Raw genomic sequence first — 56364 nt, forward strand, 5'->3', positions numbered from 1 at the left:
GCCCGCTCGTTCCCCGTCGAGGTGGACGCGCTCTCCGAGGCCGGACGATGAGCCGGCAGTCCGCGCCCCCCGCCGTGCGGTGGACCGTCTACGTCGCCGTCGCGGTGGTCTTCGCCATCGCCTGCGCGTTCCTGTCCAACTGGCAGTTCTCGCGCAACGCCTCGCGCAGCGAGCAGCTGGCCCTCGTCGCGCAGAACTACGACGCGTCTCCGGTGCCGCTGGCCGATGTCATCCCGGCCGGCGGGGAGCTGGCACCCGAGGACGAGTGGACGCCCGTCATCCTGCAGGGCGTCTACCTCACGGATCAGCAGCTCCTCGTGCGCAACCGCCCCCACGGCGGGACCGCGGCCTTCGAGGTGCTCGTCCCGTTCCAGCTCGACGACGGCCGCGTCTTCCTCGTCGATCGCGGCTGGGTGCCGCCGGGCCGTGATCAGCCCGAGCCCGACGCGGTGCCCGCGCCGCCCGAGGGTGAGGCGACCGTCATCGTGCGCCTCCGTCCCGGCGAGGGACTCCCCCGTTCCGGGCGCGAGACCGCGCCCGACGGCCAGGTCCCGACGATCAACCTGCCCCTGGTCGCCGACGCGATCGATCCGCAGAATGCGCGGCCGCTCGAGCAGAGCGCGTTCGGCGTGATGGTGTCGGAGGATCCCGCACCCGCGACGGCTCCGGCGGCGCTCGAGTCGCCGTCCGACGACCCCGGCCCCTACCTGTCGTACGCCGTGCAGTGGATCCTGTTCGCACTGATGGGCTTCTTCTTCATCGGATACGTCATCCGCAGTGAGCGCAAGCACCGCCGCGAAGACCTCGAGGAGGCCGAGCGTGCGCGCGCCGAGGGCCGCGCACCGGCGGCCGCGGCGTCCCCGGCCGATCGCATGCGTCGTGGCGCGAAGCGGCAGCGCGACCGCGACATGGTCGACGAGGACGCCCTGCTCGACCACGCCGAGCACTGAGTCGGCGACGGAGGTCGCAGCCGGCGGGTGAGCCGGCTCAGGCCAGGCTGATGAGGTCGATGTAGTCGCGACCCCAGATGTCCTCGACACCGTCGGGCAGGATCAGCACGCGCTCCGGGTTGAGCGCCTGCACGGCGCCCTCGTCGTGCGAGACGAGCACGACGGCACCCTCGTAGTGGGCCAGCGCGCCGAGGATCTCCTCGCGCGACGCCGGGTCGAGGTTGTTGGTCGGCTCGTCGAGCAGCAGCATGTTCGCCGACGAGACGACGAGTGTCGCGAGCGACAGTCGCGTCTTCTCTCCGCCCGACAGCACGCCGGCGGGCTTGAGCACGTCGTCGCCCGTGAACAGGAACGAGCCGAGCACCTTCCGCGCCTCGGTCGCGGTGATGTCCGGCGCGGCCGACATCATGTTCTCGAGCACCGAGCGGCCGACGTCGAGGTTCTCGTGCTCCTGCGCGTAGTAGCCGACCTTCAGTCCGTGGCCTGGCTCGAGCTGGCCCGTGTCGGGGGCGTCCACGCCCGCGAGGATGCGCAGCAGCGTCGTCTTGCCCGCGCCGTTGAGGCCGAGCACCACGACCTTCGATCCGCGGTCGATCGCGAGGTCGACGTCGGTGAAGATCTCGAGGGAGCCGTACGACTTCGACAGACCCGACGCCATGAGCGGCGTCTTGCCGCAGGGCGCGGGCTTCGGGAAGCGGAGCTTGGCGACCCGCTCCTCCTGGCGCACGTCGTCGAGCCCGGCGAGCATCTTCTCGGCGCGCGCGACCATCTGGTGCGCGGCGGCGGCCTTCGAGGCCTTCGCGCCGAAGCGCGCGGCCTGCTGCTGCAGCACCGAGGCCTTCTTCTCGACGTTGCTGCGCTCCTTCTTGCGGCGCTCCTCGTCGGCCACCCGCTGGCGCAGGTAGTTCTTCCAGTTCATGTTGTAGACGTCGATGACCTGACGGTTGCCGTCGAGGTAGAACACCCGGTTCACCGTCTCGCCGACGAGCTCGACGTCGTGGCTGATCACGATCAGTCCGCCCTTGTAGTTCTTCAGGAATTCGCGGAGCCACACGACGCTGTCAGCGTCGAGGTGGTTCGTCGGCTCGTCGAGGATCATCGTCTGCGCGTCGGAGAACAGGATGCGGGCGAGCTCGATGCGCCGGCGCTGGCCGCCCGACAGCGTGCTGAGGGGCTGCTCCAGGATGCGGTCGGGCAGGGAGAGGTTGTGCGCGATGGAGGCGGCCTCCGCCTCGGCCGTGTAGCCGCCCAGGGCCTCGAACCGCTCGGTGAGCGAGCTGTACTTGCGCATCGCCTTCGCCGCGACATCCGCGTCGTCGTCGCCCATCCGCAGCGATGCCTCGTGCATCCCGAGGGCGAGCGAGCCGAGCCCTCGTGCGTCGAGGATGCGCGTGCGGGCGAGCATCTCCGGGTCGCCGCTGCGGGGGTCCTGCGGCAGGTAGCCCAGCTCGCCGGAGCGGTCCACGCGGCCGTCGGCGGGAAGGAGGTCGCCGGCGAGCACCTTCGTCAGCGTGGTCTTGCCCGCGCCGTTGCGGCCGACCAGCCCGATCTTGTCGCCGTCGCTGACGCGGAACGACACGTCGGACATGAGCACGCGGGCGCCCACGCGGATCTCGAGGTCGTGCACGGCGAGCACAGCGAACGTCCGTTCCTTGGGGTGTGAGGGTGTCGACCGATCGGCCGATCTCCCAGTCTACCGCCGACGGGCTCCGCGAACCTCCGAGGCCGCCGGGGCCCTGCAACTGCGGCGCGGAGCGCTGCGTCGACGGTCGTGCACGCACCGGGTCCTAGGCTGATGCACATCGCACCCGTTGCGTGGTGCCGCCACCCACGAAGGGACCCCATGTCATCGCTCGCAGCCCCCTCCGGTCGTCGCGTCCTCGCCGATCTGGTCGGTCGTCCCCGTGCCGCCACGCGCGCCTTCGCGGTGGATGCCGCGCTCGTCCTGTCGGGCGTCGCGCTGGTCGCACTCCTCGCCAAGGTCTCGTTCTTCATCGGCCCCGTGCCCCTCACGGGCCAGACGCTCGGCGTCATCGTCGTGGGCGCTGCCCTCGGCTCCCGCCGCGGTGCCGCCGCTCTCACGACCTACATGCTCGCCGGACTCGCCGGAGCGCCGGTCTTCTCCAGCGCCGTCGCCGGCCCCGCCGCCGTCCTCCTTCCGTCGTTCGGCTTCATCCTCGGCTTCATCCCGGCCGCGTTCCTCGCGGGCTGGTTCGCCGAGCGCACGTGGGACCGTCGCCCCGCGCTCGCCTTCGTCGGCTTCGCCGCCGCCAGCGTCGTGCCCTTCCTCATCGGCGTGCCCTACCTCGCCGTCATCCTCGGCACCGTCATGGGCGCGGAGGTCACCGTCTCGTCCGTGCTCGCCGCAGGCGTGACCCCGTTCATCGTCCCCGGCCTGATCAAGGCCGCGCTCGCGGCGCTCATCATCCCCGCCGCATGGGCGCTCGTGCGCCGGGTGGATTCCCGGCGCAGCTGACGGATGCCGCGGCCCGCGGCATCCGCTCTGCATCGCAGATACGCGCACGACGAAGGAAGCGCCCCGTCCGATCTCGCGATCGGACGGGGCGCTTCCTCGTGGACGGCGGGCGTCAGCTCTTGGCGGTCGCCGTCGCGGTCTGCAGCTGCTCGACGAACTTCGGCAGGATGTACGGCAGGCTGAGCGCCGTCGGCGAGACGGCGGAGGCGTCCTCCGTGCCGACGACCGCTCCGACGGCGCCCTTGGCGACGGCCGGAATCAGGCGCGTGCGCTCCGACGTCAGGAAGGTCTGCAGCTCGTCCTCGGACTGCACGAAGGTGAAGACCACCTGCGCGTCGAGCTTGTCGAGGTTCTCCGGGCTGATCGCGGTGTAGAAGGTCGATGCGCCGGTGTCGAGCTCGGTGACCGACGGCGCCGAGACGAACCCGAGATCCTCGAGGATCTCGACGCGGGCGTCGGCGGGGAGGTAGACGTCGACCTCGTCGGGCGTCGCGGTGACGAAGGCGACGGTCGTGCCGGCGAAATCCGGGTTCGCCGCGGCGGCGTCGGACACCTCCTTGTCGATGCCGTCGAGCACCGTCGCGGCGTCGGTCTCGCGTCCGAGCGCCTCGCCGGTGATGGTGACGACGTCGCGCCACGGCGTCGACCACAGGGCCGTCTCGGGCGCGATGACCGGGATGCCCGCGGCGGTCACCGCGTCGTATTCGTCCTGCGTGAGCCCGGAGTACGGCGCGATGAGCACGTCGGGGTCGGTGGCCAGCAGCTCCTCGACGGAGAGCTCGTAGGTGGAGTTGTCCAGCAGCACAGGCGCCTCGCCGCCGACCTCGTCGATCGCGTCCTTGACCCACGGCACGATGAGGTCGTCGCCGCCGCCGTACTCGGCCGACGGGATCGCGACCGGCTGGATCCCGAGGGCGAGGACCGCGTCGGTCGCGCCCCAGCCCCACGTGGCGACGCGCTGCGGCGGGGCGTCCAGCGTGGTCTGCCCGTACATGTGCGTGATGGTCAGCGGGAATCCCTCGGTCTGGGGCGCGTCGGACACGGAGGGTGCGGCCGCGCCGGTCTGGCCGGCGCAGCCGGCGAGTGCGAGGGCGGCGACGGCGACGCCCACGAGGGCGACGGCCTTCCTGGTGTGGCGGAACATTGCTGTGTTTCCTTTCATCGGGTGCGACGCGTTCTCACACGGGATCGGCGGCGCTGTGGGCACCGCCGGGGACGGGCACGACGAGCGGGGTCGCCGTGAGGGGATCGGGCATGACGAGCGCCTGCAGGCCGAAGGCCTCCGCGACGACCTCGGCCGTGAGCACCTCGGTGGGTGCGCCGTGGGCGATGACGCGCCCCTGGCACATGACGACGAGGTCGTCGGCGTAGCGCGCGGCCAGGTTGAGGTCGTGCAGGACGACGACGATCGTCGTGCCGGAGGCGCGGTTCAGGGTGCGGAGCAGATCGAGCACCTCGATCTGGTGGCTGAGGTCGAGGAAGGTGGTCGGCTCGTCCAGCAGGAGGATCTCGGGATCCTGGGCGAGCGCCATCGCGATCCAGACGCGCTGACGCTGCCCGCCGGACAGGTCGCCGACGGCGCGGTCCGCCAGCTCCGACACACCCGTGCGGGCCATCGCGTCGTCCACGCGCTCGGAGTCGCCGGCTCCCCAGCGCTGGAAGACGCCGCGGTGCGGGTAGCGGCCGCGGGAGACGAGCTCCGCCACGGTGATGCCGTCGGGAGCGGACGGATGCTGCGGCAGCAGGCCGACCGTCCCCGCGAACCTGCGGCGGTTCAGGGTGGCGACGTCGACGCCGTCGAGCTCGACGCTGCCGCCCAGCGGCGGGCGCAGGCGCGCCAGCGTGCCCAGCAGCGTCGACTTGCCGCACGCGTTGGCGCCGATGATCATCGTGATGCGCCCGGAGGCGATCGCGAGGTCGAGCCCCTCGATGACACGGCGGTCCGGATACCCCGCGTCGAGCCCGCGGGCGACGAGGCGGGGCGCGGTGGCGGTCGTGCTCACAGCTGACGTCCCTTCGAGGTGGCGAGGATGCACAGGAGGAAGACGGCGCCGAGGGCGCCCGTGACGATGCCGACCGGGAACGAGAGACCCGGCACGGCGAACTGCGCGACGAGGTCGGCGGAGGCGAGCATGGTGGCGCCCAGGAGCGCGCTCGTCGCCACGCCCACCGCGCCGTGACCCAGCAGCGGGCGGGCGATGGCCGGAGCGCACAGGGCGACGAAGGCGATCGGACCGGCGAACGCGGTGGTGACGGAGGTGAGCACGACCGCTGCGACGACGACCACCCAGCGGACGCGGTCGGGGCGCACGCCGAGGCCGGCGGCGGTCTGCGGGCCGAGCTGCGTCAGCGGGAGCCACCGTGCCGCGGCGATGACGGCGGGCAGGGTCACCACGAGCACAGCGCCCACGATCAGCACCTGCGTCCACGACGAGGCGCTCAGGGTGCCGGTGATCCAGATGAGCGCGGCCTGCGCGAGCTCCACCTTTCCGCTGGCGAGGAGGTAGCTGGTCACCGAGGCGCACAGGAAGGTGATGCCGATGCCGGCGAGGATGAGCCGGTAGCCGCCGTCCGCCCCGCGCCGCCCTGCCAGCAGGAGCAGAGCCGCGACGATCATGCCGCCCGCGCAGGCGCCGATCGCGAGTGGCGCTCCGGAGACGCCGAGGATCACCGTGAGGAAGACCGCCGCGACGCTGCTGCCCCCGCTGATGCCCAGGAGGTCCGGGCTCGCCAGCGGGTTGCGCAGCAGGCCCTGCAGGAGAGCGCCGGCGATGCCGAGGCATCCGCCCACCACGATCGCCATCGCCAGCCGCGGCGCGCGCACCTGGAGCACCACGTACTGCTCGACGCGCTCGCCGCCGCCCAGCACCGTGCGCCAGACCTGACCGATGTCGAGGGGGTAGTCGCCCGTCATCAGCGCGAGAGCCGAGACCACCAGGAGTGCGACGATAGCCGCGACGACCACCGCCCGCGCGCGCCGGCGCACCGAGCGCCGCACGGCGGCAGCCGCACCCGGCAGACCCGCACGCTGAGGCGAGGCGTCGGGGCGCGCGGCCACCTCGGCGCTCACAGCGCGACCTGCTTCTTGCGCAGCACCAGCGCGATGAGCACGGGAGCGCCCACGAACGCGACGACGACGCCGGCCTGGATCTCTCCGGGCGAGCCGATGAAGCGGCCGACCACATCGGCCAGGAGAAGCACGGCTGCTCCGACGGGAGCGCCGATCAGCAGCAGGCGCCGGTAGTCGTCGCCGACCAGGGCTCGCAGGGCGTGCGGCACGAGCAGCCCGAGGAAGACGATCGGTCCCGCGATGGCGGTGGCGCCGCCGCACAGCAGCACGGTCGCGACGATGCCGAGCCAGCGGGTGCGGGCGACGTTGTGACCGAGGCCGGCCGCGGTCGACTCGCCGAGGGCGATGAGGTCGAGTCCTCGGCCGGAGGAGAAGGCGATGACCGCGCCGACGAGGATCGGCACCAGCACCGCGACGACGGCGTCCAGGCCCCGGGAGGTCAGCCCTCCGACCGACCAGTAGCGGAAGGTGTCGAAGGCGAGGGTGGAGGTGGTCAGCACGAGCATCGTCACCGCGGTGAGTCCGGCGGTGATGGCCGCGCCCGTCAGCGCGAGCTTGGCGGGGTTGCCGCCGTCGGGACCGCGGGAGCCGATCACCGCGACCGCCACGGCGGCGACGGCCGCACCGCCGAAGGCGAACCAGACGAAGCCGCCGGGGTTGGTGATGCCCAGGAGCGTGATCGCGATGAGCACAGCGACCGAGGCGCCCGCGTTGATGCCGAGGAGGCCGGGATCGGCGAGCGGGTTGCGGGTGAGTCCCTGCATGAGGGTGCCCGCGAGGGCGAGGGCGGCCCCCGCGACGACGCCGATGACGGTGCGCGGCACGCGCTGGCTGAGCACGACGACATGGTCGGCGAGAGCGGGGTCGGGTCGCAGGAAGGCGTCCACGATGACGGACGGGGCGATGGCGCGCGCGCCGAGGGCGAGGCTCGCGACGATCATCACCAGGAGGACCAGGATCGCGGCCAGGAGCACCACGCGCGCACGACGAGTGCGGGTGTGCGAAATCATTCCACGCGCTCTGCCTGGCCTCGGCGCCAGTAGCCCATGAACGCCACCCGTCGGCGGTCCACGCCGCAGCCCTGCACGAGCTGTCGTCGCAGCGCCTTGATGGTCGCGGCCTCGCCGGCGAACCACGCGTAGAACTCCCCGTCGGCGGGGTCGGGGCTGTCCCAGAGCAGGTCGCGGTCCACGTCGATGTCGTCGAGCTCCTGCGGCAGGGGCGACGACGCGCGCCGGAGCACGCCCTCCGACGAGCCGCACCACGCCTCGACGGCGTCGCGCAGCGCCTCGCCGTGCTCGCGGCCGGAACGGGGCAGCCACGTCAGACGGACGCCCGCCGGCGTCGCGCACGGACGGATGTCGGCGGCCTCGGGCACCTCGATGAACGCGTCGACGTCGTAGCCCTCGCCCAGCGACTCGACGATCGCCTGGATGGCGGGCGCGGCTGTCTCGTCGCCGGCGAGCAGGAGCCGGCGCGCCGGACCGGGACGCCAGTCGATGCCGGAGCCGGAGTGCGGGCTGCGCTCGTCGGGCCCGACCACGAGCAGCTGCTGCCCGGGGGCGGCCTGCGCCGCCCACTCCCCCGCGGGACCCGGGTCGTGGTGCACGACGAACTCGATGTCGAGCTCACGGGCATCGGGACGGACGGCGCGCACGGTGTAGGTGCGGAAAGGGCTGCGATCCTCCGTGGGGAGGGCGCGCCACCGCTCGTACCACAGGGCGGCCGCGATCGCCTCCTCGTCGTCCTGGCCGACGTCGCTGATCGTCCCGTCCGCGCGCGGGAAGAGGACCTTGATGCGCTGGTCGAGCCCGGCGGTGCCGAAGTGCTCGAGCTCGTCGCCGGTGAGGGTGACCCGCACGAAGCTCGGGGACAGCCGCTCCACGCGCGCGACGTCGAGGAGATACGGACGATAGGCCGGGCGCACGCTGAGGGCTGCGGAGGTCTGGGTCACGAGATTAGGTTATCCTTACCTCGCCTGATCCTCAAAACCGGGCAGGCTTCGATGTCTTCACGTCGAGCGGCCCGCGGCCACCCCCGCGCTCATGCGGAGACCGGGCACGAGGGCCAGCAGGGCGAGGGCCAGGGCGATCGCGAAGACGGCCGGGAATGCGGCATCCGTCCCCGTCAGAGCGGTGAAGACGACGCCCATCGCGGCGATCGCAGTCGCCGCGCCGACCGAGTCGGAGATCGACAGCGCCGAGGAGTTGAACCCCTGGTTCTGCGGGGTCGAGTAGGCCAGCGTGAGCACCGTGAGCCGCGGATACATCAGTCCCATGCCCGCGCCGGCCAGGGACCACCCCGCGATCAGGACGAACGGCGGCAGGTGCAGCGCGGCCGTCGCCCCGGAGGTGAGGCACGCCAGGCCGAGCAGCGTGATGCCGATCAGCGTGATGCGCCGGTTCCCGATGCGATCGCCGTAGCGTCCCTGCACCTCCGCTCCGGCAGCCCAGAGCAGGGCGGCGGTCGTGAGCCCGAGGCCGGCGAACGTCGGCGAGAAGTCGTAGTCGTCGATCAGCAGGTACGGCACGTAGATCTCCGCGCCGAAGAGCGACCCGGCGATGAGGCCGCGCATGAGCACCACGCTCGGTAGTCCCCGCAGGGCCCGGAGGGTGCCGCGCGGCAGCAGTGGACGCGCCGCGAGGGCCACCAGGACGACGGATGCCGCGACGACGGCGATCGCGAAGGGTCCGGTCTCGCCGGCGAGGCTCAGTCCCAGCGCGCCCGCGGCCACGGCCGCCGCGCACGCGAGACGACCTGCGACGCGGCCGGAGGCGGGGTTGGTCGTGCGGAGGTCCCGTCCGCCGAGTCGGACCAGCACGACGGCGAACGCGAGGACGGTGAGTGCGGCGACGCCGAGGAACACCCACCGCCAGTGCAGGTACTCCGCGACGGCGCCGGCGAGGAACGGCCCGATCAGCGACGGCACGACCCACGCGGCCGAGAACGCGGCGAAGACCCGTCCGTGCAGCTCGGGTGCGTAGACCCGGGCCACCACGACGTACAGCGCGACCGTCTGACCGCCGGTGCCGAGGCCCTGGATCAGCCGTCCCGCGACGAGGAGCGGCATCGACACGGCGAGTCCGGCGATGATCAGGCCCACGACGAACAGCGCCACGGCGGTGGTCAGCGGTCCGACGGGGTTGGAGCGGTCGCACCAGGCGCCGGCCGCCACCATACCGATCACGCTGGTGGCCAGCGTGCCGGAGAAGGCGACCGCGTAGAGGGCCGCCCCGTCGAGGTCGGCGCTGACGATCGGCATGACGGTCGTGACGGCGAGCGACTGCATGGCCGCGAGGAAGATGAGGGCGACCGCGCCCAGGGTGACGGCGAGGTTCGTGCCGGTCCAGATGCCGGTGCTCGGCGCGACGGCGGGCGTGGTCACGAGCGCGCGAGCGCGCCGATGCGCGCCATCGCCTCGGTGAGCACCTCCGGGCCGCACGCGAAGTTGATCCGCACATGCCCCGCACCCTCGGCGCCGAAGTAGGGCCCGTGGTGGAGGGCGACGCCCGCCTCCCGAACGATCAGCGAGGCCGGGTCCTCGCCCCAGCCGTAGTCCGAGACGTCCACCCACGCGAGGAAGCCGGCCTCGGGCGGCAGCCACCGCGCGCGGGGCAGGTGCTCGGACAGGAGGGATCCCAGCAGCGCACGGCTCTCCGTGAGCGCGGCGAGCAGGCTGTCGAGCCACGCGTCGGACGCGGGAGCGTAGGCGGCGACGTTGGCGAGGGCTCCGAACAGTCCGGTGCGCCACTCGACCTCCCAGGGGAGGCTCTGCAGCACGCCCCGCTGCGCGGGACCGCCGGCGACCATGACAGCGCACTTCAGACCCGCGAGATTGAAGGTCTTGCTGGCGCTCGTGACCGCGTAGCCGACGCGCCGGGCGGTCTCCCCCGCGGCCAGGAACGGGGTGAACGCGTCGGGGTCGTAGGCGAGCGGCGCGTGGATCTCGTCGCTGATCACCGTCGCACCGTGGCGCTCCGCGATGTCGGCCAGGGCCTCGAGCACCGCTCGGGAGTGGACGGTGCCGGTGGGATTGTGCGGGCTGCACAGCAGCACGGCCCGGGCTCCCGCGGCGAGAGCCGCCCCGACGCCGTCCACGTCGACGGCCCACCCGGCCTCCCGACGCATCAGCGGCACGCGCACGGGCACGCCGCCGGCCTCCTCCACGGTGTCGAAGAACGGCGGATACACCGGCGGCATCACGATGACGCCGTCGCCGGGGGCGGTCACCCGGCGGAGGATCTCGACCACGCCCATCATCACGTCGCCGGTCCAGCGCACGGCGGACGGGTCGACCTCCCACCCGAAGCGGCGTGCCGAGAACGCGGCGAACGCCTCGGCCACGCCGGGCTGCGGCGGCGTGTAGCCCGTGTCGCCGAGCTCCACGGCGCGGGTCAGCACGCGCGTGATCTCCGGGGCGAGCGCGTAGTCGGTCTCGGCCACGAACAGCGGCAGCACGTTCTCGGGATAGCGCCGCCACTTCGTGCTGGAGCGCTGCCTCAGCTCATCGACGGGCAGGGCGCGCAGGGGTGGAGCACTCACCCGACGAGCCTACCGACGCCGCCCGCCCGGAGGCGTCCGCACGTCACCCGCGGTCACGCGACCGGTCAGATGGCGAAGCCCAGGGCCCGCATCATGTCGCGGCCGTCGTCGGTGATGCGCTCCGGACCCCACGGCGGCATCCAGACCCAGTTGATGCGGAAGCGCTCCACGACGTCGTCGAGGGCCTGCGCGGTCTGCTCCTCAAGCACGTCGGTCAGCGGGCAGCCCGCCGACGTCAGCGTCATGTGGATGACCAGCGCGTCGTTCTCGTCGTCCCACGCGAGGTCGTAGATGAGCCCGAGGTCGACGACATTGATCCCGAGTTCGGGGTCCATGACGTCCTTGAGGGCTTCGGTGACCTCGTCGTACTTCTCCGGAGTGATGGTCGCGGTCATGCTGCGAGCCTACGCGTCGGCGTCGACGGCGGTCTCGGCCGCCGGGGTCAGGAAGCGGTCGTAGCCCTCATCCTCGAGGCGCTCGGCGAGCTCCGGCCCGCCCTCCTCCACGACGCGGCCCGCGACCATGACGTGCACGAAGTCGGGGTGGATGTAGCGGAGGATGCGCGTGTAGTGCGTGATCAGCAGCACACCGAGACCCGTCTCGGCCTTGGCGCGGTTGACGCCCTCCGAGACGATCTTGAGCGCGTCGACGTCGAGGCCGGAGTCGGTCTCGTCGAGCACGGCGATCTGGGGCTTGAGCAGCTCGAGCTGGAGGATCTCGTGGCGCTTCTTCTCGCCGCCCGAGAAGCCCTCGTTGACGTTGCGCTGCGCGAACTTCGGATCCATGCGGAGGTTTTTCATGGACTGCTTGACGTCCTTGGTCCACGTCCGGATCGACGGGGCCTCGCCGCTGACGGCGGTCTTGGCCGTGCGCAGGAAGTTGGTGACCGTCACGCCGGGGATCTCGACCGGGTACTGCATCGCGAGGAACAGGCCGGCGCGGGCGCGCTCGTCGACGGTCATCGCGAGGACGTCGTCGCCGTCGAGCGTGATGGAGCCACCGGTGACGGTGTACTTGGGGTGCCCGGCGATCGTGTACGCGAGGGTGGACTTGCCAGAGCCGTTGGGGCCCATGATGGCGTGCGTCTCACCCGTGCGGATGGTCAGGCTGAGGCCGTTGAGGATGGGCGTGGTGCCGGCATCCGTCTCGACCGTGACGTGCAGGTCGCGAATTTCCAGGACAGACATTCAGGCTTCTTTCGTGACAGTCGGGTCGATGAGCACGTCGTCGCCGTCGATCGTGACGGCGTAGACCGGGACGGGCTCGTACGCGGGGAGGTTGAGGGGCTTGCCGGTGCGCAGCGAGAAGGCCGAGCCGTGGGCCCAGCACTCGAGCGTGTCGCCCTCGACGAAGCCGTCGGAGAGGGAGATGTCGCCGTGGGTGCACACGTCGCCGATGGCGTGCACCTCGCCGGCCGAGTCGAGCACGACGGCGATGGGGACGCCGTCGACCTCGACGCGCAGGGCGGTGTCCTGCTCCAGGGCGCTCAGCGCGCAGACGCGGGAGGCGCTCATGCGGCGGCCCCCTGGACGAGGTCGCGCTCGATGGCGGCCGACAGCTCCTCCTCGAGGGCGGGGATGCCGAGCTTCTGGACGATCTCGGCGAGGAAGCCGATGACGACCAGGCGACGTGCCTGTTCCTCGTCGATCCCGCGCGCCTGCAGGTAGAAGAGCTGCTCGTCGTCGAAGCGTCCGGTGGCGCTGGCGTGGCCGGCGCCCTGGATGTCGCCGGTCTCGATCTCGAGATTCGGCACCGAGTCGGCGCGGGCACCGTCGGTGAGCACGAGGTTGCGGTTGGCCTCGTAGGAGTCGGTGCCCACGGCGTCGGGCCCGATCAGCACGTCGCCGATCCACACGCTGCGCGCGCCCGAGCCCTGCAGCGCGCCCTTGTAGAGCACGTCGCCGCGGGTGTTCGGGCCCTTGTGGTGCAGGTACACCTGGCTCTCGAGGTGCTGGCCGGCGTCGGAGTAGGACAGGCCGTACAGCTCGCCCTGCGAGCCGGGGCCGGCGAGTTCGACGGAGGGGTTGACGCGCACCACGGCACCGCCGAAGCTCACGACGAAGTGCCGGAGCAGGGCGTCCTTGTCGACACGGGCCTGGTGGGATGCCGCGTGCACCGCGTCGTCGTCCCACTCCTGCAGCGACACCACGTCGAGCCGGGCGCCGTCGCGCACGATGATCTCGACGTTCTGCGCGTGCTGCGCGGTGCCGGTGTGGCGGAAGATCACGGTCGCGCGCGAGTTGGGCATGGCCTCGACGACGACGTGCGCGTGCGCGACGCCGCCCGTGCCGGTGAGGCTCACCAGCACGGGGCGGTCGAGCTCCGCGTTCGCGGGGATGCGGAGCAGCGGCGCCTCGGTCTCCTGCGTCCATGCGATCGCCGCGGGCAGGTCCTCGGGCCGGAACACCTCGCCGCGGGGCGCCGCGCCGGCCGCGAGGGTCAGCTGCTCGACCTCGGCGGGGGCATCCACCGAGACGTCCATGACGCCGGTCGGGGCCGCCTCGTTGACGAACAGCGCCGTCAGCTTCGCGACGGGCGTGTACTTGAAGTTGACCTCGCGGCCCGTGGGGGCGTCGAAGTCCGCCGGGTCGAACGAGGACGGACGCTCGGAGCGGGTCTGCACGGGCACGAACGCCCCGTCGGAGTGCGCTGTGGAGCCAGGCACCACGACGGGTGCCTCGGTGGTGGTCGTCATCAGCCGACGGATCCTTCCATGCCCATCTCGATGAGCTTGTTGAGCTCCATGGCGTATTCCATGGGAAGCTCCCGGGCGATGGGCTCGATGAAGCCGCGCACGATCATCGCCATCGCCTCGTCCTCGGGCATGCCGCGGCTCATGAGGTAGAACAGCTGCTCTTCGCTGACCTTCGAGACGGTCGCCTCGTGGCCCAACTGCACGTCGTCGACGCGGATGTCGATCGCCGGGTAGGTGTCGGAGCGGGAGATCGTGTCCACCAGGAGCGCGTCGCAGCGCACCGTGTTGGCGGAGTGGTGGGCGTTCTCGTCGACGCGGACCTCGCCGCGGTAGCCGGCGCGTCCTCCGCCGCGGGCGATCGACTTCGAGACGATCGACGACTGCGTGTAGGGCGCCATGTGGATCATCTTCGCGCCGGCGTCCTGGTGCTGACCCGGACCCGCGAACGCCACGGACAGCGTCTCGCCCTTGGCGCGCTCGCCCACGAGGAAGATCGAGGGGTACTTCATCGTCACCTTGGAGCCGATGTTGCCGTCGATCCACTCCATCGTCGCGCCCTCGTGCGCGATCGCGCGCTTCGTGACGAGGTTGTAGACGTTGTTCGACCAGTTCTGGATCGTCGTGTAGCGCACGCGGGCGTTCTTCTTCACGATGATCTCGACGACCGCCGAGTGCAGCGAATCGCTCTTGTAGATCGGCGCCGTGCAGCCCTCGATGTAGTGGACGTAGGAGTCCTCGTCGGCGATGATCAGCGTCCGCTCGAACTGGCCCATGTTCTCGGTGTTGATGCGGAAGTAGGCCTGCAGCGGGATCTCGACGTGGACGCCCTTGGGCACGTACACGAACGAGCCGCCCGACCACACGGCCGTGTTCAGCGCCGCGAACTTGTTGTCGCCGGCGGGTATGACGGTGCCGAAGTACTCCTCGAAGAACTCGGGGTGCTCCCGCAGCGCGGTGTCGGTGTCCATGAAGATGACGCCCTGCTGCTCCAGGTCCTCGCGGATCTGGTGGTAGACGACCTCGGACTCGTACTGCGCGGCGACACCGGCGACGAGGCGCTGGCGCTCGGCCTCGGGGATGCCGAGACGCTCGTAGGTGTTGCGGATCTCCTCGGGGAGGTCCTCCCACGACTGCGCCTGCTTCTCCGTCGAGCGCACGAAGTACTTGATGTTGTCGAAGTCGATCTCGCTGAGGTCGGCGCCCCACGTCGGCATGGGCTTGCGCCCGAAGAGCTGATAGCCCTTGAGGCGGGTCTTCAGCATCCACTCCGGCTCGTTCTTCAGACCGGAGATGCCGCGGACGACGTCCTCGTTGATCCCGCGCTGAGCGAGGGCACCCGCCGCATCGGCGTCGTGCCAGCCGAACTCGTACTGCCCGAGGCTGTCCAGCTCGGGGCGATCGATGAGCACATCAGACATGGTCACACTCTCCTCCGGGCCTCAACGGTGTCATCCGCCCCGGCATTCCGGTCCCTGGGAATATCCCGGGGAAGGATGCCGCTCGCGGGCCCTCTCAAGTGGCGCCGTCCATCGCGCCTAAACTGTCAGGGGAGCACGACGCGTTTCGCGTACGCCTCCCGACCCTTCGATTCTACAGGTTCCGCTCCCCCTCCGGGCAGCAGGGACCCCCGCTCCCGCACCCTGCGGAGCACTCTCCCAGGAGGTGAGGAATGGCCGACACGCTCACCGCGCCGCGCCCCGACCGCCGCGGCGTCGCATCCCTGCTGCGTCGCCTCCCCGACCGCGTCGGGCGCCTCGCCCGGGTGTTCGCGTGGCTGGTGCTGATCAGCAACATCCTCATCGTCGGCACGGGCGGCCTCGTGCGCCTGACCGGCTCGGGCATGGGCTGCGACACCTGGCCGTACTGCACGGGCGGCTCCCTCGTGCCCACGCAGGAGCTCGGCGTGCACGGCCTCATCGAGTTCGGCAACCGCACCTTGACGGGCCTCCTCGTCGTCATCGCGCTCGTGGCCTTCCTGACCGTCGTGCGCACCGGCCGCCGCGACCTGCGCATCCTCACCCTCGCCAACGGAGTGGGCATCATCCTCCAGGCCGTCATCGGCGGCATCGTCGTGTGGCTGCACCTCCCGCCGACGCTGGTCGGCATCCACTTCGTCATCTCCGCGGCCCTGGTGGCCAACGCCGCCGCTCTCGTGGCCCGCGTGTCCGCACCGGGTCGTCCGCGCGTGCGCGCCGTCACGTCCTTCTTCTCCGCCCTGGCCCACGCCACGAGCGCGGCCGTGGCGGTCACGGTTCTGGTCGGCATCCTCCTCACCGGCTCGGGACCGCACGCCGGTGACGACGAGGCCGCGCGCAACGGCCTCGATCCCGTCCTGTGGCAGCACGTGCACTCGTGGCCGGCCTACGTCACCTTCGCCCTCACGATCGCGCTGCTGATCGCCTCCTGGCGCACGCCCGCGACCCTGCGTCTGCGACGCTGGGTCGGACTGCTGCTCGCGGTGGAGGTCGTGCAGATCGCCGTCGGACTGTGGCAGGCGCGCACCGGCCTGCCGATCGTGCTGGTGAACATCCACATGGTTCTGGCCGTGACCCTCGTGGCGGCGATGACCGCCGTGGTGATGCACCTGAAGCAGGACCAGGCGGCGCCCGCCGCCGCCTCCCCGCGCCGCCGGGCCACCGCCGGCGCGCACTGACATCGCATAGGAGACTCATCGCCCGCGCCGAGAGGTCGCCCGGGTGAGGGTGCGAGGGTCGTGAAGCCGCCGTCCGCGGCACCCCACACCCTGAGGAGTACTCCGCATGATCGTTCGTCCGAGCCTGACCCGCAGCATCCCGTTCTGGATCCTCCTCGTGGCCTCGCTCGCCGTGACCGTCGCAGGTGCGGCGATCGTCGCCACGACCCTGCCCGCCATGATCGCCGGCCTCGACGACCAGACCGCCACGGGTGGCCTCGTCTACGGCGGTCAGTCCTGGATCACCATCGGCTCCGGCCTGCTCGCCGCGGGCCTCGTCGGCCTCTTCGTGCTGCTGGCCCTGGCCGCCGCGCGCTCGTTCCTGCCCGTCGTGAAGCCGACCGCTGACGCGATCGAGGCCGACGACGCCGAGACCGGCGACGACACCGTGCTCGTGCGCACCGACGAGGTCGTCCCCGCCCGCGACGAGGTCCCCGCCGCGCGCTGAGGCCGAGCCGCGATGCCGTCGGCCCGGCTGCGCCTCAGAAGGGCAGCAGCGGGTCGACGGCGATCGCCACGAACAGCAGCGTCAGATACGTGATGGACGCGTGGAAGACGCGCATCGGCCGCGGCTCGGTGCCGCGCACGGCACGCGAGTACAGCCGGTGGGACTCGTAGAGGAACCAGCCGCCGAAGACGAGCGCCGAGACCGTGTAGACGAGGCCCATGGATGCCACGGGGATCAGCAGCAGCGAGCACGCCACCGTCGCCCAGGCGTAGAGGATGACCTGCAGTCCGACCTGCGAGCTGTCGCGCGTCGCGCCCAGCATCGGCACGTCGACCTCGTCGTACTGACGCGCGTACTTCATCGACAGCGGCCAGTAGTGCGGCGGCGTCCACAGGAACACCAGCAGGAACAGGATCATCGGCGTCCACGACAGCGAGCCGGTCACCGCCGACCAGCCGATGACGACCGGGAAGCATCCCGCGATGCCGCCCCAGACGATGTTCTGCTCGGTGCGACGCTTGAGGATCATCGTGTAGATGACGACGTAGAAGAAAATGGCCGCCGACGACAGCGCCGCCGCCAGCAGGTTCGTGGTGAGCCAGAGCCAGATGGTGGATGCCACGGCCAGCGTCCACGCGAACACCAGCGCTCCGCGCGGCGACACCTCGCCGGTCACGAGCGGGCGGTTCACCGTGCGCTGCATGTGCGCGTCGATGTCGCGGTCGAGGTACATGTTGAACGCGGCGGCCGAGCCGGCGCTCAGCGACCCGCCTATGACGGTGGCGAGCACGAGCCAGAGGGACGGAAAGCCGCCGTACGCCAGGATCATGACCGGAACGGTCGTGACGAGGAGGAGCTCGAGCACGCGCGGCTTCGTCAGAGCGACGTAGGCGCGGATCGTGCGACCGAGGGAGCGAGGGGCGGCCGGATGGGCAGCCGAGAGGGTGGAGGCACCCGTAGAGATGTCCATCGCCCCCCGTATCGTGCCGCGTCCCGGTCGTCGTCCAGTCTAAGGCATCGTCACACGACGTCTCGCGCTGTCCGGCCGGGCCGGTGACCTCGCTATGCTGAGTCTCAACGCGCGCCCAGTACGCCGACCCCCCTTTTTCCTCGCGAAGAGGGCCGCGGCACGGTCTTCTGAGGCGCTTCCTCGAGAAAGGCGGCCGGGTGTCGGATCTGCAGTGGGATGAAATCGACGAGCGCGCGGTGGATACCGTCCGAGTGCTCGCAGCGGACGCGGTGGAGAAGGTCGGCAACGGCCACCCCGGAACCGCCATGAGCCTGGCGCCCGCCGCCTACCTGCTGTACCAGCGGGTGCTGCGCCACGACCCGTCCGACACGCACTGGCTGGGGCGCGACCGCTTCATCCTGTCCGTGGGGCACTCTTCGCTGACGCAGTACATCCAGCTGTACCTGGGCGGCTTCGGCCTCGAGCTCTCCGACCTCGAGGCGCTCCGCACCTGGGGATCCAAGACCCCCGGGCACCCGGAGTACGGCCACACCGACGGCGTCGAGATCACCACCGGCCCGCTGGGCCAGGGCCTCGCCTCCGCCGTCGGCTTCGCCTACGCCGCGCGTTTCGAGCGCGGCCTCTTCGACCCCGAGACGCCCGCCGGTCAGTCGCCGTTCGACCACCACATCTACGTGATCGCGGGCGACGGCGACCTGCAGGAGGGCGTGACCAGCGAGGCGTCCTCGCTCGCCGGCCACCAGCAGCTCGGCAACCTCATCGCGATCTACGACTCCAACCAGATCTCGATCGAGGACGACACCAACGTCGCCTTCACCGAGGACGTCGCGAAGCGCTACGAGTCCTACGACTGGCACGTCCAGACCGTCGACTGGAAGAAGACCGGCCAGTACGTCGAAGACGTCGCCGAGCTCTACGCCGCCGTCGAGGCCGCGAAGGGCGTGACGGACAAGCCGTCGCTGATCATCCTGAAGACGATCATCGGCTGGCCATCGCCCGGCAAGCAGAACAGCGGCAAGATCCACGGCTCCGCGCTCGGCGCCGACGAGCTCAAGGCCACGAAGGAGGTGCTCGGCTTCGATCCCGAGAAGAGCTTCGTCGTGGAGGAGAAGGTCATCGAGCGCACCCGCGGACTCGTCGAGCGCGGCGCGCAGGCGCACGCCGAGTGGCAGACCTCCTTCGACGCGTGGGCGGAGGCCAACCCCGAGCGCAAGCAGCTGCTCGACCGCCTCGAAGCCGGGCTCCTCCCCGACGACATCGCCTCGGCGCTCCCCGTCTTCGAGGCGGGCACCGACGTGTCGACCCGCTCCGCGTCCGGCAAGGTCATCAACGCCCTGGCCGCGCGTCTGCCCGAGCTCTGGGGAGGATCGGCCGACCTGGCCGAGTCGAACCTCACCACGATCACCGACGCCAAGTCGTTCCTGCCGCCCGAGTGGTCCACCCACGAATGGTCGGGCGACCCGTACGGACGGGTGCTGCACTTCGGCATCCGCGAGCACGCGATGGGCTCGATCATCAACGGCATCAAGCTGCACGGGCCGACCCGCCCCTTCGGCGGCACGTTCCTGATCTTCAGCGACTACATGCGTCCGCCCGTCCGGCTCGCGGCGCTGATGGACGTCCCGTCGATCTTCGTGTGGACGCACGACTCCGTCGCGCTCGGCGAGGACGGCCCGACCCACCAGCCCATCGAGCAGCTCGCCTCGCTCCGCGCCATCCCGAACTTCACGGTGGTGCGCCCGGCGGACGCGAACGAGACCGGAGTGGTCTGGCTCGAGATCCTGCGCCGCAACGCCGGCCCCGCCGGCATCGCCCTGACCCGCCAGAACGTGCCGGTCTTCGCGCGCGGCGAGGGTGCGGCATCCGGTGACGAGCTCGCCTCGGCCCACGAGGCCGTCAAGGGCGCGTACGTCCTCGCGGAAGCCCCCGGGGGCACGCCGGACGTGATCCTGATCGCGACCGGCTCCGAGGTGCAGCTCGCGGTGGCCGCGCGCGAGACGCTGGCCGCCGAGGGGATCAACGCCCGCGTCGTCTCGGCGCCCGCGCTGGAGTGGTTCGACGAGCAGGATGCCGCGTACCGCGAGTCCGTCCTCCCGACCTCCGTGAAGGCCCGCGTCTCGGTCGAGGCGGGCATCGCCATGCCGTGGCGCGGCCTCGTCGGCGACCACGGCGTCTCGGTCTCGATCGAGCACTTCGGCGCCTCCGCCGACTACAAGACCCTGTTCGAGAAGTTCGGCTTCACCGCCGACGCCGTCGTCCAGGCCGCCCGCGACAGCATCGCCGCCGCCCAGCGGTGACGAAGAAGGAAGAAGCGCACGCATGAGCACCCCCACCGCCCAGCTGGCAGCCGCCGGAGTGAGCATCTGGCTCGACGACCTGTCCCGTCAGCGCATCATCACCGGCAACCTGGCCGATCTGATCGCCACCCGCAACGTCACCGGCGTGACCACCAACCCGACGATCTTCGCCGGGGCCCTGGCCAACGGCGAGTCCTACGCCGGGCAGGTGAAGGTGCTCGCCGAGCGCGGCGCCTCCACCGACGAGGCGATCTTCGAGATCACCACCGACGACGTCCGCGCGGCGTCGGACGTCTTCCAGCCGGTCTTCGCGGCCACGGACGGCGTCGACGGACGGGTGTCGATCGAGGTCTCCCCCGATCTCGCCCACGACACCGAGGCCACCATCGCCGAGGCCAAGAAGCTGGCCGCCGCCGTCGACCGCCCGAACGCGCTCATCAAGATCCCGGCGACCAAGGCGGGCCTGCCGGCGATCACCGAGGTCATCGGCGCGGGCATCTCCGTGAACGTCACGCTGATCTTCAGCCTCGAGCGCTACGGCGAGGTGATCGACGCGTACCTCGCCGGCGTGGAGAAGGCGAAGGCAGCGGGTCACGACATCACGACCCTGCAGTCGGTCGCCTCGTTCTTCGTCTCGCGCGTGGACACCGAGGTCGACAAGCGCCTCGCCGCCACCGGCACGCCCGAGGCCGAGGCGCTCAAATCGAAGGCCGGCATCGCCAACGCGCGTCTGGCCTACGAGCTGTTCGAGCAGCGCTTCGCCGACGACCGGGCGAAGGAGCTGCTCGCCGCGGGCGCCACCGTCCAGCGTCCGCTGTGGGCGTCGACCGGGGTCAAGGACCCGAACCTCCCCGACACGCTCTACGTCACCGAGCTCGTCGCGCCGGGCACCGTCAACACCATGCCGGAGAAGACGCTGCAGGCGACGTTCGACCACGGCGTGCTCGAGGGCGACACCATCACCGGCAACTACGCCGACGCCCACGCGGTGTTCGACCAGCTGGCCGCCGTCGGCATCGACTTCGCCGATGTGACGCAGGTGCTCGAGGACGAGGGCGTCGAGAAGTTCATCGCCTCCTGGCACGAGCTGCAGGAGACCGTCTCGACGGCCCTGAAGTCCTCGCTCCAGGGCGACGCATGACGTTCGACATCCGTCTGACCGGCCGCGCGAAGGCCGTGGTGGAGGAGACTCTGCCCGGCCTGGTCGCGGGCATGGTCGCCTCCGGCCTCACGGCGGGCGACACCACCCTGTGGGGTCCCGCCGCCGAGGACGAGGCCTCTCGCCGGCTCGGCTGGCTGCAGGCCGTGACGGTGTCCCGGCCGCTCGTGCCGGAGATCGAGGCGCTCCGCGCCGAGCTGGTCGAGGCGGGGCTCACCCGCATCGTGCTGGCGGGCATGGGCGGCTCGTCGCTCGCGCCGGAGGTGATCGCCCAGACCGCGGGCGTGCCGCTCCTCATCCTCGACTCCACCGCACCCGGCCAGGTGCTGAGCGCCATCGACGGCGATCCCGAGACCGGCGGTCTGGACCGCACGGTGCTCGTCGTCTCGTCGAAGTCCGGCTCCACCGTCGAGACCGACTCGGCGCGCCGCGCCTTCGAGGCGGCCTTCCGCGACGTCGGCATCGACCCGGCGCAGCGCATCGTCGTGGTGACCGATCCCGGCTCGCCGTTGGAGGAGTCCGCCCGCGAGGCCGGGTACCGCGTCTTCACCGCCGACCCGACGGTCGGCGGTCGCTACTCCGCGCTCACGGCATTCGGGCTCGTGCCCGCGGGGCTCGCCGGCGTCGACATCTCCGAGCTGCTCGACGAGGCCGACGCCACCCTGCTCGAGGTCGCCATCGACAGCCCGGAGAACCCCGCGCTCGTCCTCGCGTCCGCGATCGCCGCCGGCACCCCGCGCCGCGACAAGCTGGGTCTCGTCAGCGACGGCACGCACATCGTCGGGCTGCCGGACTGGATCGAGCAGCTCGTGGCGGAGTCCACCGGCAAGGCAGGCACCGGCATCCTGCCCGTCGTCCTTCTCCCGGTCTCCCCCGAGCTCGACACGCGTCCCGCCGACCTGCAGGTCGTGCGCTTCGTCGACGAGGCCGGACGCTTCCACCTGTTCGAGCGGCATGACGACGAGGTGCTGATCAGCGGCTCGCTCGGCGCGCAGTTCATCGTGTGGGAGTACGCGACAGCGATCGCGGGGCGCATCCTCGGGATCGACCCCTTCGACCAGCCCGACGTCGAGTCGGCGAAGACGGCCACCCGCGGGCTGCTGGAGTCGCGCCCGGAGACGTCGGCGCCGGCGTTCACCGCCGACGGCGTCGAGGTGCGGGTCAGCGACCCCTCCCTCGCCGCAGGCGGCACCCTGGCCGCGGCGCTGGATGCACTGTGGAAGCGGGTCCCCGCCGACGGCTACGTCGCCGTGCAGGCGTACGTCGACCGGTGGTCGCTCCCGCAGCTGCAGGGGCTCCGCGAGCTCATCGCTGCCGACTCCGGACGACCCACGACCTTCGGATGGGGGCCGCGCTTCCTCCACTCGACCGGGCAGTACCACAAGGGCGGTCCCGCCAACGGCGTGTTTGTCCAGATCCTCGAGAGCACCGACGTCGATCTGGAGATCCCCGGCCGGCCGTTCACGTTCGGCCAGCTGATCGCGGCGCAGGCCGCCGGCGACGCCGCGGTGCTCGCGGCCCACGGCCGTCCTGTGCTGACCATCACCCTCACCGATCCCCAGCCCGAAGTGCTCGCACTCTTCGAGGCCGCACAGTAGGAGTCCGATGACCGTCCAGATCTCGCGCGGGCACAACCCGCTGCGCGACCCCGAAGACGGGCGCCTCAACCGCATCGCCGGTCCGAGTGCGCTCGTCATCTTCGGCGTCACGGGAGACCTCTCCCGCAAGAAGCTCATGCCCGCCGTCTACGATCTGGCGAACCGCGGTCTGCTGCCGCCCGGGTTCGCGCTGGTCGGCTTCGCGCGCCGCGACTGGGAGGACCAGGACTTCGCCCAGGTCGTCTACGACGCGGTCCGCGAGCACGCGCGCACCGAGTTCCGCGAGGACACGTGGCGTCAGCTGCTCCAGGGCATCCGCTTCGTGCAGGGCACCTTCGACGACCCGGAGTCGTTCGCGCGTCTGCGTGAGACCGTCGACGCCCTCGACGTCGAACGAGGCACGATGGGCAACCACGCCTACTACCTGTCGATCCCGCCTAAGGACTTCCCGATCGTCGCGAAGCAGCTGAAGGACTCGGGACTGGTGGGCGAGGACGCCGGCGACGACGACTGCTGGCGCCGCGTGGTGATCGAGAAGCCCTTCGGGCACGACCTCGACTCGGCGCGTGCCCTCAACGACGCGCTGCGCTCGGCCTTCCCGACGGACTCGATCTTCCGGATCGACCACTACCTCGGCAAGGAGACGGTGCAGAACATCCTCGCGCTGCGCTTCGCCAACGAGCTGTACGAGCCGCTCTGGAACCGCAACTACGTCGATCACGTGCAGATCACGATGGCCGAGGACATCGGCGTCGGTGGCCGTGCGGGCTACTACGACGGGATCGGCGCCGCCCGCGACGTCATCCAGAACCACCTGCTGCAGCTGATGGCGCTCACCGCGATGGAGGAGCCGATCAGCTTCAACGCGAAGGACCTCCGCGCCGAGAAGGAGAAGGTGCTCGCCGCGGTGCGGCTGCCCGAGGACCTCTCCCTGGCCACCGCCCGCGGGCAGTACGCCGGCGGCTGGCAGGGCGGCGAGCAGGTGCTCGGCTTCCTCGAGGAGGACGGGATGAAGCCCGACTCGACGACGGAGACGTACGCCGCCGTCAAGCTCGAGGTGAACACGCGCCGGTGGGCCGACGTGCCCTTCTACCTGCGCACGGGGAAGCGCCTCGGCCGCCGTGTGACCGAGATCGCCGTCGTCTTCAAGCGCGCTCCGCAGCTGCTGTTCGGCCGCAGCCAGACGGAGGAGCTCGGCCAGAACGCGCTCGTCATCCGCGTGCAGCCCGACGAGGGCGTCACCATCCGCTTCGGCTCCAAGGTCCCCGGCGTCGGCACGCAGGTGCGCGACGTGACGATGGACTTCGGCTACGGCCATGCGTTCACCGAGGCGAGCCCCGAGGCCTACGAGCGCCTCATCCTCGACGTCCTCCTCGGCGACCCGCCGCTCTTCCCCCGTCACGAGGAGGTCGAGCTGTCCTGGAAGATCCTCGATCCCATCGAGGACTTCTGGGCGGAGCAGGGCGGCCCGCTGGAGCAGTACGCCCCCGGCTCGTGGGGTCCGGCATCCGCCGACGAACTGCTCGCCGGTGACGGAAGAACCTGGAGACGTCCGTGATCATCGATCTGCCCGACACCAACGTCAGCAAGATCTCCCGCTCGCTCGTGAACGTGCGGGAGGAGGGCGGCGCCGTGGCCCTGGGCCGCGTGCTGACGCTCATCATCGCCACGAAGGGCGGGCTCGAGGAGCAGGTCATCGAGGCGGCGAACGACGCCTCGCGCGAGCACCCGATGCGTGTGATCGTGCTGATCGTGAACGGCGGCGACGGTGATGACGCCGACGCGCGCCTCGACGCCCAGATCCGCGTGGGCGGCGACGCCGGCGCGAGCGAGGTCGTGGTGCTGCGCGCGTTCGGCGCTGCGGCATCCAATCCGGAGAGCCTCATCACCGGGCTCCTGCTGCCCGACGCGCCCGTCGTCGCGTGGTGGCCCGGCGAGGCCCCGCCGGTGCGCGCGGATTCGCCGATCGGACGCATCGCGCAGCGACGCATCACCGACGCCTCGACGCAGGACGACCCCGCCGCGTGGATCGCCGGGCTCGGCGAGAGCTATGCCCCCGGCGACACCGACTTCTCCTGGACGCGGCTCACGCGCTGGCGCGAGCAGCTCGCCGCCGTGCTCGACCAGCCGCCCTACGAGGAGGTCACCTCCGTCGATGTGCGCGGCGCCGCCGACTCCCCCTCGACGGCGCTGCTGGCCGCCTGGCTGCGCCTCAAGCTCGACGTGCCGGTGGCGTACTCGTATCTGCCCGCCGACGAGTGGCCGCACGGCATCAAGTCGGTGCGCATGACCCGTGCCGGCGGCGACATCGTCCTGGAGCGTCCGAGCCCCGGGATGGCGGTGCTCACGCAGCCAGGTCAGCCCAGCCACGACCTCGCTTTCCCCCGTCGCACCCTGCGGGAGTGCCTGGCGGAGGAGCTGCGCAGGCTCGATCCGGACGTCCTGTATGGTCGAGTGATCACCGAGGGCTGGTCGCTCTTGGACCCGCCGGAGGCAACGGAGACGAATGGCTGAGTTCTTCACCGAGAAGCGGGTCGTGATCAGTCCCGACACCGATCACCTCGCGGATTCGGTCGCCTCGCGCTTCCTCAGCCGGGTCTACAAGCGCAGCGAGACCGGCGAGACGGTGCACGTCTCGCTGACCGGCGGCACGATGGGCACTGCGGTGCTGCGCGCCGCGGCGGCCCGGCCGAAGGCGTCGAAGATCGACTGGTCGCGCGTGCACTTCTGGTGGAGCGACGAGCGGTTCGTGGCGCAGGACTCCGACGACCGCAACGAGAAGCAGGCCCGCGAAGCCTTCCTCGACGGCCTCGACATCCCGGCGGCGAACATCCATGCGATGGCGTCGACCGACAGCGGTCTGGATCTGGATGCCGCGGCCTCCGCCTACGCCGACGAGCTCGCGGCCTTCGCCCCGGCCAACCGCGCCGACAGCGGCCCCTGGCCGTCGTTCGACATCTGCTTCCTCGGCGTCGGCCCCGACGGCCACATCGCCTCGCTGTTCCCCGACCGGCCCGAGATCTCGCTCGTGGACGTCTCCACGGTCGCCGTCCGCGACTCCCCCAAGCCGCCGCCGAATCGCATCTCGGTCACCCGCCCCGTCATCAATTCGTCGCAGCGCGTGTGGATGGTGCTCGCCGGAGCCGACAAGGCCTCCGCCCTCGGGCTGGCCCTCGCCGGAGCGAGCTACCTCAGCGTCCCCGCCGCCGGGGCGAAGGGTCGCCGACGCACGGTGCTCTTCGTCGACGACGCCGCCGCCGCACAGGTTCCGCAGGAGCTCATCGATCGCGACTACTGAGCCGGACCACCGGACCGGACGGAAAAGGGAGAAGCGGATGCCGAGGCATCCGCTTCTCCCTTTTCGTGATGTGCGCGCGGGTCAGCCCAGACCGCGGCGCTCGCGCAGCTGCTGCAGGGCGTCGTCGAGGAGGTCGGTGGCTTCCTTCTCGGTGCGGCGCTCCTTCACGTAGGCGAGGTGCGTCTTGTACGGCTCCGTCTTGGCGACGGCCGGCGGGTTCTCACGGTCGCGACCGGCGGGAAGACCGGAGTGCGGGGAGTCGATCGTCTCGGGGATCTCCTCGTCGGCGATGCCGGCGGCGAAGTGGCGGACGGTCTCGTTGCCAAGGGCGTCCCAGTAGGAGATGGCGACGCGGTCGGCGTGGAAGCCGTGGTCCTGCTCGCCCATGGGTCCTGCACCGACGCGGGTGCCGCGGATCGCGTTTCCTCCTGTGGCCATGTCAGATCCCCTGGAACTTCGTGATGAGGCCGAGGGCCACGATGGAGAGGAACCACGCGAGTGCGAGGATCACGGTGAAGCGGTTGAGGTTGCGCTCGGCGAGGCCCGAAGAGCCCATCGCCGAGGTCATGCCGCCGCCGAACATGTCGGAGAGACCGCCGCCGCGGCCCTTGTGCAGCAGGATGAGGAGCGTCAGCAGGAGGCTCGTGATGCCGAGCAGCACCTGCAGGACGAACTGGAGGATGTCCACAGTCGTTGAAGCCTTTCACCGCGGTCCGATGGACCGCACAAGCGTCGAGTATACCGGCTGACACGATTCCGCCCCGCTCGCCGCGGAAGGCGGCGGGCGGGGCGGACGGTGTCGTCAGACGCCGACGTGCTTCTGGAAGCGGATGATGGCGGCGAACTCGTCGACGACGAGGCTCGCGCCGCCCACCAGGGCGCCGTCGACATCGGGCTCGCGCATGAAGCTCGCGATGTTCGCGGACTTCACCGAGCCGCCGTACAGCACGCGGGTGCGCGAGGCGGCATCGGCGCCGAGGGACTCCCCCACCACGGCGCGGAGCTTCGCGCAGACGTCCTGCGCCTGGTCGGGCGTGGCGGCCTTGCCCGAGCCGATGGCCCAGACCGGCTCGTACGCCACGACGATGTCCGCGTCGGCCGGCACGCCCTCGAGCGCGACCTTGAGCTGGCCGACGGGCACGGCGCTCGCGCCGAACTCCTCGAGGTCGTCGGCGGTCTCACCGACGCAGATCACGGGCACGAGCCCGTGACGCAGCGCCGCCTGCACCTTCGCGGCGACGATCTCGTCGCTCTCCTGGTGGTACTCGCGACGCTCGGAGTGCCCGATGATCACATATCGGCAGTCGAGCTTCGCGAGGAACTGCCCCGAGACCTCGCCGGTGTAGGCGCCCGAGTCCTTCGTTGACAGGTCCTGACCGCCGAGGGAGAACGGGATCTTGTCGGCGTCGATCAGCGTCTGAACGGTGCGGATGTCGGTGAACGGGGGGAAGATCCCGACCTCGACCGAGCCGTCCTCGTGCTTGGCGTCCTTCAGCGTCCACTGCAGCTTCTGCACGAACGCGACGGCCTGGAGGTGATCCAGGTTCATCTTCCAGTTGCCGGCGATAAACGGGGTGCGCGCGGCGCCACCCGTCGATTCCTGCGTCACTGCGACCATCCGAGGACCTCCAGTCCGGGGAGCTTCTTGCCCTCGAGGAACTCCAGGCTCGCTCCGCCGCCCGTCGAGATGTGTCCGAATTCGTCGTCGGCGAAGCCGAGTTGACGCACCGCCGCGGCCGAGTCGCCGCCGCCGACGACCGACAGGCCGTCGACCTCGGTGAGCGCCTTCGCGACGGAGCGCGTGCCGTGGGCGAAGTCGGCGAACTCGAACACGCCCATCGGGCCGTTCCAGAACACCGTCCTGCTCGAGCGGATGACGTCGGCGAACTGCTCCGCGGTGCGGGGGCCGATGTCGAGTCCGAGACCGTCGGCGCCCGCGGGGGTGTCCTCGAGTCCGTCGACGTCGGCCGTCACATGCGCCGCGTCGGCGGAGAAGGATGCCGCCACCTCGGCGTCCACGGGCAGCACGAGCTCGACACCGCGCTCCTGCGCGGTCGCGATGTAGCCGCGGACTCGCTCGAGCTGGTCCTCTTCGAGGAGGCTCTTGCCGACGGCGTGGCCCTGCGCCTTGAGGAAGGTGAACATCATGCCGCCGCCGATGAGGAGGCGGTCGACGCGCGGGAGCAGGTGCTCGATGACGCCGAGCTTGTCGCTGACCTTGGAGCCGCCGAGCACGACCGTGTAGGGCCGCTCGGGGTTCTCGGTGAGACGATCGAGGACGTCGAGCTCGGTCGCGATGAGGAGGCCGGCCGCGGACGGCAGCAGCTCGGCGAGCTCGTAGACGCTCGCCTGCTTGCGGTGCACGACGCCGAACCCGTCGGAGACGAGCACGTCGCCGAGGGCGGCGAGCTGCTCCGCGAACGCGCGGCGCTCCGCGTCGTCCTTCGCCGTCTCGCCCGCGTTGAAGCGAAGGTTCTCCAGCACCGCGACGTCACCGTCGGCGAGGCCGTCGACGGTCTCGCGGGCGGACTCGCCCACGGTGTCGCGGGCGAAGGCGACCGGCGCGCCAAGCAGCTCGGAGAGCCGCTCGGCGACCGGGGCCAGGCTGTAGCGGTCGTCGGGTGAACCGTCGGGCCGTCCCAGGTGGGAGCAGACCACGACGCGCGCGCCCTGCTCGATGAGGGCGTTCAGCGTGGGGAGCGTGGCCCGCACACGGCCATCGTCCGTGATGACCGCGTCCTTGAGGGGGACGTTGAGGTCAGCACGGACGATGACGCGCTTGCCGGCCAGCGAACCCAGGGTGTCGAGGGTGCGCAGGGCCATGGCCGGGCTCAGAGACGCTCGGCGACGTACTCGGTCAGGTCGACGAGACGGTTGGAGTAGCCCCACTCGTTGTCGTACCAGGCGGAGACCTTGACCAGGTTGCCGCTGACGTTGGTCAGCTCCGAGTCGAAGATCGACGAGTGCGGGTTGCCCTGGATGTCGCTCGAGACGATCGGGTCCTCGGTGTACTGCAGGTAGCCGGCGAGGCGACCGTCTGCGGCGGCCTCCTTGTAGGCGGCGTTGACCTGGTCGACGGTGAGACCCTCGGCGGGCGTCACGATCGTGAGGTCGACGATCGAGCCGGTGGGCACGGGCACGCGGTACGAGGAGCCGCTGAGCTTGCCGTTGAGCTCGGGGAGCACGTGGCCGATCGCCTTGGCGGCACCGGTCGAGGCGGGCACGATGTTGATCGCGGCACCGCGGGCGCGACGCAGGTCGCTGTGCGGGCCGTCCTGCAGGTTCTGGTCGGCCGTGTAGGCGTGCGCGGTCATCATGAAGCCGCGCTCGATGCCGAAGGCGTCGTTGAAGACCTTGGCCAGCGGTGCAAGGCAGTTGGTCGTGCACGAGGCGTTGGAGATGATGACGTGGTTCTCGGGGTCGTAGTCGCCCTCGTTGACGCCCATCACCACGGTGACGTCGTCACCGGTGGCCGGAGCCGAGATGAGCACCTTCTTGGCGCCGCCGGCGATGTGCTTCTTGGCGTCCTCCGCCTTGGTGAAGCGGCCGGTCGACTCGATGACCACGTCGACACCCAGCTCGCCCCAGGGGAGGTTGGCCGGGTCGCGCTCTTCGAAGACCTTGATGGTCTTGCCGCCGACGGTGATCGAGTCCTCGTCGTAGGTGACCTCTTCGGCGAGCGGGCCGCCCACGGAGTCGTACTTGAGCAGGTGCGCGAGCGTCTTGTTGTCGGTGAGGTCGTTCACCGCCACGATGTCGAGGTCCGCGCCCTGCGCGAGCGCGGCGCGGAGGTAGTTGCGTCCGATACGGCCGAAGCCGTTGATTCCGATCTTGACAGTCACGGAAGATCTCCTGATGTGTCGTGCGCGAGAGCGCGGTTGTTGCGGGTGGATCGCGGAGGACAACGGCGTCCCGGCGGGCGATCCCGCCGGGACGCCCGCTGTTGCTATGACAGTACCAGCAGGCCCGAAGTCTTCTCGCGGGCGGCGGTGAAGCGCTGCGCCACGTTGGCCCAGTCGGCGATGTTCCAGACGGCCTTGACGTAGTCGGCCTTGACGTTGAGGTAGTCGAGGTAGAACGCGTGCTCCCACATGTCGAGCTGGAAGATCGGCACGGTGCCCTGGGCGGTGTTGGACTGCTGGTCGAACAGCTGCTGGATGATCAGCTGCTGGCCGATCGAGTCCCAGCTGAGGACGGCCCAGCCGGAGCCCTGGATGCCGGTGGCGGCGGCGGTGAAGTGCGCCTGGAACTTGGCGAAGCCGCCGAAGTACTCCTGGATCGCCGCGGCCAGCTCGCCCTCGGGCTCGCCTCCGCCGTTGGGCGACAGGTTCGTCCAGAAGATCGAGTGGTTGACGTGGCCGCCGAGGTTGAAGGCCAGGTCCTTCTCGAGCTTGTTGACGTTCGCGAGATCGCCGCTGTCGCGGGCCTCCGCGAGCTTCTCGAGCGCGGTGTTCGCGCCGTCGACGTACGTCTTGTGGTGCTTGTCATGGTGGAGTTCCATGATCTTCGCGCTGATGTGCGGCTCGAGCGCGGCGTAGTCGTAGGGGAGGTCGGGCAGCGTGTAGATCGCCATGTTCTCTTCTTCCGGTCGGCGCCGGGCCGAGGCTCCTCGGCGCGGCGAGGGTGACGTGTTCATCCTAGTGAAGGGGCAACGCGGCGGAGCAGGGGTTGCTTCCCCGGATGACGGGCGATATCGGATGCCGCGGCACCCGCCCGCCCGAATGAATCAGTCCTCGACGCCCACCGGCACGGCCGACTCCGTGTCGGGCACGCCGTCCTGCTCGGCCTTCTTGTCGGCCATGGCCAGGAGCCGCCGGATGCGGCCGGCGACGGCGTCCTTCGTGAGCGGCGGGTCGGCGTGGTGGCCGAGCTCGTCGAGGCTGGCGTCGCGGTGCGCGAGGCGCAGGTCGCCGGCCTCCTTCAGGTGGTCGGGCACCTCGTCGCCGAGGATCTCGAGCGCGCGCTCGACGCGTGCGCAGGCCGCGACGGCTGCCTGGGCCGAGCGGCGCAGGTTCGCGTCGTCGAAGTTCACGAGGCGGTTCACGCCGGCGCGCACCTCACGCCGCTGACGCAGCTGATCCCACTCGCCGGCGGTGCGCTTCGCGCCCATCTCGGCGAGCGTCTGGCGGATGGCCTCGCCGTCGCGGACGACGACGCGCGGAACGCCGCGCACCTCGCGCGCCTTCGCCGGGATGCCCAGCCGGTGGGCCGCACCGACAAGGGCCATGGCCGCCTCGGGCGACGGGCAGGCGATCTCCAGGGCGGCGGAGCGTCCGGGCTCGCTCAGGGAGCCGGACGCGAGGAACGCGCCGCGCCAGACGGCGGACAGATCGCCCCGGGAGCCGGTCGTGAGCTTGTTCGGCAGGCCGCGCACCGGTCGCCGACGCTGGTCGAGGAGGCCCGTCTGACGGGCGAGCGTCTCACCGCCCTCGATGACGCGCACCGCGTAGTGGCTGCCGCTGCGCTGGCCGGAGCCCTGCACGTGCACGAGCTCGGGCCGCACGCCGTACAGCTCCATGAGGTCGCGGGCTGTGCGCCGTGCGAGGGTGTCGGAGTCGAGCTCCGCCTCGACCGCGACGCGGTTGGCGATGGAGTGCAGCCCTCCGGAGAAGCGCAGGAGGGAGGTCAGTTCGGCGACCCGGGCGGTGGGCCGCGGGTCGCGGACGGCCATGAGCTCGGCCTTCACGTCGGCGGTCAGCGGCACGGGACTCCTCAAGTCTCAGATGGGCATGGGGCGAGACGACTCGGGGTCGGGACGAGGGTCCAGCCTACTCGCGACCGAGGTCGCGGTGTGTCACGCGGACGGCCACCCCCGGCTGCGACGAGAGGCGCTCAGCCAGCTCGTGGGCCGTCACGACGGAGCGGTGCTTGCCGCCGGTGCACCCCACCGCGATCACGGAGTGCCGCTTGTTCTCGCGCTGGTAGCCGGCGAGCACGGGCGTGAGCGCGCTCGCGTAGGCGTCGATGAACTCGGTCGCGCCCGGCTGTGCGAGCACGAACTCCTGCACCGCGGCATCCTGTCCCGTCAGGGGACGCAGCGCCTCGTTCCAGAACGGATTCGGCAGGAACCGCATGTCGGCGACCATGTCGACATCGGTGGGCAGGCCGTACTTGAAGCCGAAGCTCATGATCGTGACCGTGTGCCGGGCGGCGCCCTCCTCGGAGAAGAGCTCGACGATGCGCGACGAGAGCTGGTGCACGTTGAGGGCGGAGGTGTCCACCAGCACGTCCGCGCCCTCGCGCACGGGAGCCAGGCGCTGCCGCTCGCGGCGGATGCCGTCGAGGATCGTGCCGTCGCCCTGGAGCGGGTGCGGGCGGCGCACCGACTCGAACCGGCGGACGAGCGCGTCGTCCGAGGCGTCGAGGAACAGCACGCGCAGCTGCCGCGCGTCGCGGAGGGCGCGCGTGACGGCGGGCAGCTCGGTGAAGAGGTCGCGCCCCCGCACGTCGACCACGACCGCCACACGCGGCACGGCCCCGCCGGCGAGCTCGGTCAGCTCCAGCAGGGGCTTGAGCATGCGCGGCGGAAGGTTGTCCACGACGTACCAGTCGAGGTCCTCGAGGGCGTTGGCGGCCGTGGAGCGACCGGCTCCCGACATGCCCGTGACGATCAGCACCTCACCCGGCTGCCGGTGCTCCGCCTCGCTCATGTGTCCCCCGTCGTCCCCACCAGCCTACCCACCTGCCGGAGGGCCGACTCATCCCTCCGACAGGTGGGCGTGCACGGTCGCGGCCAGCTTGGGGCCGATGCCGGGAAGCTCGGCGATCTGCTCCGGCGTCGCCTCGCGCAGCGCCGAGACCGAGCCGAAATGCCGTAACAGCGCCTTGATGCGGGTGTCTCCGAGTCCAGGGACCTCCGCCAGGACGCTGGAGATGTCGCGCTTGCGACGCCGCCGCTGGTGGGTGATGGCGAAGCGGTGCGCCTCGTCGCGCAGCCGTTGCAGCAGGTACAGCGCCTCGCTCGTACGGGGCAGGATCACCGGGTACTCCTCCCCCGGCATCCACACCTCCTCGAGTCGCTTCGCGATGCCGCAGAGGGCGATCTCGGAGTGCCCGGCGTCGGCGAGGGCGCGCGCCGCGGCCTCCACCTGGGGCTTGCCGCCGTCGACGACGAGGAGCTGCGGCCGGTAGGCGAAGCGCGGCTTCTTGCGCGTCGTGACGACCTCGCCGTCGGAGACCCCGGCGGCGAGGACCGCCTCGGCATCCGGCAGCTCCTCCCCCTCCTCGGGTCGATCGAGGTAGGCCAGGCGCCGGGTGAGCACCTGGTAGAGCGAGTCGGTGTCGTCGGTCGTCTCCGGCACGCCGAAGGAGCGGTACTGGTCCTTGCGCGGCAGACCGTCCTCGAACACCACCATCGACGCGACCACGTTCGTGCCGCTGAGGTGCGAGACGTCGAAGCACTCGATCCGCAGCGGAGCCTCGGCGAGGTCCAGCGCCTCCTGCAGGTCGGTGAGCGCCTGCGAGCGGGCGACGTAGTCGCTGGTCCGCCGCGTCTTGTGGAGCATCAGCGCCTGCTGGGCGTTGAGGGTCGCGGTCTTCATCAGGTCGGCCTTGCGCCCGCGCTGCGCCACCTGGATCGACACCGGCCACTCGCGACGGTCGCGCAGCCACTGCTCGAGGTCGGCCGCGTCGTAGGGCAGCTCGGGAACGAGCACCTGCCGCGGGATGTCGGCGGACGCGGCATCCCCGTACGCCCTCTGCAGCACCTGGTCGACGAGGTCGGCCCCGGCGATGTCGAGCTCCTTGTCGATCGTCGTAGCCCGCACACCGCGCACGCGTCCGCCGCGGATCACGAAGTGCTGCACGGCGGCCGACAGCTCGTCCTCCGCGATGCCGAAGACGTCGGCGTCGGTGTCGGGTGCGAGCACCAATGCGCTGCGCTTGAGGACCGCGTCGATCGCCTGCAGTCGGTCGCGGTAGGTCGCCGCGGCCTCGTAGTCCATCGCCGCGGAGGCCTCCTTCATCCGTGCCGTCAGCGCGCGGGCGAACCGCTCGTCGCCGCCGGACATGAACGAGATGAAGTCGTCGACGATCGCGCGGTGCTCCTCGATCGTGACCTTCATCGAGCAGGGTCCGCCGCAGCGTCCGATCTGTCCGGGGAAGCACGGACGGCCCGACTGCATGGCCTTCTTGTACGACGCGTCGCTGCAGGTGCGGATCGGGAAGACCTTGATCATCAGGTCGATCGTGTCGTGCACCGCCCACACCTTCGGGTACGGGCCGAAGTACTTGGCGCCCTTGATGCGGTGGTTGCGGGTGACGATGACGCGGGGGGCCTCGTCGGCGAGGGTGATCGCCATGAACGGGTAGGACTTGTCGTCGCGGTAGCGGACGTTGAACGGCGGATCGAACTCCTTGATCCACATGTACTCCAGCTGGAGGGAGTCCACGTCGCTGTCGACCACGGTCCATTCGACGGATGCCGCGGTGGTCACCATCCGGCGGGTGCGCTCGTGCAGCGACCGCAGCGGTGCGAAGTAGTTCGACAACCGGGCGCGCAGGTTCTTCGCCTTGCCGACGTAGAGCACGCGCCCGTCGGCGTCGCGGAAGCGGTAGACGCCCGGGTTGGTGGGGATCTCCCCCGGCTTCGGGCGGTACGAGAGCTGTGCGGCCACGCTCAGCCCGCCTTGCGGACCGCCTGGCCGCCGCCCAGCACCTCGGCGAGGAACTCGCCGGTGTGGCTTCCCTCCACCCGCGCGACCTGCTCGGGGGTGCCGGTGGCGATGACCTGCCCGCCGCCGGCGCCGCCCTCGGGGCCGAGGTCGATGATCCAGTCGGACGACTTGATGACGTCGAGGTTGTGCTCGATGACGATGACCGTGTTGCCCTTGTCGACGAGGCCGTTGAGCACCTCGAGCAGACGCCGGACGTCCTCGAAGTGCAGTCCGGTGGTGGGCTCGTCGAGCACGTAGATGCTGCGCCCGTTGCTGCGGCGCTGGAGCTCGGTGGCGAGCTTCACGCGCTGCGCCTCGCCGCCCGACAGCGTCGTGGCCGACTGACCGAGGCGGACGTAGCCGAGACCGACGTCGACGAGCGTGCGGAGGTAGCGGTGGATCGCCTGGATCGGCTCGAAGAAGTCCGCGGCCTCCTCGATCGGCATCTCGAGCACCTCGGCGATGTTCTTGCCCTTGTAGTGCACGGCGAGCGTGTCGCGGTTGTACCGCTTGCCGTGGCACACCTCGCAGTCGACGTACACGTCGGGCAGGAAGTTCATCTCGATCTTGATCGTGCCGTCGCCCGAGCACGCCTCGCAGCGGCCGCCCTTGACGTTGAAGCTGAAGCGCCCGGGCTGGTAGCCGCGCACCTTCGCCTCGGGGGTGTCGCTGAAGAGGGTGCGGATGCGGTCGAAGACGCCGGTGTAGGTGGCGGGGTTCGAGCGCGGCGTGCGGCCGATGGGGCCCTGGTCGACGTGCACGACCTTGTCGAGCTCGTCGGTGCCCGTGACGCGGGTGTGCTTGCCCGGCACGCGGCGGGCGCCGTTGAGGCGCGAGGCGAGCACCTCGTACAGGATGTCGTTGACGAGGGAGGACTTGCCCGATCCGCTGACTCCGGTGACCGACGTGAGCACGCCGAGCGGGAAGTCGACCGTGACGTTGCGCAGGTTGTTGGCGCGCGCGCCGACCACCGTGATCTTGCGGCTCTTGTCGATGCGGCGCCGCTTCTTCGGCGTGGGGATCTCGCGACGCCCGGTGAGGTAGTCGGCGGTGAGCGACTCCCGCTCGGTCAGCAGCGAGTCCATCGGTCCGGAGTGCACGACGCTCCCGCCGTTCACGCCCGCCCGCGGTCCGATGTCGACCACCCAGTCGGACGCCTGGATCGTCTCCTCGTCGTGCTCGACGACGATGAGGGTGTTGCCGAGGTCGCGCAGGGTGACCAGCGTCTGGATGAGACGCCGGTTGTCGCGCTGGTGCAGGCCGATCGACGGCTCGTCGAGCACGTACAGCACACCGGTGAGACCGGAGCCGATCTGCGTCGCGAGGCGGATGCGCTGCGCCTCTCCACCCGACAGCGAGCCGGCGGAGCGTCCGAGGTTGAGGTAGGTGAGCCCGACCTGGATGAGGAAGTCCAGGCGCGCGCGGATCTCCCGCAGCACCTGCGCGGCGATCTTGGCCTCGCGGTCGCTGAGCTGCAGCTGCGCGAACCACTCCTGGGCGTCGGCGAGGCTGAGACGCGAGGCGTCGGCGATGGAGTGCCCGTGCACGAGCACGGCGAGCACCTCGGGCTTGAGGCGGGCGCCGTCGCAGACCGGGCACGGCACCTCGCGCAGGTACTCCGACCAGCGCTGACGCTGCGAGTCGGTCTCGGCCTGCGTGTACTGCCGCTCGATGTACGGCACGACGCCCTCGAACCCGGACGCGTAGCGCATCTCGCGCCCGTACCGGTTCTTCCACTTGACGGTGACCTTGTAGTTCTCGCCGCGCAGCACGGCCTCGCGGACGTCGCTCGGCAGCATCCGCCACGGGGTGTCCAGCGAGAAGTTCAGGTCGCGCGCCAGTCCCTCGAGGAGGCGCTCGTAGTACTGGAACAGCCCCTTGCCCTGGGTCGTCCACGGGATCAGCACGCCCTCGCGGATGGAGGCGTCCTCGTCGCCGAGCATCAGGTCGGGGTCGACCGACATGCGCGTTCCGAGGCCCGAGCACGCCGGGCAGGCGCCGAAGGGCGCGTTGAACGAGAACGTGCGGGGCTCGATCTCGGTCAGCTGCAGCGCGTGCCCGTTCGGGCAGGCGAGCTTCTCGGAGAAGCTCTGCCAGGCGGCATCGCCCTCGCCGTCGACGAAGTTGACCTGCATGATCCCGCCGGCGAGCCCCAGCGCCGTCTCGACCGAGTCGGTGACGCGGCCGAGGATGTCGGGAGCGGCCACGAGACGGTCGACCACGACGGCGATGTCGTGCTTGTAGCTCTTCTTGAGCACGGGCGGCTCGGCCAGCTGGATGAGCTCGCCGTCGACGATGGCGCGGGCGTAGCCCTTCGCGCCGAGCTCGCGGAACAGGTCGACGAACTCGCCCTTCTTCTGCGTGACGATCGGAGCGACGATCTGGTAACGGGTGCGATCCTCCAGCTCCATGAGCTGGTCGGCGATCTGCTGGACGGTTTGGCGCTGGATGACCTCGCCGCACTCCGGGCAGTGGGGCACGCCGATGCGCGCCCACAGCAGACGCATGTAGTCGTGGATCTCCGTGATCGTCCCGACCGTCGACCGCGGGTTGCGGTTCGTCGACTTCTGGTCGATGGAGACGGCGGGGCTCAGCCCCTCGATGAAGTCGACGTCGGGCCGATCGACCTGTCCGAGGAACTGGCGGGCGTAGGCGCTCAGCGATTCGACGTAGCGCCGCTGGCCCTCTGCGAAGATCGTGTCGAACGCGAGGCTCGACTTCCCCGAGCCCGAGAGGCCGGTGAACACCACGAGCGAATCCCGCGGGATGTCGAGGTCGACGTTCTTCAGGTTGTGCACGCGAGCACCGCGAACACTGAGTTTTCCGGGCGCGACGACAGGAACGATGGGCACCGGACAAGTCTAGGCGGACCCTCCGACACCGGCCCCGGGGTTCGCTCCGAGCGAGGAACGACGGATGCCGCGGGCCCGTCGGGCCCGCGGCATCCGCGTCATCCGTCAGAGCGTGAAGATCACCACACGAGCACGGGGAGGGCGGGGCCCCGGCTCGGCTCGAGGGTCTCGCTGCCGCCGTACGTCGCCGACAGCAGGTGCAGTCCGCGGCTCAGGCCCTTCACGGTGACCTTGACGCGGCCGCGGTCCGCCTCGGTGAGGACGGCGGTGGCCACGACCTTCGACCCGTCGTAGACGGTGACCTCGCCGGTCGGCGTCTCGCCGGAGGCGAAGACCAGCACGGTGTAGGGCAGCGACGAGCCGGCGCGCACGAGCAGCTTGCCCGGGTAGCCGATCGTCACCGTCGGCGAGGTCTCGACGACCGGCTCCTGGTAGACCGTGATCGGAAGCGACACGCTCGTGCCCGACGGGGTGGTGATGGTCAGCGGGACCGCACCCGACACGCCGGTCGGCACGGGCACGGTGACCGAGGCGCGACCGGTGAGGTCGTTGGCCACGGTGAGGGTGCGGTCGATCGTCGCGGTAACGGCAGGGGCGTCGCCGATCGCGACGCTCACCGTGCCCGCGGCGGTCTCGGACGTCGTGAAGTCCAGCGACGACAGGTCGGCCGTCAGCGAGGTGCCGCCGACGTATCCCTGGGGGCCGGGCGCCGAGAGGGTCACGCCGACCGCTCGCTGAGCGAGGTCGGGCGAGACCGTGCCCGCATCGGCCATGTAGTCGACCATCGACTCGAGGTCGACCTTGCCCGTGTCGGTCTTGGCCGTGCCCGCGGCGAACGCCGGGAAGTTGTCTCCGCCGGCGGCCAGGAAGCTGTTCACCACGACGCGGTACGACGCGGCCGGGTCGACGGGCGAGCCGTTGAGCGTCATCGACGTGATCCGCGATCCGGCGGTGGCCGCCGGGTCGAACGTGTACGTGAGCGACTTCGAGACGCCGAGCTTGAGGAACGGCCGGGCGGCGGTCGACGGCTGCCACTGCTGCTCCAGCGCCTCGCGGATCTGATCACCCGTCATGGTGACGTTCACCAGGGTGTTGGCGAACGGCTGGACGGCCGCCGCCTCCTTGTACGTCAGCACGCCGTCGGGCGCGTACGTCATGTTCGCGCGCAGTCCGCCCGGGTTCATGAAGGCGACGGCCGTCGAGGCGTCGGTCCGCTGCGCGGACCACAGCTGCACGTCGGCGACGAAGTTGCCGAGCGTGGACTCCCCGCCGCGGTTCTCGACGTTCGCGGGGTTGCCCTGCGCGTCGGTGCCGGGCTGCAGGGCGCGGTTGAAGTCGGCGGTGATGGTGCCGAGCTGCTTCGCGCCGGGTGCGGCGGCGGCGTCGACCGCCTGCTGCACGAGGGTGGCGATCGGTCCGTCGGGGGCGTAGTTCGCGACGGGCGTCGTGGATCCCGCGGGCGTCGTGTACATGTCGTAGGTCGTGTTGGCCATCGACACGAGGGCGCCGGCCTCGCGGTCGTACGTGATCTTCATGTCGCTGAACTTCTCGCCGTACTGCCCGGACGAGATCACCGGGCGCGTGGGGAGCTGGCCACCGCTGAAGGGGATTTGGTGGTTGTACGCGAGGTGCGTGTGACCCGAGACGATGGCATCGATCTTGGGGCTGGCGCCGTTCACGATGCGGCCGAAGGGCGACGCGGGGTCGGTCGCCGACTCGATGGCGGGCGTCGCCGCGCCCTCGTGGACGAGGAGCACGATGACGTCGGCCTCGAGGTTCGCGTCGGGTCCGGCGAGTCCGACTCCCCCGTCGCCGAGTCCCGTGTCGGTGCCGTCGGTCAGCTCGGCCGCGGCGCGGTTCACCTCGGTCGTGACGTCGCGGATGTCGAGGTTCGCGATGCCGGCGGGGTTGACCAGCGAGGGCAGCTCGTTCGTGACGGCGCCGATGAAGCCGACCTTCACGCCGTCGACGTCCTTCACGTAGTAGCTCGGCAGGGCGGGCTGACCGGTGGCGCGGTCGTAGACGTTCGCACCGAGGTACTCCCACAGGGCGAGCGGCTGCACGCGGTCGACCAGGTCGCTCCACCCGCGGTCGAACTCGTGGTTGCCGACGGAGCTGACGTCGAGCCCGGCGGCGTTGAAGGTCTCGATCGTCGGGGTGTCCTGCTGGATGAACGAGGTGAAGGTCGACGCGCCGATCATGTCGCCGGCGGCGGCGAAGATCGTGTTCGGGTTGCCCGCGCGGATGCCGTTCACCGCCGTGGCGAGGGCGGCGATGCCGCCCGCCGGTGCGGATGCCTCGATCCGGCCGTGGAAGTCGTTGACCGTGACGAGGTCGATGGTCACCGGATCCGCAGCCTGCGCGGCCGGGGCCGCCAGGAGGCCGGCGCCGAGGGCCGCGATCGTCGCGACCGCCCCCGCGCCGAGTCGGAGCCCGCGGGATCTGCGGGAGGTGACGGAAGGTCGAGAGTGCATGGATGGCGTCCTCTGTTCGAACCGGAAGGGAGGCGACCGTCTGCACGACGCTGGGCGGAACGGCGCCACGGCGAGCCTATGACGCAGCTGGGAATCGGCCTAGACACATGAGAAAGTGCTCATTCAAGATGTCGCGGGCGTTCCCGCGCGACGGCCGCTGAAAGGAGCGAGCGCATCGCGCAGGCGCCCCAGCGCCTCGGCGTCCGCTCCCACGGCGTCCATGATCTTCTGCGGGACCTGCAGTGCTTCCGACCGCAGCGCCCGGCCCTCGGGCGTCAACGTGATCTCGAGCACGCGCTCGTCAGCAGGCCGACGCGCCCGCTGCACTCTTCCCTGGGCTTCGAGTCTCTTGACCAGCGGCGACAGCGTCGCGGGCTCCATGGCCAGCTCCTCCGCCAGCTCTCCGAGCGACCGCGGTGCGTGCTCCCACAGCGCCAGCATGACCAGGTACTGAGGGTGTGTGAGGCCCAGCGGCTCGAGCACGGGACGGTAGATCGCCACCACGTTCCGGGCGGCCGTCACGATGGCGAAGCAGACCTGATTGTCGAGCCGGAGCAGATCGTCGGGCGAATCCATGCCGCTATCTTAGGTGGACGAATGTTTAGTACACTAATGATCATGGCCTCCCCCGACGGAACCGACACCCCGCGTCCCCCACTGCGTGAGCGGGTGCGCGCCGCGGGCGGGTGGTATCTCTGGCTGAACACCAAGCTCGTGCGGGCGGCCGGCCCGGCGTCCGTCGGTCCGTACGAGACGACGCCCGAGCCTGTGCGCACCGAGCGGCCCTGCCCCCTCTGCGGCGCCCCCATGTCGGCCCACACCTTCGACCGCAGCGGACCCAAGCCGCTCATACACTGCCCCTGAGCGGCGCACCTTAGCGCTCACTCCCGCGAGCGCACGCCCGCAAGCGCTCACGCCCGCAAGCACTCACGCCCGCAAGCGCTCACGCCCTCGAGCCCGCGCGGGTCACCGACTCACGCGATGACCCTGCCGTGCCCAGGCGCCCCGGTCAGGCGTGTCCGGCGCGCGGCGATCTTGCCCCGCCCGGGCGCCCCGGTCAGGCGTGTCCGGCGCGCTCCATGGCGCGCAGCTCCTTCTTCAGGTCCTGCACCTCGTCGCGCAGGCGACCGGCCAGCTCGAACTTCAGCTCGGACGCCGCGGCCAGCATCTGGTTCGTCAGATCCTCGATCGTCGACTCCAGCTGGTTCGCGCCTTCGGCAGCGATGCCCTCGCGTCGCAGACGCGGTGTGGGCGACTTGCCCTTGCCCGTCGCGCCCGCCCGGCCCTTGCGGTCGGACATCATGGCGGCGGTGTCGGCACCCTCCCGCGCCAGGGCGTCGGTGATGTCGGCGATCTTCTTCCGCAGCGGCTGCGGATCGATCCCGTTCTCCATGTTGTAGGTGATCTGCTTGTCGCGACGACGGTCGGTCTCGTCGATCGCCTTGCGCATGGAGTCGGTGATGTTGTCGGCGTACATGTGGACCTCGCCGGAGACGTTGCGCGCCGCGCGACCGATCGTCTGGATCAGCGACGTGCCCGACCGGAGGAAGCCCTCCTTGTCGGCATCGAGGATCGCGACCAGCGACACCTCGGGGAGGTCGAGGCCCTCGCGGAGGAGGTTGATGCCCACGAGGACGTCGTAGACGCCGCTGCGCAGCTCGGTCAGCAGCTCGACGCGGCGGAGCGTGTCGACGTCGGAGTGCAGGTAGCGCACGCGCACCCCGTGCTCGCCGAGGAAGTCGGTGAGCTCCTCCGCCATCTTCTTCGTGAGCGTCGTCACCAGCACGCGCTCGTCTCGCTCCACGCGCAGCCGGATCTGCTCGAGCAGATCGTCGATCTGGCCCTTCGACGGCTTCACGATGATCTGCGGGTCGACGAGTCCGGTCGGGCGGATGATCTGCTCGACGACGCCGTCGGCGATGCCCATCTCGTAGCGACCGGGCGTGGCCGACAGATAGACGGTCTGCCCGACGCGCTCCTTGAACTCGTCCCACCGCAGCGGGCGGTTGTCCATGGCGCTCGGCAGCCGGAACCCGTGCTCCACCAGCGTGCGCTTCCGCGATGCGTCGCCCTCGTACATCGCGCCGATCTGCGGCACGGTGGCGTGCGACTCGTCGATCACCATGAGGAAGTCGTCGGGGAAGAAGTCGAGCAGCGTGTGGGGAGGATCGCCCGCCAGCCGGCCGTCGAGGTGACGCGAGTAGTTCTCGATGCCCGAGCAGAACCCGAGCTGCTGCAGCATCTCGAGGTCGAACGTCGTGCGCATCCGCAGGCGCTGGGCCTCGAGCAGCTTGTTCTGCGACTCGAGCTCCTTCAGGCGCTCCTCGAGCTCGTGCTCGATGGTGCCGATGGCCCGCTGCACCGTCTCGGTGCCGGCGGCGTAGTGCGTGGCGGGGAAGATCGGCACCGAATCCATCTTCTGCACCACGTCGCCGGTGAGCGGGTGGAGCATGTAGAGCCCCTCGATCTCGTCGCCGAACATCTCGATGCGGATCGCGTACTCCTCGTACACGGGGATGATCTCGATCGTGTCGCCGCGCACCCGGAAATTGCCCCGCGAGAAGTCGACGTCGTTGCGGTTGTACTGCATCGAGATGAACTTGCGGATCAGCGCATCGCGGTCGTACTGCTCCCCCACCTGCAGGGCCACCATCGCCCGCAGGTACTCCTCGGGCGAGCCGAGGCCGTAGATGCAGGAGACGGTCGAGACGACGATGACGTCTCGACGCGAGAGGAGCGAGTTGGTGGTGGAGTGACGCAGGCGCTCGACCTCCGCGTTGACCGACGAGTCCTTCTCGATGAAGGTGTCTGTCTGCGGAACGTACGCCTCGGGCTGGTAGTAGTCGTAGTAGGAGACGAAGTACTCGACCGCATTGTTCGGCATCAGGTCGCGGAACTCGTTCGCCAGCTGGGCCGCCAGCGTCTTGTTGTGTGCGAGCACGAGGGTCGGCCGCTGCACCTGCTCGACGAGCCAGGCGGTCGTGGCCGACTTGCCCGTTCCGGTCGCACCGAGCAGCACGACGTCGGTCTCACCGGCGTTGATGCGCGCCGCGAGGTCGGCGATCGCCTGCGGCTGGTCGCCGGAGGGCTGATACTCGCTGATGACCTCGAAGGGCCGTACGGAACGTGTCGCCTGCATTGTTCCAGGGTACGGCGACCCTCCGACATCGGGACGGGCGTTCGCCCTGCGCGGAGGGCACGACGCCGGATGCCGGAGCACCGCGCCGCGCGGAGCCTCAGGCGCGCGCGACGAGGAGCTGCGGCATCCGCTCCCACAGCTCGTCGACCTGACGAAAGGTGTCCTCCATCGTGCCGGCCGTGGCGATCACGACGTCGGCCAGCGCGAGCCGGTCGGCATCGGTGGCCTGCGACGCGACGCGGGCGCGCGCCTGGGCCTCCGTCATGCCGCGCTCGGAGACGAGTCGGCCGACGCGCATCTCGGCGGGAGCATGGGCGACGACGACGAGCTGCCACGGGTCGTGCGCGCGCGACTCCGCCAGGAGCGGCACGTCGTAGACGACGAGGCCGTCCGGGTTCGCCTCCGCGGCGGCGGCGAATCGTCGCGACGACTCCTCGCGCACGGCCGGGTGGACGATCGCGTTCAGCTGCGCCAGCTTGTCGGGATGACCGAAGACGAGCGCGCCGAGTGCCGCGCGGTCGAGTGATCCTCCGGCTTGGATGACCTCGTCGCCGAACTCCGCCGCGATCCTGCTCAGGACGGGCGATCCGGGTGCCTGCACGTCGCGCACGATCTGATCGGCGTCCACGATGACGGCCCCGTGCTCGGCGAGCCGCCGCGCGATTGTCGACTTGCCCGACGCGATGCCGCCGGTGAGAGCGATCAGAGACATGGAACGAGCATCCCACGCGCCGACCCCCGCCGAGCGCCGGATGCCGCGGCCGCCGGCATCCGTCCGACGACGCCGTCGACGACGGCGACGCTCAGAAGCCGCCGAAGTCGCCGCCCCCGAAGTCGCCTCCGCCGAAGTCCCCGCCGAACCCGCCGCCGACGTCACCCCCGAAGCCGCCGTCGACGGCGTCCGCGTCGGCGCCCGCGGCGTCGGCGGAACCGCCGTCGCCGGAGCCTGCGTCGCCGGAGCCTCCGTCGCCTTCGCCGTACCCTCCGTCGGCGAACGCCGGCGCCATGAAGGCGCTCACGAGGGCGGATCCGATGACGTAGCCCGCCACCGTGCCGAGGAGGGAGGAGCCGATCATGGCGCCCATGCCGGGTCCGCGCTGCCCACCCGCGCCCGAGCCGAGCGTGCGCTCCATGAACCCGGACGAGCGGTACTCCGCACGGGTCGCCGCGCGCGCCATGGCCTGCGGATCGGTCGACCGCGGCTGCTCCGCGGGGTCGAGCCCCGCCGAGAGCTCGGCGAGCACCTGCTGGCGCTGCGGCTCCGTGAGCTGCGCGAACGCCTCGGCGTGCACCTGTTCGATCGTCTCCGGCGGTGCTGTGCGCAGCAGGTAGCGGTAGCGCTCGATCGCGCGCTCGTCCTCGCTCTGCGCGCTCTCTGCAGGGGCGGCGCGACCCGGCTGGGGCGCGGGCTGCGCGGTCTCGTCGTTGCCCATCAGGCGGTCCCAGAATCCCATGGCGTCCTCCGTCGTGTCGGACTGCTCACCGTAGGACGCGTCTCTCCGAGGATGCTGTGACCGCGGCATCCGGGAACGGCACAGGGCCGGGATCCCGAAGGATCCCGGCCCTGTGGGCGATCGACCGGAGTCGATCAGCGGATCAACGACCCGAGAGCTTCTCGCGCAGAGCGGCGAGGGCTGCGTCGTCGGCCAGCGTTCCGCCGCCGTTGACGTCGGACGCGAACGACGAGGACGCGCTGGACGTCTCGGTCGGGGCGTTGGCCTCGGCCTCGAGCGCCTTGGCGACGGCGGCCTTGTGCGCCTCCCAGCGACCCTGGGCAGCGGCGTACTCCTGCTCCCACTTCTCGCGGGCCTCGTCCGAGCCTTCCTTCCAGGCGTTGGTCTCGGGGTCGAATCCCTCGGGGTACTTGTACTCCCCGTTCTCGTCGTACTCCGTGACCATGCCGTAGAGGGCCGGGTCGAACTCGGTGCCGTTGGGGTCGACCGACTCGTTGGCCTGCTTGAGCGACAGCGAGATGCGGCGACGCTCGAGATCGATGTCGATGATCTTGACGAAGACCTCTTCGCCGACCGACACGACCTGCTCGGCGAGCTCGACGTGCTTGCCGGAGAGCTCCGAGATGTGCACGAGGCCCTCGATGCCGTCCGCCACGCGCACGAAGGCGCCGAACGGGACGAGCTTGGTGACCTTGCCCGGTGCGACCTGGCCGATGGCGTGGGTGCGGGCGAAGACCTGCCACGGGTCCTCCTGCGTCGCCTTCAGCGACAGGGAGACGCGCTCGCGGTCGAGGTCGACCTCGAGGATCTCGACGGTGACCTCCTGGCCCACCTCGACGACCTCGGAGGCGTGCTCGATGTGCTTCCACGAGAGCTCGGAGACGTGCACGAGGCCGTCCACGCCGCCCAGGTCGACGAATGCGCCGAAGTTGACGATCGAGGACACCGTGCCCTTGCGGACCTGGCCCTTGTGCAGGTTGTTGAGGAACGTGGTGCGCGACTCGGACTGCGTCTGCTCGAGCAGCGCGCGGCGCGACAGCACCACGTTGTTGCGGTTCTTGTCGAGCTCGAGGATCTTGGCCTCGATCTCCTGACCCAGGTACGGGGTCAGGTCGCGGACGCGACGCAGCTCGATGAGCGACGCCGGGAGGAAGCCACGGAGTCCGATGTCGACGATGAGGCCGCCCTTGACGACCTCGATGACCGAACCGGTGACGACGCCGTCGTTCTCCTTGATCTTCTCCACATCGCCCCAGGCGCGCTCGTACTGAGCCCGCTTCTTGGACAGGATGAGGCGGCCTTCCTTGTCCTCCTTCTGGAGAACCAGGGCCTCGACCGCGTCGCCGACCTTGACGACCTCGTTGGGGTCGACGTCGTGCTTGATTGAAAGCTCGCGCGAGGGGATGACGCCCTCGGTCTTGTAGCCCACGTCGAGGAGGACCTCGTCGCGGTCGATCTTCACGACGGTGCCTTCGATGAGGTCTCCGTCGTTGAAGAACTTGAGAGTCTTCTCGACCGCGGCCAGGAAGTCCTCAGCAGATCCGATGTCGTTGATGGCGACCTGCTTGGTGGCCGGGGCGGTCGTTGCGATAGTCATGTAGTGGGTTGTCCTTGTTGGGTTGGGGTCTCAGGCCCCGGATGCCACGCCGCATCTCCGTTCCCCGCACGGTCTGAGACCGCGGCGGCGCCCGGAAGAACCGGGCTGTGGGGAAGGTGGACGCAGCGCGACGCCGAGGCGAAGCGGGTTGTCGGTGGTGCGATGTCCGAGTCTGCGACCGACGAGGGTCACACGGTGGACACTTCAGGATATCAGAACGCCGCTCGGGGGTCGGTTGTTCCCGGCATCCTCACCAGCCCGATGACCCTGGCCCGCCCTTGAACGGTCCGGCGACCTCGTGCGTGATCCACCCGCCGTAGAAGCCGCCCGGCTGCGGGATGACGGTCTCACCGTCGACGGTGACGGAGTCCATCGGGCCGGCGTACAGCGCGACCCGGCCCTCGAGCAGCTCGTACCCGCGCGACGGCTCCGGATAGGTCCAGCCGACGCCCTCCGCGCTCCGCCCACCGGCCACGAGGTCGAAGTAGGCGGCGCGGCCCTTGAACTCGCACCAGGAGGAGCCGGATGCGTCGACGAGCGACCCCGGCACGAAGTCGGAGATTTTCAGGTAGTACACCGGCGGGTGACTGGTCTCGCGCACGCGGACGACGTCTCGGGTGTCGACGACGGTCACGCCGCCGAAGGCGACGATCACGCGTCGGTCGACGCGGTCGACGGCCGGCGGGCGGGGGTAGTCCCAGACGGATTCCTGACCGGGGGCGAGCGGTGCGGGCGAGGGTCTCTTCACCTCTCCATTGTCGACCGGCGGCACCGCCCCGGGGCCGCGGACGATTCCCGGGTCGGTAATGCTCGACATCGAAGCAGATCGGACCCCGCGAGACGGATCTCCCCCAGACTGGGTCCATGGATGCCGCCACCGCGATGTTCCCGCTGGGCTCGGTGCTGTTCCCCTACATGCCGCTGCCGTTGCGCATCTTCGAGGAGCGCTACCGCATCATGCTCGGCACGGTGCTCGACGACGAGGAGCCGGCATTCGGCGTCGTCCTGATCGAGCGCGGCTTCGAGGCGGGTGGCGGCGACCACCGCTTCGGTATCGGCACGCTCGCGCGGCTGACCCACGTCGCGGCGGGTGCGGACGACGTGCACGTGGTGGCCCGCGGGGCCGAGCGCTTCGAGGTCGAGGAGTGGCTGCCGGACGACCCGTACCCCCGGGCGAAGGTGCGGCCCGTGCCGGACCTGACCTGGAACGAGGCGCTGACGCCGCTGCGCGCCGAAGCGGAGCGCACCGTGCGCCGCGTGCTCGCCCGCGCGGCCGAGTACTCCGAGACGACCTGGCCCGCCGACGTGGAGCTGTCCGAAGACCCGGTGGAGTCGAGCTGGCAGCTGGCGGCCATCGCCCCGCTCGGCGACCTCGACCAGCTCCGGCTGCTGCGCTCCCCCACCATGGGTGGTCTGCTGGCCGGCCTCATCGACCTCACGCTCGCCGCGGAGCCGGTGCTCACCGCGGGCAGCGCCGACCGCTCCTTCGAGGAGGAGCTGGACGCGCTGAGCCGAGCCGTCGCCGCGGAGACGCGCGACGAGCCGGCAGACGGTGATGAAGGGCCTGCCGACGCGCAGGACGACGAGACGGGCGACGAGCGCGGAGACGACACGGCTCCCCCGCGCGCCTGACGCCGCTCCGTTCAGCTCCGGATGGCGTCGGCGATGCGGGTGTCGCCGCTGTTGAACGAGATGATGCGGCGGATGCTGGAGGCATCGGCCAGCACCGCGGCGATGACCGCGGCCACGTCTCCTCGGGGCACCGAGGCGGCCTTCTCGGCAGCCGCGTTGATGCGCCCCGTCGGCGGGTCGAGGGTGAGCGCGCTGGGCCGGAGCACCGTCCAGTCCAGTCCGCTGGCCTGCAGATGCTCGTCCGCCTGGGTCTTGGCCTCCGCGTACGCGAAGAAGTCGTCGTCCTCGGGAACCCCGTGATCGGGCCCGGCACCGAAGTACGAGACCATCACGAAGCGGCCGGCTCCGGCATCCCGTGCGGCGTCCATCGCGCGGATGGCGGCATCGCGGTCGACGGCGTAGGTGCGCTCGGGCGAGCCGCCGCCCGCGCCTGCTGACCAGACGACGGCGTCGTTCCCGCTAAGGAGATTCGTCAGCTGCTCGAGGTCGAGGGACTCGACGTCGGCCACCACGGCCTGCGCGCCGGTCTTCTCGACGTCGGCGCGGTGCTCCGGGTTGCGGATGACGGCGGTCACCGTCTCGCCGCGCTCGACCAGGAGCGGCTCGAGGAGGAGGGCGACCTTGCCGTGGCCGCCGATGATGAGGGTGCGAGGGGACGTGCGATGTTCGTCAGTCATGAGACGAGTCTGCGGGGTCCGACCCCCCGTCACCACGGGGTTGCGCCCGGCCGGCGGATCGCACGGCCGGGCGCACCGTGTCAGTTCAGCGGCCGGGTCGAGGACGGGATGACGCCGTCGGCGTAGAGATCGGTGGCCAGATCCTGCAGCGCCGTCAGCGCCACGCGCTGGGTCATCGGCCCATAGGAGATGCGCGCGACACCCAGGGCCTCGTACTCCGCGGCGGTGAGCGCGCCGGGCAGCCCGATGACGCTGATCTTGCGGTGGCCGATCCCCTCGACCAGCCGTCGCGTCACGTCGGCGTCCAGGACGCCGGGCACGAAGACCAGGTCCGCGCCGGCGTCGAGGTAGGCGCGTCCGCGCTCGATCGCGTCGGCGACGGACTCGGCCGCGGGGCGGTCGCCGCCGCGGACGAAGGCGTCGGTCCGGGCGTTGAGCACGAAGGGCACGCCCTCGGCCTCACCGGCGCGCACGATGGCCTCGACGGCGGCGACCGCCTCGGACAGCGGCTTGAGCCGATCCTCGACGTTCGCTCCCACCGACCCTGCTCCGATGGCGCGGCGCGTGGTCTCACCGGCGTCGCCGAAGCCGGCGTCCAGGTCGGTGGACACCGGGAGGTCCGTGACGGCGGTGATGCGCTGGATCGCGGCGATCATGAGATCGAGGGGGATCTGCTCGCCGTCGGCGTAGCCGTGGCTTGCGGCGATCGAGTGCCCCGCGGTGGCGAGCGCCTTCGTGCCGGGCAGCGCCGCGATGGCCGAGGCTGACACGGCGTCCCAGACGTTCACGACGCGGAGGATCTCCGGGGCGGCGTGCAGAGCGGCGAGGGTCTGTGCTTTCTCCTGCTGAGTGGTCATGCTCCGACGCTAGCGCGGCGAGCACTGCTGCCGTCCGCCGGGGGCCTGCGCTTGCGCGGACGCGCACTCTGGACTAGTCCACGACGCCGTCGAGGTACCACCAGCGGCCGCTCTGGAACACGAACCGGCTGCGCTCGTGCAGCACACCGCTCGTCGCACCCTGCCGCCAGCGCGCGCGGAACTCGACCGTCCCCCGGCGATCACCGGGGCCGCCCTCGGTGGACAGGATCTCGAGTCCCTGCCAGCGCGTCCCGTCGTCGATGTCCAGTGCGTCGGGGCGTGTCCCGGGGTGCCAGGAGTCACGCACATAGGCGGTGTCGCCGCGGGCGAAGGCGGAGTACCGGCTGCGCATCAGCGCCTCGGCCGTCGCGGGCGGCTCTCCGCGGTGGGCGGGGGCGCAGCATCCGTCGTACGTGTCCCCGCTACCGCACGGACACGGTTCGTCGCCACGCGTCCTGGCCGCCCGACCGCCTCCCGGACCCGTCATCTTCCCGACGCCTCTGCGCAGGCGACGCAGCGTCGGGCGGCGGGACGGACGGCGAGCCGCGCCGGAGGGATGCTGCGCCCGCACCCCTCGCACACCCCGTAGGTTCCCGCGGCCAGACGCCCCTCCGCGGCCTCGAGATCGGCGAGCTCGGTGAGCGTGTCGGCCCGCTGCCCCTCCGCACGCGACCATTCGGCCGCCAGCGTCGGACCCTCCGGGTCGTGCTCGTCGTCGGCGACCGTGTCCGCCCGTGCGGCGCGGATGTCGCCGAGCCGCTCGCCGGTGAGACCCAGCTCCGCCTCGAGGGCACGTCGACGGTCCGCCAGCGCGTGGGCGATCTCGCCCGTCGAGTCTCGGATGTCCGCCATGAGACCAGTGTGCGTCAGCCCGCCGACATCGCGCCCGTCGCCGGCCCCGCTCCCCCGCGCCTACCGTGGGGGGATGCGCATCCCCGTGTCCCTCCGCGCACCCCAGCGGACGCCGTTCCTGCTCGTGGCGAAGTCGGGGCTGGCCGCGGTCGCCGCCTGGCTCGTGGCCGGGTGGGCGGTGCAGGGTCCTCCGCCGGTCTTCGCGGCCATCGCGGCGCTCCTGGTGGTGCAGCCGAGCCTCAACCAGTCCTTCGGAAAGGCGATCGAGCGCAGCGTGGGCGTGATCGTCGGTGTGCTCATCGCCACGATCCTCGGGGTGTTCCTCGGCGGCGGCACACCGATCGTCCTCCTGGCGATCGTCTGCGCGCTCCTCATCGCCTGGGCGCTGAGGATGACGTCGGGTACGACCAACCAGGTCGCCATCAGCGCGATGCTCGTTCTGGCGCTGGCGGCCGCCACACCCGGGTACGCGGTGGACCGCATCCTGGAGACCGTGATCGGCGCCGTCATCGGCATCCTCGTGAACCTCGCGCTCGTGCCGCCCGTCGCCATGCGACCGGCCCGCGAGGCCGTGGACCGTCTGCTCGAGGAGATCGCGTCGTCGCTCGAGCGCCTCGCGGATGCGCTCGACACCGCCCGGACGCCGGCCGAGCTGCAGGGGCTCCTCATCGAGGCGCGGCTCATGCGTCCGATGCGGGATGCCGCGGAGGCGGCCATCGCGACGAGCGAGGAGTCGCTGGCGCTGAACCCCCGCGGGCGCCGGCACCGCCGGGAGCTCGCCGACCTCGCCGCGCTCCTGGACCGCTTCGGGCCGATCGTGACGCAGGTCATCGGCATGACGCGGGCGGTCGCCGATCTGTACGAGGACGGCATCAGCGAGGAGCCGGCCGTGCGCGCCATCGCCGAGCAGCTCCGGCGGGCGGCGCACGATGCGCGGCGCGAACTCTCCCGGACGCTGCCGCGCGAGGAGCCCGTCGTCCCCGCCGACGAGCCGCCGGCTCTGACCGCGCCGCTCGACGTGTCCGCGCCGTCGCGCCGTCACTGGCTCCTCGTCGGCTCGCTGCTGGTGGATCTGCGCCGCGTGCACGAAGCGCTGGGCGAGCGGGAGGAACCTCCCGCGACCACCGGGGTGCGCAGCATCCGTCGCCGGTGATCCCGGTCCTCCATCCCGCGTCGGTGCGATGAACGGCGGATGACGCTTCATGTCGCGGGTGGTCCGCTCGCGGCATACCCGTGTAGGCTGAGGCGTGATCCACAGGTCGGGTCAGCGTTCGCGCTTCTGGATCTGTGATGCCGAACTCGGCCGCGATCACCCGTAGACGGCTCAGCCGCCTGAGAAGAACCCTCCGGAAGCCCTCGGCCCGGAGCGAGAGTAGAACGATCCCGACTTCCCGAACGCCTCTCTCGGCGTCCTCCCCGCCCTTCCGCGCGGGCCCCACGTCTACCGCCTCTGCGGTGACGTCCCTCCTCTTCGGCCTTTCGCCGATCCCCTGTCCACACCTTGCACGGCGTGGTCATCTGGGCACCGCATAAGCCGTGCCGAACACCTGAAGAAAGAAGACATCATGGCAACTGGAACCGTCAAGTGGTTCAACTCCGAAAAGGGCTACGGCTTCATCGCCCCGTCCGACGGCACCCCCGACGTGTTCGCGCACTACAGCGCGATCGCCTCGACCGGTGGCTTCCGCAACCTGGAGGAGAACCAGCAGGTCGAGTTCGACGTGGCACAGGGCCCCAAGGGCCTGCAGGCGGAGAACATCCGCCCGCTCTGAACCACCTCGTCTTGAGCCTCGCGCTCTGAACGACAAGAGGTCGTCCCGCTTCGGCGGGGCGACCTCTTGCTTTATCCGCAGGGCCTGGAGAGCTGCCGGCACACGAAAGCGCCGGCGCACATGATGTGCGCCGGCGCTCGTGTCGTGCGGGCTCAGACCTTGCGGAAGCGCTCCACGATATAGCAGTCGAACGGGTCGCGCGCAGCCAGGCCGACGCGGTTCAAGTAGTCGATGACGATGCGGTACGACTGCAGGATGGTCGTCTCCGTGTAGGGGACGCCCAGCGTCGCGCAGTGCTCGCGCACGATCTCGCTCGCGCGGGCCAGGTGCGGCCGCGGCATGTTCGGGAACAGATGGTGCTCGACCTGGTAGTTCAGCCCTCCCATGAGGATGGTCGCCCACCATCCGCCGCTGATGTTGCGGGACGTGCGCACCTGCTTGGTGAAGAAGTCGAGCTTCGCACCGGCGTCGATGACGGGCATGCCCTTGTGGTTCGGGGCGAACGACGCACCCATGTACACGCCGAACACGGCGAGCATGACGCCGATGAAGGCGAAGGCCATGCCGAGCGGCAGCAGGAGGAAGACGGGCACGAGGATGACGGCGAAGTGCGCCGCGATGAGCGACAGCTCGGTCCAGCGGCCCTTCACGGGTCCGCGGCTCACGAGGTGCTTGATACCCAGGAAGTGCAGGTTCAGGCCCTCGAGCGTGAGCAGCGGGAAGAACAGCCACCCCTGGCGGCGGACGATGAATCCCATGAGGAGCGGCGTCTTCGCGGCATCCTCTTCCAGGAAGCGGATCGTGTCGACCTCAATGTCCGGATCCTTGCCCACCCGGTTCGGGTTGGCGTGGTGACGGGTGTGCTTCGAGTTCCACCAGCCGAGGCTGATGCCCACGACGCCGGCGGCGAGAAAGCGACCGAGCTTCTCGTTCGCGGGGCCGGACGCCAGGATCTGCTTGTGCGCGGCCTCGTGTGCCAGGAACGCGGCCTGAGTGAACAGGACGCCGAGCGCCGCAGCGATGAGCAGCTGGAACCAGCTGTCGCCGAGCAGGATGAAGCCGGTGACGGCGCCGCCGAACGCGAGTGCGAGCACACCGCCGACGATGGCGTAGAAGCCCTGGCGACGCCCCAGCAGTCCGGTCTCCCGCACGAGCTGCGACACCTCGGTGTACGCGTGGGTCAGGTGGGGGAAGGTGTCATTCCCCGCGTAGGTGGAGCGAACAGGGCCGAGTCGCGCGTCGGGATAGGCGACAGCAGTGGCAGAAGCGATGGGGTACCCGATCGTCTTGGCAAACTCGCGGTGCAAGTCCGGAGATGGAAGCCAAAGGCAGGTGCCGATCGCTGTAGTCAGACTACGCGGGGTCGTATGCCGCAGGCAGGATGTGGTGGCGATCTACAGCAACCGCGGAGGAATGCGTCAGGTTCGGGTTCGTGAGGTGGATGCCGCGGGCCCCCGCTCCTCCTCATGTGGATAACTCTCCGCGGGTCCGCGGGGCGGGATTACGGTGGGGGCGTGCGCTCCCGCCTGTCCCTCATCGTCGCCGTGTCGACTCTCGCCGCGGCGTTGCTGAGCGGCTGCACGGGCGAGCCTGCTCCGGTCGCGAGCACGCCGACGTTCGCGACGGAGGACGAGGCTTTCGCCGCGGCGGAGCAGACCTATCGCAATTACGTCGACGCGCTCAATCAGGTGGATCTGAGCGACCCGGCCACGTTCGAGCCTGTGTACGCGTGGACCACAGGTGACGCCAATGCGGCAGACCGCAAGTCTTTCGCGTCCCTCCACGCTGATGGGGTCACCGTCGACGGCAAGACCTCTGTATCGCTGATGCAAGGCACCGGCTTCACGGCAGATCCTCCAGCCTTCACTCTGGCGGTGTGCCTGGACGTTTCAGATGTACGCCTAAGCAATCCCGACGGTAGTTCAGCCGTGCCTAGTGATCGTCCCGACCTGCAAAGCCGGGACGTCCTGATGGAGGGCTCCCAAGAGAGCCCAACAGGGTGGGTGATCTCTAGTTTCCAGTCGAGGTCAGGGGACCCGACATGTTGATCCGCAGGGCCGCAACCCTCCTCATCGCGATCAATCTCACCGCCCTGTCTCCGAACATCGTTCCTGTATCCACCGCCGGAGGCAGCTGCGATGGGAATGGATGGTCCGGCGGCTGCTCCGTTTCGAACTCCGGGTCCAGCGTGGACATCGGCGGAAGCGCGACCGACCCGGGCGATGACGGCTCGGGCGGGCGGGGAGACGAGTCCGAGGGCGACGGCGAGGGCGGAGGCGGCGCGGAGGACGGAGGCACCGGTCCCGCGACGACCCCGCAGTGCATCCCCTCCCCGACAGAGTTCTGCCGGGGCAACTACGAGGTCGTGGGCCTGCCCGACGTGACGATCGACGACCTCGCGTCGTTCGTGCCGGCGCGTCCGAGCCTTGTGGGCGAACCGGACGGCGTGGGCATCGTCGGCATGGCGACGAATGTGGTGGCCGCGGCATCCGCTCAGGACATCGCCGGCCGGCTGTTCGAGTACGACGTCACCGTGCGCTTCACGCCCGCCGGCTACCGCTTCTCCTACGGCGACGGCACCACGCGTGCAACCGACACCGGCGGGGCGACCTGGGCGCAGCTGGGCCAGGCCGACTTCACGGCCACACCGACCAGTCACGCCTACGGCGAGCGCGGCACCTACACGGTGGGCGTCACGGTGCTGTACAGCGCCGCGGTCGACTTCGGCACCGGACGCTGGCGTCCCGTGGCGGGCTTCGTCGAGGCCACCACGTCCGGCTACGACGTCCGCATCGTCGAGGTGCGCACGGCGCTGGTCGACAAGACGTGTTTGGAGAATCCCCGCGGTCCGGGCTGCTAGATCGGCGTCGTCGCACCCTGCCAGACTGGCCGGGTGACCGACCGACTGATGCTCCTCGACTCCGCGTCGCTGTACTTCCGTGCGTTCTACGGCGTGCCCGACACGGTCAAGGCACCCGACGGCTCACCGGTCAACGCGGTGCGCGGTTTCCTCGACATCATCACGAAGCTGATCACGATCTACGAACCCACCCACCTCGTCGCGTGCTGGGACGACGATTGGCGGCCGCAGTGGCGCGTCGACCTCATCCCGACCTACAAGACCCATCGCGTCGCCGAGGTCGTCGAGGTCGGTCCCGACGTGGAGGTCGTGCCCGACCCTCTCGAAGTGCAGGTGCCGGTCATCCGCGAGGCGCTCGGCGCGGTCGGCATCCCCATCGTCGGCGCGGCGGAGCATGAGGCCGACGACGTCATCGGCACGCTCGCCGCGACCTCGACGCTCCCGGTGGACGTCGTCACCGGAGACCGCGACCTCTTTCAGCTGGTCGACGACGACCGCGACGTGCGCGTCATCTATACCGCGCGCGGCATGAGCAACCTCGAGGTCATCACCGTCGCGGTCGTCGTGAAGAAGTACGGCGTCCTCCCCTCGCAGTACGCCGACTACGCCACACTGCGCGGAGACGCCTCCGACGGACTGCCCGGCGTCGCGGGCGTGGGAGAGAAGACCGCCGCCACGCTGCTCGCCGCGCACGGCGATCTCGCCGGGATCATCGCGGCCGCGGAGGCCGGCGGCGGGATGTCGGCGGGGGTCCGCTCGAAGATCGCGGCGGCCGCGGACTACCTCGAGGTCGCTCCCACCGTGGTCGCCGTCGTCCGGGATCTCAATCTTCCCGAAGTCGATGCGCGCCTGCGTCCCCTCGGCGAGACAGAGCGACAGGATGCTGCGGCCCTGGCCGCGCGCCGCGGTCTCGGTTCCGCGATGGACCGCATCATCGCCGCACTCGACAAGGCCGGAGCGGCCTGAGAAAGCTCAGCCCGCGCACTCACCGGGCACGGCGCACCGGACGGACTCAGCGCCGCCGGCCGGTCCATTCGCGCAGACGCTTGAGGGGCCACGTCGTGATGATCCTGTCTGCGGGCACGCCGCCCTTCTCGGCGCGCTCGGCGCCGTAGTCGATCAGCGACAGCTGCCCGGGCGCGTGCGCGTCCGAGTCGATGGAGAAGAAGCATCCCTCCCGCAGGGCGATCGCGATGAGGTCGTCGGGCGGATCCTGCCGCTCCGGCCGGGAGTTGATCTCCACCGCGACGTCGTGCTGCGCGCATGCGGCGAACACCGCCTTCGCATCGAAGGTCGACGGCGGCCGCGTGCCGCGCGAGCCCTCCACCAGCCGCCCCGTCACATGGCCG

General features: G+C 70.6%; 55 protein-coding genes (2 of these 55 cut by a window edge). 18 read left to right on the forward strand and 37 right to left on the reverse strand.

Annotated elements, in window-relative coordinates; translation table 11 throughout:
- A protein-coding gene (locus ABC304_RS14495; RefSeq protein WP_412931662.1) for a hypothetical protein crosses the window boundary here: on the forward strand, window positions 1–51 show its final stretch. It extends 162 nt beyond the left edge of the window; only the last 51 of its 213 coding nucleotides appear in the window; its start codon lies beyond the left edge, outside the window; its stop codon occupies window positions 49–51.
- Window positions 48–950: an SURF1 family cytochrome oxidase biogenesis protein gene (locus ABC304_RS14500; RefSeq protein WP_412931664.1), complete on the forward strand. Its 903-nt coding sequence runs from the start codon at window positions 48–50 to the stop codon at window positions 948–950. The genes ABC304_RS14495 and ABC304_RS14500 overlap by 4 nt, the downstream gene beginning before the upstream one ends.
- A 37-nt stretch (window positions 951–987) precedes the next feature.
- On the opposite strand, the gene ABC304_RS14505 is transcribed toward ABC304_RS14500, so the two are convergent.
- Window positions 988–2586, reverse strand: coding sequence for an ABC-F family ATP-binding cassette domain-containing protein (locus ABC304_RS14505; RefSeq protein ID WP_412931665.1), 1599 nt, complete (start codon window positions 2584–2586; stop codon window positions 988–990).
- A gap of 207 nt (window positions 2587–2793) precedes the next feature.
- On the opposite strand from ABC304_RS14505, the gene ABC304_RS14510 reads away from it, so the two are divergent.
- On the forward strand, window positions 2794–3426 hold the full coding sequence (locus ABC304_RS14510; protein ID WP_412931668.1) for a biotin transporter BioY: 633 nt from the start codon (window positions 2794–2796) through the stop codon (window positions 3424–3426).
- Between the two features lie 112 nt (window positions 3427–3538).
- Here the strand turns inward: ABC304_RS14510 and ABC304_RS14515 are convergent, their stop codons facing one another.
- The 12 genes from ABC304_RS14515 to sufB form a co-directional block, all read right to left on the reverse strand.
- Window positions 3539–4570, reverse strand: a complete 1032-nt coding sequence (locus ABC304_RS14515; protein ID WP_412931670.1) for an ABC transporter substrate-binding protein — start codon at window positions 4568–4570, stop codon at window positions 3539–3541.
- A 34-nt stretch (window positions 4571–4604) separates the two neighbouring features.
- On the reverse strand, window positions 4605–5429 hold the full coding sequence (locus ABC304_RS14520; protein WP_412931672.1) for an ABC transporter ATP-binding protein: 825 nt from the start codon (window positions 5427–5429) through the stop codon (window positions 4605–4607).
- Window positions 5426–6496 (reverse strand): FecCD family ABC transporter permease, encoded by a 1071-nt coding sequence (locus ABC304_RS14525; RefSeq protein ID WP_412931674.1) that lies wholly within the window; start codon window positions 6494–6496, stop codon window positions 5426–5428. Before ABC304_RS14525 ends, ABC304_RS14520 begins: the two co-directional genes overlap by 4 nt.
- Window positions 6493–7506, reverse strand: a complete 1014-nt coding sequence (locus ABC304_RS14530; RefSeq protein ID WP_412931676.1) for a FecCD family ABC transporter permease — start codon at window positions 7504–7506, stop codon at window positions 6493–6495. Before ABC304_RS14530 ends, ABC304_RS14525 begins: the two co-directional genes overlap by 4 nt.
- Window positions 7503–8450, reverse strand: coding sequence for a siderophore-interacting protein (locus ABC304_RS14535; protein WP_412931677.1), 948 nt, complete (start codon window positions 8448–8450; stop codon window positions 7503–7505). Before ABC304_RS14535 ends, ABC304_RS14530 begins: the two co-directional genes overlap by 4 nt.
- A 57-nt stretch (window positions 8451–8507) precedes the next feature.
- Window positions 8508–9881 (reverse strand): MFS transporter, encoded by a 1374-nt coding sequence (locus ABC304_RS14540; protein WP_412931680.1) that lies wholly within the window; start codon window positions 9879–9881, stop codon window positions 8508–8510.
- The gene (locus ABC304_RS14545) at window positions 9878–11038 is read right to left on the reverse strand and encodes a MalY/PatB family protein (protein WP_412931682.1); all 1161 of its coding nucleotides are present in this window, start codon (window positions 11036–11038) and stop codon (window positions 9878–9880) included. The genes ABC304_RS14540 and ABC304_RS14545 overlap by 4 nt, the downstream gene beginning before the upstream one ends.
- A 65-nt stretch (window positions 11039–11103) precedes the next feature.
- Entirely contained in the window at window positions 11104–11433 is a 330-nt protein-coding gene (locus tag ABC304_RS14550; protein WP_127095316.1) for a metal-sulfur cluster assembly factor, read from the reverse strand.
- 9 nt (window positions 11434–11442) lie between these two features.
- Window positions 11443–12225 (reverse strand): Fe-S cluster assembly ATPase SufC, encoded by a 783-nt coding sequence (gene sufC / locus ABC304_RS14555; RefSeq protein WP_412931684.1) that lies wholly within the window; start codon window positions 12223–12225, stop codon window positions 11443–11445.
- The gene (locus ABC304_RS14560; RefSeq protein WP_412931686.1) at window positions 12226–12552 is read right to left on the reverse strand and encodes a non-heme iron oxygenase ferredoxin subunit; all 327 of its coding nucleotides are present in this window, start codon (window positions 12550–12552) and stop codon (window positions 12226–12228) included.
- Window positions 12549–13733: a Fe-S cluster assembly protein SufD gene (sufD, locus tag ABC304_RS14565; RefSeq protein WP_412931687.1), complete on the reverse strand. Its 1185-nt coding sequence runs from the start codon at window positions 13731–13733 to the stop codon at window positions 12549–12551. Before sufD ends, ABC304_RS14560 begins: the two co-directional genes overlap by 4 nt.
- Window positions 13733–15151, reverse strand: coding sequence for a Fe-S cluster assembly protein SufB (gene sufB / locus ABC304_RS14570; protein ID WP_412931689.1), 1419 nt, complete (start codon window positions 15149–15151; stop codon window positions 13733–13735). Before sufB ends, sufD begins: the two co-directional genes overlap by 1 nt.
- Window positions 15152–15402: 251 nt before the next feature.
- Between sufB and ABC304_RS14575 the strand changes: the two genes are divergently transcribed.
- Both ABC304_RS14575 and ABC304_RS14580 read left to right on the forward strand, forming a co-directional pair.
- Window positions 15403–16386, forward strand: a complete 984-nt coding sequence (locus tag ABC304_RS14575) for a COX15/CtaA family protein (RefSeq protein ID WP_412931691.1) — start codon at window positions 15403–15405, stop codon at window positions 16384–16386.
- A 106-nt stretch (window positions 16387–16492) separates the two neighbouring features.
- Window positions 16493–16873, forward strand: coding sequence for a dinucleotide-utilizing enzyme (locus ABC304_RS14580; RefSeq protein WP_412931692.1), 381 nt, complete (start codon window positions 16493–16495; stop codon window positions 16871–16873).
- Window positions 16874–16907: 34 nt separating this feature from the next.
- On the opposite strand, the gene ABC304_RS14585 is transcribed toward ABC304_RS14580, so the two are convergent.
- The gene (locus tag ABC304_RS14585; protein WP_412931693.1) at window positions 16908–17843 is read right to left on the reverse strand and encodes a heme o synthase; all 936 of its coding nucleotides are present in this window, start codon (window positions 17841–17843) and stop codon (window positions 16908–16910) included.
- Window positions 17844–18040: 197 nt separating this feature from the next.
- Here ABC304_RS14585 and tkt point away from each other — a divergent pair, with 197 nt between their 5' ends.
- The 6 genes from tkt to pgl are packed head-to-tail and all read left to right on the forward strand — an operon-like array spanning window position 18041 to window position 26195.
- Complete coding sequence (tkt, locus tag ABC304_RS14590) at window positions 18041–20140, forward strand: transketolase (protein WP_412931695.1); 2100 nt, start codon at window positions 18041–18043, stop codon at window positions 20138–20140.
- A 22-nt stretch (window positions 20141–20162) separates the two neighbouring features.
- Window positions 20163–21281: a transaldolase gene (tal, locus tag ABC304_RS14595; protein WP_412931697.1), complete on the forward strand. Its 1119-nt coding sequence runs from the start codon at window positions 20163–20165 to the stop codon at window positions 21279–21281.
- Window positions 21278–22897 carry a glucose-6-phosphate isomerase gene (locus tag ABC304_RS14600; protein ID WP_412931699.1) on the forward strand — a complete coding sequence of 540 codons (1620 nt, stop codon included), beginning with the start codon at window positions 21278–21280 and terminating at the stop codon, window positions 22895–22897. The genes tal and ABC304_RS14600 overlap by 4 nt, the downstream gene beginning before the upstream one ends.
- 7 nt (window positions 22898–22904) lie before the next feature.
- On the forward strand, window positions 22905–24455 hold the full coding sequence (zwf, locus tag ABC304_RS14605; RefSeq protein ID WP_412931700.1) for a glucose-6-phosphate dehydrogenase: 1551 nt from the start codon (window positions 22905–22907) through the stop codon (window positions 24453–24455).
- Entirely contained in the window at window positions 24452–25411 is a 960-nt protein-coding gene (locus ABC304_RS14610; RefSeq protein ID WP_412931702.1) for a glucose-6-phosphate dehydrogenase assembly protein OpcA, read from the forward strand. Before zwf ends, ABC304_RS14610 begins: the two co-directional genes overlap by 4 nt.
- Window positions 25404–26195 carry a 6-phosphogluconolactonase gene (gene pgl, locus ABC304_RS14615; RefSeq protein WP_412931703.1) on the forward strand — a complete coding sequence of 264 codons (792 nt, stop codon included), beginning with the start codon at window positions 25404–25406 and terminating at the stop codon, window positions 26193–26195. The genes ABC304_RS14610 and pgl overlap by 8 nt, the downstream gene beginning before the upstream one ends.
- An 81-nt stretch (window positions 26196–26276) precedes the next feature.
- On the opposite strand, the gene ABC304_RS14620 is transcribed toward pgl, so the two are convergent.
- The 12 genes from ABC304_RS14620 to ABC304_RS14675 form a co-directional block, all read right to left on the reverse strand.
- A complete protein-coding gene (locus ABC304_RS14620) occupies window positions 26277–26633 on the reverse strand; it encodes an RNA polymerase-binding protein RbpA (protein WP_412931704.1) in 357 nt (118 codons plus the stop codon).
- A gap of 1 nt (window position 26634) precedes the next feature.
- Window positions 26635–26883, reverse strand: coding sequence for a preprotein translocase subunit SecG (gene secG / locus ABC304_RS14625; protein WP_127095301.1), 249 nt, complete (start codon window positions 26881–26883; stop codon window positions 26635–26637).
- A gap of 114 nt (window positions 26884–26997) precedes the next feature.
- On the reverse strand, window positions 26998–27813 hold the full coding sequence (gene tpiA, locus ABC304_RS14630; protein WP_412931706.1) for a triose-phosphate isomerase: 816 nt from the start codon (window positions 27811–27813) through the stop codon (window positions 26998–27000).
- Window positions 27801–29018: a phosphoglycerate kinase gene (locus tag ABC304_RS14635; RefSeq protein ID WP_412931707.1), complete on the reverse strand. Its 1218-nt coding sequence runs from the start codon at window positions 29016–29018 to the stop codon at window positions 27801–27803. The genes tpiA and ABC304_RS14635 overlap by 13 nt, the downstream gene beginning before the upstream one ends.
- Before the next feature lie 8 nt (window positions 29019–29026).
- The gene (gap, locus tag ABC304_RS14640) at window positions 29027–30037 is read right to left on the reverse strand and encodes a type I glyceraldehyde-3-phosphate dehydrogenase (protein WP_127095298.1); all 1011 of its coding nucleotides are present in this window, start codon (window positions 30035–30037) and stop codon (window positions 29027–29029) included.
- Between the two features lie 104 nt (window positions 30038–30141).
- Window positions 30142–30768, reverse strand: coding sequence for a superoxide dismutase (locus ABC304_RS14645; protein ID WP_412931709.1), 627 nt, complete (start codon window positions 30766–30768; stop codon window positions 30142–30144).
- 153 nt (window positions 30769–30921) lie between these two features.
- Window positions 30922–31899 (reverse strand): DNA-binding protein WhiA, encoded by a 978-nt coding sequence (gene whiA, locus ABC304_RS14650; protein WP_412931711.1) that lies wholly within the window; start codon window positions 31897–31899, stop codon window positions 30922–30924.
- A 64-nt stretch (window positions 31900–31963) separates the two neighbouring features.
- Window positions 31964–32845 (reverse strand): RNase adapter RapZ, encoded by an 882-nt coding sequence (gene rapZ / locus ABC304_RS14655; protein ID WP_412931713.1) that lies wholly within the window; start codon window positions 32843–32845, stop codon window positions 31964–31966.
- Window positions 32846–32893: 48 nt separating this feature from the next.
- The gene (gene uvrC / locus ABC304_RS14660) at window positions 32894–34810 is read right to left on the reverse strand and encodes an excinuclease ABC subunit UvrC (RefSeq protein WP_412931715.1); all 1917 of its coding nucleotides are present in this window, start codon (window positions 34808–34810) and stop codon (window positions 32894–32896) included.
- A gap of 2 nt (window positions 34811–34812) precedes the next feature.
- Window positions 34813–37701: an excinuclease ABC subunit UvrA gene (gene uvrA / locus ABC304_RS14665; RefSeq protein WP_412931717.1), complete on the reverse strand. Its 2889-nt coding sequence runs from the start codon at window positions 37699–37701 to the stop codon at window positions 34813–34815.
- A gap of 119 nt (window positions 37702–37820) precedes the next feature.
- Complete coding sequence (locus ABC304_RS14670; RefSeq protein ID WP_412931719.1) at window positions 37821–40175, reverse strand: 5'-nucleotidase C-terminal domain-containing protein; 2355 nt, start codon at window positions 40173–40175, stop codon at window positions 37821–37823.
- A gap of 123 nt (window positions 40176–40298) precedes the next feature.
- Window positions 40299–40751: a MarR family winged helix-turn-helix transcriptional regulator gene (locus ABC304_RS14675; RefSeq protein ID WP_412931720.1), complete on the reverse strand. Its 453-nt coding sequence runs from the start codon at window positions 40749–40751 to the stop codon at window positions 40299–40301.
- A 36-nt stretch (window positions 40752–40787) separates the two neighbouring features.
- On the opposite strand from ABC304_RS14675, the gene ABC304_RS14680 reads away from it, so the two are divergent.
- Entirely contained in the window at window positions 40788–41039 is a 252-nt protein-coding gene (locus ABC304_RS14680; protein ID WP_412931723.1) for a hypothetical protein, read from the forward strand.
- 193 nt (window positions 41040–41232) lie between these two features.
- Here the strand turns inward: ABC304_RS14680 and uvrB are convergent, their stop codons facing one another.
- The 5 genes from uvrB to ABC304_RS14705 form a co-directional block, all read right to left on the reverse strand.
- Window positions 41233–43314, reverse strand: a complete 2082-nt coding sequence (gene uvrB / locus ABC304_RS14685) for an excinuclease ABC subunit UvrB (RefSeq protein ID WP_412931725.1) — start codon at window positions 43312–43314, stop codon at window positions 41233–41235.
- Between the two features lie 97 nt (window positions 43315–43411).
- Complete coding sequence (gene coaE, locus ABC304_RS14690; protein WP_412931726.1) at window positions 43412–44026, reverse strand: dephospho-CoA kinase; 615 nt, start codon at window positions 44024–44026, stop codon at window positions 43412–43414.
- Window positions 44027–44117: 91 nt separating this feature from the next.
- The gene (locus tag ABC304_RS14695) at window positions 44118–44768 is read right to left on the reverse strand and encodes a hypothetical protein (protein WP_412931728.1); all 651 of its coding nucleotides are present in this window, start codon (window positions 44766–44768) and stop codon (window positions 44118–44120) included.
- Between the two features lie 142 nt (window positions 44769–44910).
- A complete protein-coding gene (gene rpsA / locus ABC304_RS14700) occupies window positions 44911–46365 on the reverse strand; it encodes a 30S ribosomal protein S1 (RefSeq protein ID WP_127095286.1) in 1455 nt (484 codons plus the stop codon).
- A gap of 250 nt (window positions 46366–46615) precedes the next feature.
- Window positions 46616–47113, reverse strand: a complete 498-nt coding sequence (locus ABC304_RS14705) for a DUF427 domain-containing protein (protein WP_412931731.1) — start codon at window positions 47111–47113, stop codon at window positions 46616–46618.
- Window positions 47114–47229: 116 nt separating this feature from the next.
- Here ABC304_RS14705 and ABC304_RS14710 point away from each other — a divergent pair, with 116 nt between their 5' ends.
- Window positions 47230–47997 carry an LON peptidase substrate-binding domain-containing protein gene (locus ABC304_RS14710; protein ID WP_412931733.1) on the forward strand — a complete coding sequence of 256 codons (768 nt, stop codon included), beginning with the start codon at window positions 47230–47232 and terminating at the stop codon, window positions 47995–47997.
- Window positions 47998–48008: 11 nt separating this feature from the next.
- Here the strand turns inward: ABC304_RS14710 and ABC304_RS14715 are convergent, their stop codons facing one another.
- From ABC304_RS14715 to ABC304_RS14730, 4 genes are all read right to left on the reverse strand, one after another.
- Complete coding sequence (locus ABC304_RS14715) at window positions 48009–48674, reverse strand: SDR family oxidoreductase (protein WP_412931735.1); 666 nt, start codon at window positions 48672–48674, stop codon at window positions 48009–48011.
- An 80-nt stretch (window positions 48675–48754) separates the two neighbouring features.
- Window positions 48755–49531 (reverse strand): isocitrate lyase/PEP mutase family protein, encoded by a 777-nt coding sequence (locus ABC304_RS14720; RefSeq protein ID WP_412931737.1) that lies wholly within the window; start codon window positions 49529–49531, stop codon window positions 48755–48757.
- Between the two features lie 73 nt (window positions 49532–49604).
- Window positions 49605–50018, reverse strand: a complete 414-nt coding sequence (locus ABC304_RS14725; RefSeq protein ID WP_412931739.1) for a YchJ family protein — start codon at window positions 50016–50018, stop codon at window positions 49605–49607.
- Entirely contained in the window at window positions 50015–50383 is a 369-nt protein-coding gene (locus tag ABC304_RS14730) for a TraR/DksA family transcriptional regulator (protein WP_412931741.1), read from the reverse strand. Before ABC304_RS14730 ends, ABC304_RS14725 begins: the two co-directional genes overlap by 4 nt.
- Window positions 50384–50456: 73 nt before the next feature.
- Between ABC304_RS14730 and ABC304_RS14735 the strand changes: the two genes are divergently transcribed.
- The gene (locus ABC304_RS14735; RefSeq protein ID WP_412931743.1) at window positions 50457–51536 is read left to right on the forward strand and encodes an FUSC family protein; all 1080 of its coding nucleotides are present in this window, start codon (window positions 50457–50459) and stop codon (window positions 51534–51536) included.
- A 412-nt stretch (window positions 51537–51948) separates the two neighbouring features.
- On the forward strand, window positions 51949–52155 hold the full coding sequence (locus tag ABC304_RS14740; protein WP_127095279.1) for a cold-shock protein: 207 nt from the start codon (window positions 51949–51951) through the stop codon (window positions 52153–52155).
- Window positions 52156–52307: 152 nt separating this feature from the next.
- Here the strand turns inward: ABC304_RS14740 and ABC304_RS14745 are convergent, their stop codons facing one another.
- Window positions 52308–53462, reverse strand: coding sequence for a fatty acid desaturase family protein (locus tag ABC304_RS14745; RefSeq protein WP_412931744.1), 1155 nt, complete (start codon window positions 53460–53462; stop codon window positions 52308–52310).
- Between the two features lie 207 nt (window positions 53463–53669).
- On the opposite strand from ABC304_RS14745, the gene ABC304_RS14750 reads away from it, so the two are divergent.
- From ABC304_RS14750 to ABC304_RS14760, 3 genes are all read left to right on the forward strand, one after another.
- Window positions 53670–54203 carry a hypothetical protein gene (locus tag ABC304_RS14750; protein ID WP_412931746.1) on the forward strand — a complete coding sequence of 178 codons (534 nt, stop codon included), beginning with the start codon at window positions 53670–53672 and terminating at the stop codon, window positions 54201–54203.
- 140 nt (window positions 54204–54343) lie between these two features.
- Complete coding sequence (locus ABC304_RS14755; RefSeq protein ID WP_412931748.1) at window positions 54344–55015, forward strand: hypothetical protein; 672 nt, start codon at window positions 54344–54346, stop codon at window positions 55013–55015.
- A gap of 33 nt (window positions 55016–55048) precedes the next feature.
- Window positions 55049–55981: a 5'-3' exonuclease gene (locus ABC304_RS14760; protein ID WP_412931750.1), complete on the forward strand. Its 933-nt coding sequence runs from the start codon at window positions 55049–55051 to the stop codon at window positions 55979–55981.
- A 46-nt stretch (window positions 55982–56027) separates the two neighbouring features.
- Here the strand turns inward: ABC304_RS14760 and ABC304_RS14765 are convergent, their stop codons facing one another.
- Window positions 56028–56364: the 3' portion of a PHP domain-containing protein gene (locus ABC304_RS14765; RefSeq protein WP_412931752.1), read on the reverse strand. 659 nt of this gene lie beyond the right edge of the window; only the last 337 of its 996 coding nucleotides appear in the window; its start codon lies beyond the right edge, outside the window; the stop codon is at window positions 56028–56030.

It is taken from the genome of Microbacterium jepli, assembly GCF_047237905.1.
Classification (GTDB): domain Bacteria; phylum Actinomycetota; class Actinomycetes; order Actinomycetales; family Microbacteriaceae; genus Microbacterium.

Excerpts from the sequence above, each read along its gene's own strand:
- ABC304_RS14560 (WP_412931686.1), bottom strand. The coding sequence starts at position 12,552 with ATGAGCGCCTCCCGCGTCTGCGCGCTGAGCGCCCTGGAGCAGGACACC.
- ABC304_RS14580 (WP_412931692.1), top strand. The coding sequence starts at position 16,493 with ATGATCGTTCGTCCGAGCCTGACCCGCAGCATCCCGTTCTGGATCCTC.
- tal (WP_412931697.1), top strand. The coding sequence starts at position 20,163 with ATGAGCACCCCCACCGCCCAGCTGGCAGCCGCCGGAGTGAGCATCTGG.
- pgl (WP_412931703.1), top strand. The coding sequence starts at position 25,404 with ATGGCTGAGTTCTTCACCGAGAAGCGGGTCGTGATCAGTCCCGACACC.
- ABC304_RS14680 (WP_412931723.1), top strand. The coding sequence starts at position 40,788 with ATGATCATGGCCTCCCCCGACGGAACCGACACCCCGCGTCCCCCACTG.
- ABC304_RS14695 (WP_412931728.1), bottom strand. The coding sequence starts at position 44,768 with ATGGGATTCTGGGACCGCCTGATGGGCAACGACGAGACCGCGCAGCCC.
- ABC304_RS14740 (WP_127095279.1), top strand. The coding sequence starts at position 51,949 with ATGGCAACTGGAACCGTCAAGTGGTTCAACTCCGAAAAGGGCTACGGC.
- ABC304_RS14530 (WP_412931676.1), bottom strand. The coding sequence starts at position 7,506 with ATGATTTCGCACACCCGCACTCGTCGTGCGCGCGTGGTGCTCCTGGCC.
- ABC304_RS14575 (WP_412931691.1), top strand. The coding sequence starts at position 15,403 with ATGGCCGACACGCTCACCGCGCCGCGCCCCGACCGCCGCGGCGTCGCA.
- ABC304_RS14635 (WP_412931707.1), bottom strand. The coding sequence starts at position 29,018 with ATGGCCCTGCGCACCCTCGACACCCTGGGTTCGCTGGCCGGCAAGCGC.
- uvrB (WP_412931725.1), bottom strand. The coding sequence starts at position 43,314 with ATGCAGGCGACACGTTCCGTACGGCCCTTCGAGGTCATCAGCGAGTAT.
- ABC304_RS14670 (WP_412931719.1), bottom strand. The coding sequence starts at position 40,175 with ATGCACTCTCGACCTTCCGTCACCTCCCGCAGATCCCGCGGGCTCCGA.
- ABC304_RS14600 (WP_412931699.1), top strand. The coding sequence starts at position 21,278 with ATGACGTTCGACATCCGTCTGACCGGCCGCGCGAAGGCCGTGGTGGAG.
- ABC304_RS14730 (WP_412931741.1), bottom strand. The coding sequence starts at position 50,383 with ATGGCGGACATCCGAGACTCGACGGGCGAGATCGCCCACGCGCTGGCG.
- ABC304_RS14715 (WP_412931735.1), bottom strand. The coding sequence starts at position 48,674 with ATGACTGACGAACATCGCACGTCCCCTCGCACCCTCATCATCGGCGGC.
- ABC304_RS14500 (WP_412931664.1), top strand. The coding sequence starts at position 48 with ATGAGCCGGCAGTCCGCGCCCCCCGCCGTGCGGTGGACCGTCTACGTC.
- ABC304_RS14675 (WP_412931720.1), bottom strand. The coding sequence starts at position 40,751 with ATGGATTCGCCCGACGATCTGCTCCGGCTCGACAATCAGGTCTGCTTC.
- tpiA (WP_412931706.1), bottom strand. The coding sequence starts at position 27,813 with ATGGTCGCAGTGACGCAGGAATCGACGGGTGGCGCCGCGCGCACCCCG.
- sufB (WP_412931689.1), bottom strand. The coding sequence starts at position 15,151 with ATGTCTGATGTGCTCATCGATCGCCCCGAGCTGGACAGCCTCGGGCAG.
- zwf (WP_412931700.1), top strand. The coding sequence starts at position 22,905 with ATGACCGTCCAGATCTCGCGCGGGCACAACCCGCTGCGCGACCCCGAA.
- sufC (WP_412931684.1), bottom strand. The coding sequence starts at position 12,225 with ATGTCTGTCCTGGAAATTCGCGACCTGCACGTCACGGTCGAGACGGAT.
- ABC304_RS14710 (WP_412931733.1), top strand. The coding sequence starts at position 47,230 with ATGGATGCCGCCACCGCGATGTTCCCGCTGGGCTCGGTGCTGTTCCCC.
- ABC304_RS14735 (WP_412931743.1), top strand. The coding sequence starts at position 50,457 with ATGCGCATCCCCGTGTCCCTCCGCGCACCCCAGCGGACGCCGTTCCTG.
- ABC304_RS14510 (WP_412931668.1), top strand. The coding sequence starts at position 2,794 with ATGTCATCGCTCGCAGCCCCCTCCGGTCGTCGCGTCCTCGCCGATCTG.
- sufD (WP_412931687.1), bottom strand. The coding sequence starts at position 13,733 with ATGACGACCACCACCGAGGCACCCGTCGTGGTGCCTGGCTCCACAGCG.
- ABC304_RS14585 (WP_412931693.1), bottom strand. The coding sequence starts at position 17,843 with ATGGACATCTCTACGGGTGCCTCCACCCTCTCGGCTGCCCATCCGGCC.
- ABC304_RS14720 (WP_412931737.1), bottom strand. The coding sequence starts at position 49,531 with ATGACCACTCAGCAGGAGAAAGCACAGACCCTCGCCGCTCTGCACGCC.
- ABC304_RS14550 (WP_127095316.1), bottom strand. The coding sequence starts at position 11,433 with ATGACCGCGACCATCACTCCGGAGAAGTACGACGAGGTCACCGAAGCC.
- ABC304_RS14645 (WP_412931709.1), bottom strand. The coding sequence starts at position 30,768 with ATGGCGATCTACACGCTGCCCGACCTCCCCTACGACTACGCCGCGCTC.
- coaE (WP_412931726.1), bottom strand. The coding sequence starts at position 44,026 with ATGTCTCTGATCGCTCTCACCGGCGGCATCGCGTCGGGCAAGTCGACA.
- rapZ (WP_412931713.1), bottom strand. The coding sequence starts at position 32,845 with ATGAGCGAGGCGGAGCACCGGCAGCCGGGTGAGGTGCTGATCGTCACG.
- ABC304_RS14620 (WP_412931704.1), bottom strand. The coding sequence starts at position 26,633 with ATGGCCACAGGAGGAAACGCGATCCGCGGCACCCGCGTCGGTGCAGGA.
- rpsA (WP_127095286.1), bottom strand. The coding sequence starts at position 46,365 with ATGACTATCGCAACGACCGCCCCGGCCACCAAGCAGGTCGCCATCAAC.
- ABC304_RS14515 (WP_412931670.1), bottom strand. The coding sequence starts at position 4,570 with ATGTTCCGCCACACCAGGAAGGCCGTCGCCCTCGTGGGCGTCGCCGTC.
- ABC304_RS14725 (WP_412931739.1), bottom strand. The coding sequence starts at position 50,018 with ATGACGGGTCCGGGAGGCGGTCGGGCGGCCAGGACGCGTGGCGACGAA.